Raw genomic sequence first — 57,671 nt, 5'->3', positions numbered from 1 at the left:
AAATCGATAAAGCCAATACGACCATCTTCCAGCAGCATCAGATTGCCAGCATGTAAGTCTGCATGGAAACTCTTGCACAACATCAAGCTACCAAACCAGGTATTCATGGCTGTAATCAGGACTTGGGTAGGATCTTTAGCATACTGCTTAACCACATCAAAGTCGGTTAATGGCACACCATATAGACGCTGCATGGTCAGTACACGACGGGTCGAAAACTGATGATACACTTTGGGTGCAGTCGCAGCCTGATTGCCTGAAATGTTCAGGTACTGGATAAAGTCATCCAGATTTTGCGCTTCTTCAATAAAATCAACTTCACGTACCATGCGTGTCTTAATCTCATCCACAATTTCAGAAAGCGATGCAAACTTGATTTTCGGCATGGCTTTTTCCAGTAATTTGGTTGCCCAGTGCACCACATTCAGATCGGTATACAGAATCGTTTCCACACCCGGTTTCTGTACTTTTAAAACCACGTCTTCACCGGTGACCAGTCTGGCCGGATGCACCTGTGCAATTGAGGCAGACGCCAATGGTTTTTCATCAATAAAACTGAAAATTTCATTGAGGTTGCGACCTTCGAACTCTTCTGCCAAAACCTTTTGAATATAGCTAAACGGTAAAGTCGGGGTTTGATCCAGACAGCCCTGAAACTCCTGCACATATTCTCGCGGGAATAAAGACGGCGTACTGGCAATAAACTGACCCAGCTTGATATAAGTCGAACCAAGCGACTCAAAGGTTTCACGCATGAGTTTGGCATTGCTTGGTTTCTCAGTTGCATATTTCACACCTGCTTGTGCTGCAACCACCACTGTTTCACCGATACGTGCTACAGAGCGTAATCCATCGAATAAAATATTTCTTTTCATAATCTTTCTTGCCTCACAGATGGCATTAGTTTAGCAAATTTTGCTCATTTTACCGATCAAGTTGCCTGACAAACTGGACAATTTACATCTTTTTCAAATTTAAGAATGCGTTGCGATAGGTTTAGGCCATTCCAGAGCAACAGTTTTTGCTTCAGTGGGGTTAAACCTAATCCTAAAAACAATAAAGTGTGATGTGCTTGTAATGACGCAATCATTACAGGCGTAGTTGCCAACACGCCAGACTCGGCACAGCGTAACCCTTCATTGGCATGCTCTTCCTTTGGAAATAAGCATTCATAACAGGCTGAATCTGACTCAACCATAAACATTTGCCCTTCAAAGCCAATGGCTGAAGCACTAATTAACGGGACCTGATGTTTTTTACACACTGCATTGACCAGATAACGGGTGGTAAAATTATCACAACCATCTAACACTACATCCTGATGCTGTACGAGTTCATCCGCATTTATTGCATCGAAACGTATATTTTGATAATTGACCTGTATATGTGGATTAATGGCTTGGAGATGTTTAGCCAAGATTTCAGCTTTATATCGGCCTAAATCATTTGAGGTAAATGCAATTTGTCGTTGTAGATTACTGATCTCAATGGTATCCGCATCGATAATTGTAATTTTACCTACCCCTGCACGTGCCAGCAGTTCGGCACTGGTACAGCCGATCCCCCCTGCGCCGATGATCAGTACATTGGCAAGTTTCAGCCGTTCTTGTGCCTCGAGATCCCAACCATCCAGTAAAATCTGACGGCTATAGAGATGCATTTCCTCATTGCTTAGCTCAAATTCGTTTTCTAAATGGTCTGACACGTGGCTTTACTTCTTTGTTCAAGGGAATGCTGATTCTAAGTCGATGGAAGGATGGAGGAAAGTAGTAAATTTTATCTCAAACAGTTTTCTGTTGGCGCAGCTTTATTTTTATCTCGCTAATTTCGACTTGTCTTAATGAAACTAAAAAGATTAATGACTGCAAAATACATTTTTATTAACAGTTCATTCCATTGTTCCACGTCTACTAAAGTAGATAGAATTGGGGCCACCTCGCTATATCATCTGGGTAAGCCATCTCAACGTCAACTTGTCACACTTCTTTTAAAATTATATTTAGTTATTTAAAAACAAAAGCCTAACAGAGATAGAAAATTATTGTGTATTCCTCAATCCAGTTGTATCCAGCACGGAATTATTCCGTCTTAAACAGCTGATATCCCAGTTCAACGCTTCTGCTCCAATTGACAAGCCTCCTCTCAATTTCTGTAATAAAGAACCATTTTAAGACCATCATGGAGTCGATATATGTTTTTGCTTAGGAATACTGCCTTTTTAATCTTGCTATTTTTGGCATTCGATTGCAGTGCAAAAATAATTCCAATCCCTACACAAGAACAATGGGTACATGCCAAGAAAAAAATACACCTCGATAATGGCATCAACCTGTCTTATATCGAAGCAGGTAACACTGACGGTAAACCGTTATTATTCATACATGGCTATACCGACAGCAGCCGCACCTGGTCTTTAATCATGCCCTATCTCAAAAACCGACATATTTATGCGATTGATTTACGTGGCCATGGCCAATCTGATGCGCCTGCATGCTGTTATGCCTATACCGATTTAGCCAGTGATGCCAACCTATTTCTTAAAAAATTAAAAATTGCCAAAGCCGACATTGTTGGACATTCATTAGGTTCTTTAACGACTCAAGTATTGGCTACGGCTTATCCAGAGCGCGTCAATAAAGTCGTCCTGATATCCTCTACATTGAATATTGGAATAAATGGGCCAGGTAATTGGTTATGGGACAATATTCACCCTCTTCAAGCGCCGATTGATCCCCATGGGAAATTTATGCAGGAATGGAGATGGAACCCCAATCCGATTGATTCAAAACTTGAAGAAATATTAAGTCAGGAAAGCGCAGTTGTACCGCTGCATGTATGGAAAGGTGTAATGAGTGGAGCCATGTATGGAGATTTGAGCAATGCCGCAAAGCTGATGTCCGCTTCAATGTTGATCTTATGGGGTGATCAGGACCAATTGTTCGGCATCCAGCATCAAAAGAAACTTCAAGCAGCCTATCCCAAAGCCAAATTTATTGCTTTTAAAAATGTAGGCCATAATATTAATTTAGAGCAACCGAAACAGACCGCCGAACTGATCGAAGACTTTTTAAATACTCGTTAGAATGACTTCCCTATAAAAGATAAAATGGGATGTTGATTCTGCCCAACTTAACTAAGCCTATTATTTGTATAGGGCCTAAACTGCTTTAGGCTCTATAAAATTCTCTCTAACCTCAAACCACAATCTCGAATGGCTGATTTCAATACAGGTTATTCAAACGAGCTATTTCATTTACGATCATGCATCATTTCATAAGATTGCGCTCTCAATAACTCTTCCTTGCTGGCAAAAGACTGAGTTCTTAACTGGTTAATCGACTGCTGTTTACTGGCATCACTCGCATTACTTTTTAAAATCTGGTCACGCTCAGCCAGATATCCATTGACCTGTGTTTGCCAGCCAGCTTCTTCCTGATCAACCTTTTCCAGACGGTCCGCAGCCTCTGGCCCCAATAAACTTTCACGCATGTTGCGTAGCTCTTGCGCAGAGCCACCTTTGTCACGAATTTCCTGGGTCAATTGCTGTAATTCAGCAAATTGCATGGAAACCCGAACACCATCCGCCATGGTGGCAGGAAGTTGATCAATCAATTTTGCCAGTTCAGCCGCTTTTTGTTGTGCGGTTAAGGTCTTATTGGCATGAATACGCATCTGCTCAATATTAAACTGGTTTAGTTTACGTTCATTGCCAAACAAGGCATTGATCTCAGCCGCATTAAAAAACTGCTGCTGGACTTTATACATCTGATCAAGAACTTTCTGAAAGCCCTCAATATCACCCGTTTTAAAATTACCATTGGGTTTTAAATTTTTGAGGGTATGGCTGTACGCCACATATTGATCCAACAAATAAATGGCATAACCTGAAGCCGTCTCTGGTAACGTCGCGCTCAGATATTGACGAATATCAGCGATCAGTTCAGTTTCTGTTTTTTCACCCAGACTAGAAAAGAAATAATCAAAACAGCTACGGATACCAACCGTCAGTATCAGTTTACCGTTGGCATCCACCTGAATCGGACAATCAATTTCGGTGCCTTGTAATGAAGCCGCCAGAACAGGTAATTTTCCCTTTTGATGATCTTGTGTAGCACCGCCTGCAATATTGCTTTGTGCGGACTGTTGTTGAGCCTGCTGCCCTAAAGGATGTGGAACCGCTTGAGTATCTGGTTTAAATATCCAGTAAATCAAAGCCAATATCAGCAATAAACCGATAATGACACACAAACTGATGGTTTTATTATTTAAAAATTTACCGTTCATCATCCCTTGCTCTATTGATCCTTTTTTAAAATCATCCTGGCTAAAGGAGCACAGATGCCCCTTTAGCGCATTGATTATAGCCCCTGATTTTTTAAACGGTTGGCTTGTGCACGGAAAGGCGTAACCGGATTTTGCAAGAAACCGACCAAACCTAATACCTGATTCACCTCATCCAAATGGTTAAATGCATAGTTATCACGAATGACCGTGCCTAAATGGCTCGAACAACGCGGTACCAAGCCATCATTTTCACCTGAAATGAGTAAAGAAGTTGCCGTTAACGCATAGTCCATCGGATCAGCCGCATTGGTAAACGGGCTGGTACCACTCCACGAATAATAACGGACACCATTGACCAGTTCGGCACCTGATCCACAGGCTGTGGTGGGTACACCTGCCGGGAAGCGCTGGTTAAAGTCTGCAGAACCCTTGGTGGTGAGGGAGTTTAACCCCGCAAGCGCATCCTGATCATAATAATGACCAGAACCAATGCCGACCAAAGAGAAGAATGCATTAACGCCTGCTGCAATAACAGGTGCAAGTGCTGGACCAACTGGTGATTTCACCACTGAGTCGACCACATCTGCGACATCTGAACCTTTGGTTGGGCCTCCTACTGCTGTTACTGAAGCAATCTTATTCGGCAATAAGCTTGCCACATAACGAACTGACTGTGAGCCATGACTATGGCCAATTAAATTGATTTTTTCAGCACCGGTAATTGCCAGCACCTGTTTTGCCTGTAACAGTAGCTGTTCACCACGTACTTCCGATGAGTTAAAAGAAGCTTGCTGTGCCACAAATACACTGGCCCCGTTTCCAACCAGATCTTCAGTAATCCCGTTCCAGTATTGCAATGGGCCAACCGCCGAGAAGCCGGCCATACCATGCGCCAGCAAAATCGGATACTTGGTTTTTGCATAACTGGAAGTGATGTTCGTACTACCGCCGACTGAGCAACCGTTCACATTACAGTTTTGCCATGAGGCCTTGGGTGATAGAAAATCAAACAAACCTGCATGAACCACGGTACCACTACTCACAAACATGCCTGCCATTAACGCCATAGCATTTAAATATTTCTTTTTCACGTTTTTGCTCCGAGCATTTTTCATTTTTATTACAAAGTGTTAGTCCTATACTTTTGTATGTGGAATCATTCCTACCATACAAAAACAATGTAAAATTTCCCCTCCTTGTATATTGTTTAATTTTTAGACTAAAGCAAACTGCGCCAAAATCATAACAGTTCAGGCCAAAATTACGACTGATTGATAAAATTCCGATGAATGTACATGCGCAAAGCTGCAATAAGGGCTGTGCTCACCTGGAATACCAGATAAGAATATAAGCCGCGATAGGTATGGTAATGAATTATCTGGCTAAGTGTTCCAGACCGGAAAATCTGAATCACGCTTCCATTTTTGTTGCGTTTAACGTTATAAATACCGTAAAAATAAACCTTACGCCCTCAGAGATTATGCAACAATAATCCGTGTTATCTCCTTTCTGGATTGCATATGAGTGCCCAACATATTACCGCCGTTGAACTTTCCAAAACCTATCGTCTACTCAACCACGGCCCAACCGTACTGGTGTCGGCTCAACATGAACAGGATACGGATGTCATGGCAGCAGCATGGGCATGTGCACTGGAATTTAGCCCAGCCAAGGTCACGGTTGTACTTGATAAAAGCACCAAGACCCGTCAACTGGTTGAGCAAAGCGGTTACTTTGCGCTACAAGTGCCCTGTTACGCGCAAATTGATATGGTGCACCAACTCGGTACGATTAGTAAATTTGACCAGCCCACCAAACTGGCAGATTGCAAAACCGAACTGTTTTATCAGGACGCTTTTCCTGTCCCGCTGGTCACAGGTAGCTTGGCATGGTTGATATGTAAAGTGATTCCGGAGCCACATAACCAGCAAGCACACGATTTATTTATTGGCGCTGTGGTTGCAGCCTGGGCAGATTCTCGCGTGTTTCGTGATGGGCACTGGCATTTTCAGGACGCTGCAAAAGAATTACGTAGTCTGCACTATATTGCAGGCGGCACCTTTTATTTGATTGGTGATGAAGTCAAAGCCAAATAATCGGCAAAAGCTTAGGCAATGATTTTCAGCATTGCCTGTGTTGTTTATTCAGCTTCCATCATTTCACGATACAGGATATCCAGGAACTGCTGCTGTTTCTGGTTATGCTTAAAATAACGTTGATAATTGACACTACAACTTTCTACATCCGCAATATTGGCCTTGTTAAAAGACCAGTCGCTGGTGTCTTTGACAGTAATCCCGAGATCATCATCGCAACTCTGCCACAATTGGGCAAATCGACTGCGCTGACTGGCATCCAGTTGTTGAAAGTCGGCATAAACAGAAAAACCGTGCATCTCTGAATTAAAAAATTTCGAAATCATGCTGACAGGCACACCGCCCCAGCGCATGGGTTGATCTTCCGGAAAACGAATATCAATAAGTTTATCTTCCGGCATGATCTTATCTTGTTCGCCTTCCTTTAAAAACTGGGTGTCATACACCAGTGTAGTACCTGCAGGGACCAGAATTTTTTTCACCACACGGGCTTCACGGGTTTTGTAATAGGGATAATTCGGTGTTGAATTTCCACCCGTTGGATTCATATTGCCAACACAACCGCTCAGACACAGGCCCAAGCATGCGGACAGAATCAATCTATATGTCATATCAATCCTATTAGTATGATTATTTTTATCAAGTCACGGTCTATTACCTTAGAAGCAAAGCTGTTCACAGACAATATAAAATTTGAGCAAGAAAAGAAAAAACAGTTGTGAAAGCGAAGTTCACAACTGTTCTATGGCGTGATTGAATACTGTTAGCAAGGCTTATTTTGGTGCCATACGAATCGCACCGTCCAGACGGATCACCTCACCATTCAGATATGAATTCTCGGCGATATGCGCCACCAAGCGTGCAAATTCTTCTGGACGACCCAAACGCGAAGGATACGGCACCATTTGGCCCAACGCATCCTGTACGTTCTGTGGTAAACCTTTTAACATCGGGGTTTCCATGATGCCCGGTGCAATGGTCATGACCCGTATGGCATGGCGGGCCAGTTCACGTGCAATGGGCAAGGTCATCGCGACAACAGCACCTTTCGAAGCAGAATAGGCCGCTTGCCCGATTTGCCCGTCAAAAGCAGCCACCGAAGCTGTATTGACGATCACCCCGCGGTCTTCATCGCCTTCCGCAACGCTATTCTTACTCATGGCATCTGCTGCAAAGCGCAGCATATTAAATGTCCCTGTGACATTAATCTGTAAGGTTTTCGAGAACATCGCCAGATCATGCACACCCTCTTTACCCACAACTTTTGCAGAGGGGCCAATGCCGGCGCAATTGATCAGACCATAAACACTGCCATGTTTGGCAAGTACATCTTTAAAAAACTGTTCCGCAGCAGCTTCATCGGTCACATCCAGTTTTACAAATTCTGCCTGAGCTCCCAATGCCTGTGCCTGTTGTTCCCCTGCTTCAACATTCATGTCAACCAAGGTGACTGACGCACCTTTTTCAACTAAATATTCAGCTGTTGCCGCACCTAGACCAGAGCCACCGCCTGTAATAACAAAATGTTTTCCCTGAATTTTCATTTACGTTTCCTATCAAATTAAAGATATAAATTTTTATAACCAAGCCTAAAGGCAACTTTTTTCCGATACAATTTCAAAAAGTAGCAAATTGAATGCGACTTTTGAGCAGTCGATCTATTTATTCTCCTGTATATCATGTGCCTATGACCAAAAACCACACTCCCGATCTTAATGCGGCCAAGGATACAATTTCAAATGCTTTAATTCGGGAAGCATTAAGCGTTGCTGCCAGTCGCGGCTTAAATATTGTCAGTATTGCCAATCGGGCAGGCATTTCAGCTGAACTGTTAAGCTCAGGCAAAGCACGCGTTCCCGTTACCCAGTGTGCCCAATTATGGGTGGAGCTGGCAGAAAGCATGAATGATGAGTTTCTCGGCATGGATACCCATCCCATGCGTAGGGGCAGCTATCAATTACTGGCAAAACTTGCCTTTAATACAGAGAATCTGGAACAGGCTATTAAAGAAATTCTCAAGTTTTTAGCCCTGATTCTGGACGATATTCGCGGCGAACTGGTTCAAAAAGGCAATAAGGCCTATCTGGTCCTGCATGATCGTGAACAACCGAAGCGGATGTTTACCTATTCAACCTTTCTGATGCTGGTCCACAGCTTAATGTGCTGGCTGAGCGATCAACGTATCCATTTTCATAAAATGAGCTTTAGATGCCATCCACCTGTTGAGCTACAGGATTATCGTGTCCGCTTCTGTGAAAATATCCAGTTTCATGCCGCACAAAACAGCATAGAATTTGATGCACATTATCTAAAACATAAAATCAAAAAAGACAAACAGGCGCTCAATGATTTTCTGAGACATACCCCTTACAACCTGATCGTGCGTTTCAAGAATGAAAATTCGTTAAGTCTGCAAATACGCCGGCAATTACTGCTGCAAGCACCTTCAGAATGGGCAGAACTGAAAGATATTGCCCAACAGTTGAATATGTCGACTGCGACCATCCAGCGTCGTTTAAAACAGGAAGGTGTCAGCTACCAGCAACTGAAAAATGATATTCGCTGTGATATCGCGATTGAACGACTGAGCAAAACCGATGATTCGATTCAAACTATTAGCGATGATCTGAACTTCCATGATCCCAGCGCTTTTCATCGTGCCTTTAAAAAATGGAGCGGTGTCAGTCCGGGCAGTTATCGAAAAAGCTCACCCTTGCAGAAAAACAGACGTAACCGCGTCGATGAGTAAAAGGAATTAAACTATGTACCTTCCTGAAATATTTGAAGAAAAAGACCCTCAAAAACTTTATCAACTGATTCAGGATTATCCGTTTGCAACGCTTATCAGCCACAGTAGCGAAGGTCTAGATGCCAATCATTTGCCTTTTAAGCTGATACCGGATGAACAAAATCAAACGGCGATACTACTTGCACACATTGCCAGAAATAATCTATTGCACATGCAAATCCCAAACGGCACAGAAGTCCTGATTATCTTTCACGGTGAACAGGGTTATATTTCACCGAACTGGTATCCCAGCAAACAACAGCACCATCAGCATGTACCGACATGGAACTATCAGGTGGTACATGTCAAAGGTAAAATTAATTTCTTATCTGATGAAAAAGCATTACGCGGCATTTTGGCGAAGCTGACACGGACACATGAAGCCAATCAGCCCGTTGCCTGGAAAATGTCCGATGCACCGGATGAATACATTGCTCAGCAACTACAAGGAATTGTGGGTATTGAAATTCAGATCACCGAGATCACGGGCAAATTTAAACTCAGCCAGAACCGGGAAAAAGTCGATGCCTTAGGCGTAGTTGAAGGGCTGGAAAAATACGGCAATCCCAATCTAGCAAAAGCCGTACAGCACTATATAGAAGATTAAGCAGACTTTTGGGCTAAACTGACCCGATCATTGCCGCCATAGTCCTTGATGGTCTGGATTTGCTCAAAACCCTGCTGTTCAAAAATTTGACGAACAGCCTCACCTTGTTCATAACCATGTTCCAGCACAATCCAGCCCTCTGGTTTGAGCCAGTCCTGGCCTTGCTGGATAATGGTTTCAATATCTGCCATGCCATGATGATCTGCAATCAGCGCACGCTCGGGTTCAGACTTGAGCTTTTGCATATGCACATCTTCTGGATCAATATACGGTGGATTTGAGACAATTAAATCAAATTGCTGCTGATCAAGTGCCTCAAACCAGGCACCACAGGCAAATTTCACCTGCATGAGACCATGCCGAAGCGCATTTTCCTGCGCAACCTCTAAAGTTGGCGCATAAATATCAGTCGCCATGACCTGCCACTGCGGACGTTCACTCGCCAGTGCCAACGCAATTGCACCGGTACCTGTACCTAAATCAACAATATTGGACTGTTGATCCAGCGGCAGCTTTAATACCGTTTCTACAAGAATTTCAGTATCTGGACGCGGTACCAAAGTATCATGCGTCACTTTCAGGTCTAAGGTCCAGAATGGCTGTGAACCAGTGACATAGGCCAGTGGTTCACCTTGCTCGATACGGGCCAATCCTTCCAGAAAAGCCTGCTCCTGCATGTCCGTCAATTCTTGCTCAAGTCGCAGTTTCAGTTCTAAGGCATTAATCCCCAAAAGATGCTCAAGTAGCCATGCCGCCTCTTGGCGCTCATAGCTATCAATTTCGCCTTTGATCTCTAACGCTTGCGCAATATTCATCAGCCGCCATTTTCCTGTGCAAGCATTGCCAGCTGATCGGCCTGATATTCACGATGCAAGCTATCCAGTAATTCGGTTAAATCACCTTCCATAATCGCATCTAACTTATATAAAGTCAGGTTAATACGGTGGTCGGTCATACGCCCTTGAGGATAGTTATAAGTCCGGATACGCTCTGAACGGTCACCTGAACCGACCAGATCACGGCGCATTTCTGAGGTTGCCGCATCGGCCGCTGCACGTTTGGCATTTTCCAGACGCGACACTAACAACGCCATCGCTTTGGCTTTGTTCTTATGCTGTGAACGCTCTTCCTGACATTCCACTACCACACCTGATGGGAGATGGGTAATACGTACCGCAGAATCGGTTTTGTTAATGTGCTGACCACCCGCACCTGATGCACGGTAAGTATCAATACGTAAATCGGCAGGATTGATTTCCACGGTGGTATCAACATCCACTTCTGGAAGAATCGCAACCGTACATGCCGAGGTATGAACACGGCCCTGTGATTCCGTTGCAGGGACACGTTGCACACGATGCGCGCCGCTTTCAAATTTCAGGCGACCATACACACCTTCACCATCAATCCGGCAAATGATTTCTTTATAACCGCCGTGCTCACCTTCATTTTCAGAAAGCACTTCTATACGCCAGCCTTGGGTTTCAGCGTATTTACTATACATACGGAACAAATCACCCGAGAAGATCGCAGCTTCGTCACCACCAGTTCCGGCACGTACTTCAAGATAGGCTGCATTGGCATCGTTTGGATCTTTTGGAATCATCAACACATTCAGCTGATCTTCAAGCTCAACCAGCAGTGCCTTATTTTCTTTAATTTCTTCTTCTGCCATATCTTTGAAATCAGGATCTGACTTCATCATTTCAGCAGTTTCGATATCTTCTTCCGCTTGACGATACTTACTCCAAACTTCGGTGATTTCAGTTAAATCATTATGTTCACGAGACAATTTACGGAAACGTTTATTGTCCGAAATCACTTCTACATCAGCGAGTAATGCAGTCAGCTCTTCATGACGATCACAAAGTTGATCGAGTCTTAAACGGAGTGATGCTTTCATGGGTGGAATATCTCAAAAATCTAAAGACTCAGTGCAGATGAAGCATGAGCAAAATCAAAAAATTGCGCATAGTTTACAGACTCTGCCACTTAAAAGACATAGTGAAATAGTGGAACTTACCATTCCCCCATCATTTCATCACAAATTGTTCAGTTTTAGTTTTTACGACTTGTTCTCTGCTCAGCGCTTGGCTATAAATAATACAGGACAAATAGAATGATAAAACAACAGGATAAACTATGAATAATTTTATTAATCGTCCAACTTCAGCCTTTATTGCCGCAAGCTGGGTGGCCTTACTCGCCGGTGCTGTCGGCTTTATGATTGGGTTGTGGAATGCCAACATGCCCTTGCATGAAAAAGGCTATTATCTGGTGATTTTACTTTATGGACTTTTCTCGGCAGCCTCCCTTCAGAAAACTGTCCGTGACCAACTCGAAGAGATTCCGGTAACGGCCATTTACTATGGACTGTGCTGGGCCTCCATGGCAGTGTGTATTGTGCTATTACTGATTAGCTTATGGAATGCTGAACTGAGCATGAGCGAAAAAGGCTTTTATATTATGTCTTTCCTGCTCAGTTTATTCGGTGTAGTCGCCACTCAAAAGAATATTCGTGATCTTAATTATTTACGCCTGCAAACAGAACCTCATCCCCGTCAACTTAAGCTGGATGAGGATTCTGTAAAAGATCAACCACAGGATTAATGGGTATTTTTTCAATAAAGGCTTAAAAAATATTTAAGCCTTGCTTTTAACATTATTCATCTAAATCACTGTTTTTGAAAACATATACAGTTTAAAAAAAGATAATTTAAAACAAAAGATTACAATCTGGACACCAAAGAGTAATACTTCTGGCATGCTTCTCCACACTTTCATTCTCAAACTTTGTTACATTTGCAGCCATTACAAAGAGGTCCGATTTTTTGGCGGACACGGAGTCAAAAATGAAATTAAACGCTTGGTTATGTGGTGCAATCTTTGCAACTTCATCACTTGTTACTGTCGCTCATGCCGATAACGGAACTCGTGTGGCAGCAACATCTGCACTCGGCAGTGTCGTGGGTACGGCACTCGGTAAACAAATTGGTGGCAATAACGGCGCAATGATTGGCTCTGCGCTTGGTGGTGCTGGTGGTGCAGCTGCTGCAAGTAGCAAACGTACACGTACTGAAGCTGCGATTGGTGGTGGTCTAGGTGGCGTGGGTGGTTATACCGTAGGACGTAATCTTGGCGGTACAACAGGCGGTTATATCGGTGCTGCTGCGGGTGCCGCAGGTGGTTCAGCCTTAGGCCGTAAAGTAGGTCAAGACCGTTACTATGACAATCACCAATCTAAAAAATATAAGAAAAAGAGAAAGCATCGTCATCATTAATTTCTTAGAAAGCACCTTCGGGTGCTTTTTTATGCGCTGAGCTTTCTCTACACGACAATAAAATCCTGAGCAAAATGCTAGGTTGAATCCTGTTCCTGAACTTTCTAGAATAATTCCCTATTTTTTATATGCCTTTTTTGCATGATGAATACCGAATTACTCTCTCCTGCCGGTTCGCTTAAAAATATGCGCTATGCCTTTGCCTATGGCGCAGATGCGGTCTATGCTGGCCAGCCTCGCTATAGCTTACGTGTACGGAATAATAAATTTGACCATGACAATCTAAAAATCGGGATTGATGAAGCGCACGCCTTAGGCAAAAAATTTTATGTGGTGGTCAATATCCAGCCGCATAACAGCAAGCTTAAGAATTTTATCCGTGACCTTGCACCGATTATTGCCATGCAACCGGATGCATTGATTATGTCTGATCCAGGCTTGATCATGATGGTACGCGAACATTTCCCTGAAATGCAGATTCATCTTTCGGTACAAGCCAATGCTATTAACTGGGCCACAGTAAAATTCTGGAAAGATTACGGTCTCAGCCGCATTATTTTGTCTCGTGAATTGTCAATCGAAGAAATTGAGGAAATCCAGGCACAGGTACCAGATATTGAACTGGAAGTGTTCGTACATGGCGCACTGTGTATGGCCTATTCCGGACGTTGTCTGTTATCTGGCTATATGAATAAACGCGATGCTAATCAAGGTGCCTGCACCAATGCCTGTCGCTGGGAGTATAAAATCCACGAGGCACAGGAAGATGCCAATGGTGATGTCATTTCTGTTCAGCAACTTGATACCGAAAATTCCTGCTGCGCTCAGCGCCCTGATGCGGCGATTTCAGCGCAAACCGTTCTGGTACAGCGTAATGATGAAGACATGTTTGCGGCTGAAGAAGATGAGCATGGCACTTATTTCATGAATTCAAAGGATTTACGTGCAGTACAGCACGTGGATCGACTTACTAAAATTGGAGTAGCTTCACTCAAAATTGAAGGTCGTACCAAATCCTATTTTTATTGTGCCCGTACCGCACAGATTTACCGTAAGGCCATAGATGATGCACTTGCAGGTAAGACATTTGATACCAGCTTAATGAGCCAACTGGAAGGCTTGGCTAATCGAGGCTATACCGAGGGCTTCTTACGTCGTCATGTGCATCAGGATTATCAAAACTATGCAGATGGTTCATCTCACTTTGACTACCAACAGTTCTGTGGTGAAGTGATCGGGCGTAATGGCGACCATATTCGGATTGAAGTCAAAAACCGCTTTCTGGTCGGCGACTCACTTGAGTTAATGACACCCAAAGGCAATATCAACTTCAAATTAGAACAGATGCGCGATCTTAAAGGCAATACCATTGAGAATGCCAAGGGTTCAGGCCATATTGTCGAAATTCCCCTCTCTCCAGAGATTGATATTGCTTATGCGCTGCTGATCCGTCATTTACCTGATGCCACTGAGCAATTACATTCGACAGCTTTAGCCTATTCGGCAGATTAAAATGGCTTTATTGATTACCAACGCTTGTATCAACTGTGATATGTGTTTGCCTGAATGCCCTAATCAGGCGATTGATGAAGGTGCAAAAGTCTATGAAATCGACCCACTCCGCTGTACCGAGTGTGTCGGTTTTTATGAAGTAGCTACTTGTGTGGCGGTGTGTCCGATTGACTGTATCAAACCTGATCCGCACTACCCTGAAACCCAAACTGAACTTTTACAGAAGTTTAAACGTCTACAAATGGCATAAAACACAGCGATAAAAAAAGCGCCTAACGGCGCTTTTTTCAGCTATACAAATTAGTTTGCATATACCGGGAATTTTGCACAAACTGCTTCAACTTTTGCTTTTACATCAGCGATAACTTTCTCATCACCTTTGCTATCGATCACATCAGCGATCCAGCCAGCAAGTTCACGCACTTCCGCTTCACCAAAACCACGTGTGGTTACTGCTGGTGTACCAATACGGATACCAGAAGTCACAAATGGAGAACGAGGGTCATTTGGAACCGCGTTTTTGTTTACAGTGATATGCGCTGCACCTAACCATGCATCTGCATCTTTACCCGTTACGTCTTGTTTGATCAAAGACAATAAGAATAAATGGTTTTCTGTACCGCCAGACACAACATCATAACCACGTGCAATTAACACTTCAGCCATCGCCTGCGCATTCTTCACAACTTGTTGTTGATAAGTTTTGAATTCAGCAGACATTGCTTCTTTGAAGCAGATTGCTTTTGCAGCAATCGCATGCATCAACGGACCGCCCTGGTTGCCCGGGAATACAGCCGATTGAAGTTTTTTCTCGATTTCTTCGTTTGCTTTAGCAAGGATCAAACCAGAACGTGGACCACGAAGGGTTTTATGCGTCGTTGTAGTGGTTACGTCTGCGATTTGTACCGGGTTTGGATATACACCAGCAGCAACAAGACCAGCAACGTGAGCCATATCAACAAACAGATACGCACCTACTTTGTCAGCGATGTCACGGAAACGCTGCCAGTCTACAACTTGGCTATACGCAGAGAAACCGGCAACGATCATGCGTGGCTTATGTTCTAGTGCTAGACGTTCAACTTCTTCATAATCGATTTCACCCGTTTCTGGGTTTAAACCATACTGGATCGCATTATAAGTCTTACCAGAGAAGCTTACTTTAGCACCGTGAGTCAAGTGACCACCGTGCGCCAAGCTCATACCCAATACGGTATCGCCCGGGTTAAGAAGTGCAAGGTAAACAGCCGAGTTTGCTTGAGAACCAGCGTGTGGTTGAACGTTTGCGTAATCAGCGCCGAATAATTCTTTTGCGCGATCAATTGCAAGTTGCTCGATCACGTCAACATATTCACAACCGCCGTAGTAGCGTTTGCCAGGATAGCCTTCTGCATATTTGTTAGTAAGTTTTGATCCCTGTGCTTCCATCACAGCTGGTGAACAATAGTTTTCAGATGCAATTAACTCAATATGCGCTTCTTGGCGTACGCCTTCAGAAGCAATCGCTTGAGCTAATTCTGGATCAAATTCAGCAATAGAAATATTGGCAAACATTAGCGGAGGGTCCTATAAATTAGGGCTTTTAAGCCGTGCTAAAGATTGGTGCGTATTGTAGCACGAAGTTTGCCTTTTCACAGATTGATATTGATTAAATTCTTGCTGAATTTTACTGATCTTGCTTGGTATTCTATCAATCAAATAAAAAAGGATATGCAAATGGGATTTATTGAGAAATTTCTTTCGAAGAAAAATCGTACACCAAACAACTCCGCTGAAAACCAGATATTAGAAGTTCCTGAAAATTGGAATTTTTATATGTGCGAAATAGAAGAACAGCCGGCCAGTTATTTCTTAAATCTGGCTTTAGCAGATGTGGCACCGCTACCAGAAAGATCAACCTTAATATGGGTGGAAATACAAATGAACCACTCCAGAGAAGATGGGTTATCTTCCAGTGAAGAGTTCGATCATCTGGCCGAGATGGAAGATCAAATCATTCCCGCACTTACAAATCACCATCCGATGCTTTATGTAGGACGTTTAACCCATAATCACTTGAGAACATTTTATTTCTATGCTCAGGATGGCGTAGATGACGAACATAGCATTCATCACATCATGCAAAGGTATCCAGACTATAGCTATCGACTCAGTAAAGAGAACGATTCAAGCTGGTCAACCTATTTGAATTATATGTTTCCCAGTGAAGAAATCATGCAAACGATTTCCAATAGAGCGGTCATTGAGAACCTTCAAAGTCACGGAGACAATCTTGAGCTTGCCCGACCTGTAGATCACTGGATTTATTTTCAGAATGAAAATGACAGTACAAATTTTTTGAATGCCGTTAATGGCTTAGGTTTTGAGATAGTGAATCAAACATACCTTGCGGAGCCAGCACATCACCCCTACCAATTACAGATTTCCAGAATTGATCACGTAGACCTACACTCTATCGATGCATGTACCCTACAACTCTGGAAATTAGCCCAGCAATTTAATGCAAAATATGATGGCTGGGAAACCCAGATCATTAAAAACTGATAAAACAAGCCCAATCATCGTGATACGCCGATTGGGCTTGTCAGGATACTGACTTAATTATTCGCAGGCATCGCAGTTTTTACATCATTGACAATATTGCCGATATTCAAGACATAAGCTGTACCGTGATCCCATTCGGCACTAGTAAGATATTGGATTTTGGAGCCTTTATTCTGAGCTAGCGCAACAAGTGCATCCGTTGCCGCTTTAGGAACGGTAGTATCTTGTGCGCCTTGATAAATCGTGACAGGCTGATTCAACTTCACTTGAGCGGGTTGTGAATCTTTTTCCAAAAATGTTTTTACCAATGGCACAGCCATGAAATTGGTTTGTGTACGAGGATAATTGGTTAAATTACCATTGCTCAGTGCATATTTCTGCATGGCGGCTCCAAACTTTTTACCTAGCACATCAAAGCAATCCGTTTCTGCATTGTTAGCGATCCCATCCGTTGGCGACTGGAATACATTGGTATAGCTAAAGCTTGGTTCAAGGTTTCTTAGTCCAGCGGTAATTAAGGCAGTAAATGTATCCAGTTGTGCATACATTTCAATTTTTTGCGGCAAAGGTGCATTTTCAACAGATGCATTCCCATTGACCAAAATAGCTGCCAAATTAGATGCAGGAGCAACAGCAATTGTTCCTTTATAATCCAGTTTGGCACGGCTTTGATATTGTGCTGCCCCTAATGCCGCTTGCCCACCTTGTGAATGCCCCACCGTCATCCATTGACGTGATACAGTTTTACCCTGTCCTGCCAAATAATATCGTGCAGCAACTACTGCATCTGTAATGGAGAACGCCTCACTCTTAACATTCAAGAAGGGATGCAATTCTCGGCCGCTTGGTTCTCCCAAGCCTTCATAATCAGGCGCAACCACCACGTAACCAGCAGCAAGTAATTGCGTAATCATACTTTGAATGTAAGGGTTAGTTACATTACGACTTGGCGCACATTGATCTGCCACCCCTGTTGTACCATGTGCCCATGCAACAATTTTCCATCCGCCTGAAGGTGTTGGCCCGCCTGGAACAAACAACAGGCTGGTTGCCATCGTTTCCTTACCATTCTGTCCCAACATTTTATAGGTCAGTACGGAACTTTCAGTAGCTACTGCGCTAAAATCTGTTTTGGTATATGCTACTGGAACCCCCACAACCGGATCTTTAATATTATTCTCAGGAACTTCGGGTTTGGGTGTATAGGTTGTATCGCCATCATCACTGCCACCACATGCCGTCAACAATAGGCTCGAACTCAACATCGCAATGGATAATAATTTCATTTTCATACAGTTTTCCCTGAACTATTTTGTTTTTCATTTTAATACTTAGTATTTTTTTTACTAAGGCAATTCCTTCCATAAGAATGCGCTTAATATCAAATTGTTCAAGTATTTTTTCAATTTTCGCTGTTAATTTATCCAAACTCAATTTTATGTTTAAAAAAATAAAGTGACCTTTACGGATTCAATCCTGTTTCAAATAAATTTCTTGTAAGATATTGGCATTCTCCACTCAGCTCAGGTCGACTTTCATGCAAGCCATTATCCTTGATACAGAAACACATACCTTGAATGGTTTGCCGATTGAAATTGCCTACGCTCCGATTGAAATAGAAAATGGAAAACTCAGTCTGGATAAAAAGCAGATTTTTGATCAGCTTTATCAGGTTGGACAACCGATTTCTTATGCTGCCATGGCAGTGCACCATATTTTAGAGTCTGATCTGGTGGGACAACCTTTTTATAAGGAATTCCAGCTTCCAACTCAAACCACCTATATTATTGGTCATAACGTTGACTATGATATTGCCGCTATTGCCCGTTGTGGTGTCGATGTATCTCAACTAAAGCCAATCTGTACTTTAGCTCTTGCACGCCATGTCTGGGAAAATGCTGAAGCACATAATATCTCCGCCCTCATCTATCTGATTTCTAAAGGTAGCGATAAAGCGCGTGAAATGCTTAAAGGTGCGCATCGTGCTGATGCAGACATTATCTTAACGGCCAATATCCTGATGCATATTATTCATCAGCTGAATATTCAAGATATTGAACAACTCTATGTTGCCTCAGAACAGGCGCGCATTCCTAAAAGTATCACCTTTGGCAAACATAAAGGAACGGCCATTCAGGACCTTCCTGCCGACTATATTCAATGGTTGATGCGTCAGGAAGATCTGGACCCATATTTACGCAAAGCCTTAGAAGCAAAATGAGTCGAACAAACTCAAAGCCAAAGCAGCTTAACAGCCTTCGATCTTAATTTTAAAAGGCAGTAATATTTAATAAATTGTTAATATTACTGTCATTTTTTAACTCTATCTTAATTTCCGTCTTATCTTGATTAGGGGGAAATTAAGAGATGTCACATTTTTTTAAAACTGAACTTGGGCAAAATGCCTTACAACAACGCAGTATTGCTTTAACTGCCCGCCAACGTCGTTTATTACTTCTAATTGATCACGAAGATTTTAAAGAGCTTAATCAGGCGTATAAGCAACGGATCGCACCCACCGAACTGGTGCAACAACTGATTGATATGGGACTATTGGCGCAACAGCAGTCCTCACCTGTAAATAAACAACAAAGCCAAACAACGTCAACAATGGCTGCTTTTGATAAGACCCTATCTACTCAATCGGCGCCAGTTCAAGAAAAGCAAATAATTCGACCAACACCTATAGTTGAAGAAACACTTGAACTGGAAAAACTTCCTTTTGTTGAAATCCAGCAGGTTATGATTCAGACACTAAGCAGTTATTGTGGTCTGATGGCTCGCCCGCTAATACAAAAAATTCAGTCGATTGATTCATTAAATCAACTGAAAGCTTGTCAGATGCAATGGATTACCTCATTGCAAGAATCACGGATTCCGCCAAGTCAATTGAATCAAACCTTGAAACTGATTAATTATTCTGTACAGCATTTATCATAATCAATAAAGATTTTATGAATCATTTATGAGCTTTGAGTGACTGAACATACAAATGGAGCACCTCTTTCAAAAGGTTCTCCATCCAGTACAATCAGATATAGCCCTTCTGTTTTTAATAAGCTATTGTATTTACGCCCTTGTGACGATGCCTCAAACTCTTTGGATAATTGATTAAATACATCAGCAAAATTGGGATTCGCAAGTTTCAATAAATCCCGACAATATTTTAATGCCTCATTTTTTGAAGCCTGATAATCATTCGGATATCTTGAAGAGACAACAACCTCGCTCCAACTTTCGAGATCGGGTCGTTTTGATACTTTAATATCTAGCCAATGCTCCTCTGGCAAGAAAAAATAACTTGAGTTGGCATCTATATTATTAAATCTCACCTGATTCTTATCAGCCCGAACCTGAGAATCAAGATCAACCAACTGTTTAGAAAGTCTATCCAGAAAAGTAGTCATCGCCAGATAATCTGATCTTTCAACATCTGCGACCTTTTTATAAGAATCCGTACAACCTGCACTCAGAAGCAAACTTAATACTAATATTTTCTTATACATGTTTTATCCAACACACTGATGTTTTAGGTTGTAGCAATTATAAATAGGTTAATTTACCTGTGGACTGCAAAATTATCATAAGGAAAAAGCTGGGTAGCTACAATTGATGAGAAGTATTAATGGTTAAACGATTGAATAGATATAATATATGAGTAATTTTTTTAGTCTTAAAATGTAAATCTGGTGCGCTCAGCGGGACTCGAACCCACGCCACAGGCTTCGGAGACCTGTACTCTATCCAGTTGAGCTATGAGCGCATGCGAGCCACATCATAGGCAAAAAAAACATATTGGTAAACATGTAGGCTTAAACAAAAATGTTTTTTGCTTATTAAAACAACAATTTCATGTTTTTTATTACGATATTATTAGTTTTAAGCGCCCAAACTGGATAAAAAACAGGACTATTCTCTTTTAAATCGGCTTGAATACACAACGTTCTGTTTTTAACACGCCATAAACCTATTTTTCTACTTGGTTTATTTTTTCATATCGCTCAAAATACCCGTTCTATTTAACAACGTGAGACGTTTATGACTGATGCTTTGGTGTTGAGCGATTTGTCCAAAACTTATCGTAATGGTTTTCAGGCGTTAAAAGGTATTAATTTAACCGTACCTGAGGGTGAGTTTTATGCATTATTAGGCCCTAATGGTGCAGGAAAATCGACGACGATCAGTATCATTAGCTCTTTAGCCAAAAAAACATCTGGTTCAGTTGAGATTTTTGGACATAACTTAGATACCCATCCTTCTCAAGCAAAACAATGTCTTGGTGTTGTTCCTCAAGAATTTAACTTTGGTCAATTCGAAAAAACCTTCGATATTCTAGTGACCCAGGCCGGTTATTACGGCATTCCTAAAAAAGTGGCAGAACAACGTGCCGAACATTATTTAGAAAAGCTTGGCCTATGGGAAAAGCGTAATATTCAATCACGTATGCTTTCAGGCGGTATGAAACGCCGTTTGATGATTGCACGTGCCATGATGCATGAGCCGAAGCTGCTGATTCTGGATGAACCTACTGCCGGTGTTGATATTGAGCTGCGTCGTTCGATGTGGGACTTTCTCACTGAAATGAATGACAACGGTACCTCTATCATTCTGACCACGCACTATCTAGAAGAAGCAGAAATGTTGTGTCGTCGTATTGCAATTATCGATCGTGGTGTGATTAAAGAAGATACCACCATGAAAGGCTTCCTTAATCAGTTGAATGAAGAATCATTCATTTGTGATCTGGCTGAACCGATTAGTGGTTTTGATCTGAATATTATTGGCTTCAAATTTAATCTGATTGATCCTGTGACTCTCGAAGTCACCATGGATAAAGCACACAGTATGAATGACCTGTTCCTGTTATTGCAGTCTCAGAACATTCAAGTGAACAGTATGCGGAATAAATCGAATCGTCTGGAAGAGTTATTCGTGAAAATGGTCGAGAAAAATCTTGCAGGAGCGAATGAATGAACTTCAGTCAATTAAAAACTGCACTCTGGACTTTAGTTGTTAAAGAAATTCGTCGCTTTATGCGCATCTGGCCACAAACCTTGCTGCCACCAGCGATCACCATGAGTTTGTACTTTGTGATCTTCGGAAATCTGGTTGGTTCACGTATTGGCGAAATGGGCGGCTTTAGCTATATGCAGTTCATCGTGCCTGGTTTGATCATGATGGCGGTCATTACCAATAGTTATGCCAACGTTTCTTCAAGTTTCTTTAGTGCAAAATTCCAGAAAAGTATTGAAGAACTGATTATGAGTCCCGTACCACTGCATTTAATCCTGTGGGGTTATGTGATTGGTGGTGTCAGCCGTGGCGTTCTGGTTGGCCTGATTGTGACCATCATGAGTTTGTTCTTTACCCATTTAGAAATTTATAATTTATTTGTGACGATCTACACCGTCATTATTACTTCATTATTATTTTCTCTGGGTGGCTTTATTAATGCCGTGTATGCGAAGTCTTTTGATGATATTTCAATTATCCCGACTTTCGTATTGACCCCGCTCACCTACTTAGGTGGTGTGTTCTATGCCATCAGTGCATTAAGCCCTTTTTGGCAAAACGTCTCTTTAGTTAATCCGATTGTATATATGGTCAATGCCTTCCGTTATGGCATTTTAGGGCACAGCGACGTCAATGTGGCCTTCTCTTTAGGTGTTGTAACCCTGTGCTGTGTTGTCCTCTATGCAATTGCCTATCATTTATTAGCTCGTGGTTCAGGAATGCGTGAATGAGTGTTGAACTTTCTTTATTGGGTAAAGACACCCAATACCCGACTCAATATCAACCGGAAGTTTTATTTCCAATTACCCGTGCTGAGTCTCGTCAACAATATGCGCATATTGAAGGCATTACCCAAGGTAAAGACTGGTGGCATGTTTTTGAAATTTCATGGTTGAATCAGCTAGGTTTGCCTCAGGTGGCGATTGGCCGTTTAACCTTGCCAGCCAGCTCACCGAACTTAATTGAATCAAAGTCACTCAAGCTGTATTTCAATAGCATGAACTTTACCCAATTTGATTCGAAGCAAGCCTTTATTGCAACAGTTGAACAGGACCTGTCCAAAGCTGCGGGTGCTCAAGTTGAATTACAGCTATTTCAAGTTGATGACTTGGAGATTTCAAAACCGCAAGGCATTTGCATTGATGATTTGGTTCCTGAGCGTCTTTCCGAACATCCGGATTCAAGCTTATTGCAATTCGATGCTACGGCCGAAGAAAACGTAGAAATTGAACTTTACTCTCATCTTTTAAGAAGTAATTGCCCGGTCACAGGTCAACCAGACTGGGGTACAGTTTTTATTCGCTTGCAAGGTAAAAAGCCTTGTTATCGCAGCGTTTTAGCTTATATTATCTCGTACCGTCAGCATAATGGTTTCCATGAGCAGTGTGTCGAGCAAATCTTTGCCGATATCTGGCAACTTTTGCAACCTGAAAAACTGATGGTTTATGCAACTTATACTCGCCGCGGGGGCTTGGATATTAACCCATGCCGAGTATCAGATTTGTCATGGATGCCCGAGCCAATTCGCTTGGCACGACAATAAAACGAATAAATTTGATATATAGAGGACGTTCTTCAATGACCAGTTATTTCGGTATTCTTCCGTCAGCAAGTTTGAGTCAGGACATTCAGCTTGCACAAGCCAATCGTGACAGTAAAGAGCCTCAATACCCTTTACGTGACAAAATCTCTCTACAGCTTACTGATGAGTTAATTGACACCATGTTGGTTCACCTGGTTCAGCAGTTTCCACCAAGTGATAAACGGGATACCACCGAAGGTCTGGCGATTAAAATTCGCGGCATTGTTGAAACACTCATGAAACAGTTGTTAGGCAAAGCGTCAAATGATCAGGTGCGTGAATCTTTAGCCTTTATGGAAAAGAGCCTGTTCATTGACAATGACGGTAAACAACGCATCGGTACCGTATTACCAGATAGCCTTGTGACTGACATGAAAAAGAGCTTTGCCGAAGTGGCTGCCGGAAACGGTAAAGAGCAACGCGATGTATTAACACAACAGTTTAAGACTTTCGCTGATGCGCTGATTCACCACTTTATGACTGAATATAACAAGACACTGGGCCTGGGTATGGTCAAACGTGGCGTTGCCAGTGTAGCAACCAGTGGTGTTGAAACCGCCGTGCATATCGTGATCAAGAAATTGATTCCAAGCCTAAGCCAAGTCGAACTTGAAGTCTTCACCAAGCACTTTGATCAATTATTGGTTCAAAAATAAGCTTTGCTCCAGAAGAAAGCGACGATTGCAAAATCGTCGCTTTTTTTATGCCGATTTTATGCAAAATTAAGCGCTTATAAATGTCACAAATTCTAAATTTGCATTGTCTAAATCGGCGATTATGTTAGCATGCGCGAAGCGTTGATTTACTTGATTTAGAATCGCATGTCTCCAAGCTCACAATACAAATTTTTGCGTCAAGCACCACGTGATGGCTTGAGCACAGCCAATCAACTTTCCCGTTGGCAACAACTTCACCTTGATCCCTGGCTCTGTCTGTTTTTGATCCTCAATGCCATACTCGGACTCACTGTTTTATATAGTGCATCTGCCCAAGATGTCGGGCTTGTTACCAAACAGGCGATGAGTTTCGGGATCGGCTTTGCCGTGATGTTTGGTTTGGCCCAGATTCCACCCAAAGTCTATCAGGCATTCTCACCTTACTTTTATGTATTCGGTGTCTTGTGCCTGATTGCAGTAATGGTCTTTGGTGAAGTGCGTATGGGTGCACAACGCTGGATTGACATTCCCGGCTTTGGTAGTGTGCAGCCAAGTGAGTTTATGAAGATCGGCATGCCAATGATGGTGGCCTGGTTCTTGTCACGCAAGGCCCTGCCGCCAAGCTTCTCTCAGGTTATTCTATCGTTAATGCTGATTGTGGTGCCTTTCCTCCTGATTGCAGAACAACCCGACTTAGGTACTTCTTTACTGGTACTTGCCAGCGGGATCTTTGTGCTTTTCCTCAGCGGCCTGTCATGGAAGTTGATTGCGGCAGCCGCAGGTGCTGCAGGGATTGTTATTCCAATCGCTTGGGAATTCTTGCTGCATGACTATCAACGTCAACGGGTATTAACACTTTTTAATCCTGAGGCAGATGCCTTAGGGACAGGCTGGAACATTATCCAGTCTAAGACTGCGATTGGTTCTGGTGGTTTTTCGGGTAAAGGCTTCCTTGAAGGGACACAATCCCATTTACACTTTTTACCAGAAGGTCATACTGACTTTATTATTGCAGCTTATTCAGAAGAGTTTGGCCTGATTGGTGTTACCCTGCTGATTCTTCTTTACTGTGCAATTATTTTCAGGACCTTCCAGATTGGCCTACAAAGCTTTCATAACTATGGTCGCTTAGTGGCTGGCGCCTTTGGTTTGTCATTTTTTGTTTATGTATTTGTAAACGCAGGCATGGTCAGTGGTATTTTACCTGTAGTAGGTGTGCCTTTGCCGTTCATGAGTTATGGCGGAACTGCAATTATTACCCTTATGTCAACTTTTGGACTGGTTATGTCTATTCATACACATCGATAATGAGGAATTTTATAAACTTATGTTTCTTCCTACTTTAAATAACACTTTTAAATTTTTAACTTTAAGTGCTGGTTTATTCTTGAGCAGTAATTGGGCACAAGCAAATGAATTTTATAATCACCCGAATTACTTTACGTTTAAACAAAAAGCCATGACCACTTATGGCTTAAGCAGCGAACAAATTGACGCTGCCATGAGCGGTGCGCGCAACCTGCCTAATATTCTAAATATCATGACCCGCCCGGGTGAAAGCAAACCTTGGTATCAATATCGCTCGATGTTTTTAGTCGAAGGTACCATTCAACGTGGTGTTCGCTTCAAAAACGAGTATGAAGATGTGCTTAATCGCGCAGAACAGCAGTATGGCGTCCCTAAAGCGGTCATTTTAGGTATTCTCGGCGTAGAAACCGGTTATGGCGCAAATAAAGGCTCTTTCATCACACGTGATGCTCTTGCAACGCTCGCTTTTGGCTATCCACGTCGTGCCGACTATTTTAGTGATGAACTCGCAGCACTCATTTCCTGGACCTATAAAGAAGGTTATCCGACGAATAGCATCGTTGGCTCTTATGCAGGTGCAATTGGATATCCACAATTCATGCCAAGTAACATTCAGAAACTTGGGGTCGATTACGATGGAAATGGACACATTGATCTTAGAAATTCTGCTGCTGATGCGATTGGATCAATTGCAAACTATTTAGCTCAATATGGCTGGGAACGTGATCGTCCAATTGGCTTCCCTGCACGCTACTCAGGCAATAATCCTGACAGCGTAATTGCCAAGGACCTTACCCAGCCAACGCCTTATGGTGAGCTGAAAAGACTGGGTATTACCCCCGTTAACCCATTGGTAAAAATTGATGATCTGGATCTGGTCAATGTGATTCAGTTACAAGATCAGTTTGGTCCGATTTACTATATTACTTATCCAAATTTTCAGGTGATCACCACCTACAATAAGAGCCGTATGTATGCGACAGCAGTATGGTTATTAGGTACAGAAGTAGCTAGCCGATAGGCTAGCTTTTTTACAAGATTATAAAAAGTCAATAATTTTTTAATAAAAAACGAACACAGAATCAGCAAAATTCATTTTTTGTTACAATATTGATTACTATTTAACCAGAAACTGTAAGTTTTTGCCCTTTTTGTAACTATTTATCGTTAAAGACTAGACACACTTCGTAAGCGATGAATATTATCGCCGCAAGTTAAAAGTAATTGCAAAAGTGAATAATTAGACATGTGCACTATATTTCAGGCCGTTTTTACTGAAATAGAAAAGCATGTTCTCTAGGAGTTTATACAATGCAGTTTTCGCTAAAATATATTCTAGCGCTGACGGCAGGCTTAAGTTTAAGCCCGTTACATGCTGAAATGGTACAGTCTTCATCATTATCAAATGATGTGGATGGTTCTAATTTGGCTGCCCGCGTTCTAAGCAAAGATTCTCAAAATTTTAATTCTCGTTTCTCTAACGTTAATAGTCTTTCAATCACTGAGAGTTCAGGTGACAAAGTTCGTCGCCAAACGATTGCTGCAAAGATCGATATCCCTGAAGAAGAGCCTTCAGTGATTGAAAAACTGAATACTGTTGCTTCGAACACAGTTCGTAAATTCAGCCAAAGCGGCGTTGCCTCATGGTATGGTCGTCAATTCCATGGCCGTAAAACAGCAAGCGGTGAAACATTCGACATGAATGCCATGACTGCTGCACACCGTAGCCTGCCTTTGAACTGTTACATCCGTGTAACTAACAAAGACAATGGCAAGAGTGTGGTTGTGAAGGTCAACGATCGTGGCCCATTCCATGGTAACCGTGTATTAGACTTATCTTATGGTGCTGCAAAGCAACTCGGTATGTCTAGCGCTGGTACGGGTAATGTCAGCATTGAACGTGTTGATGGTCCTAACTCTTAAGCGTTAAACCACATCATTCAAAAAAAGTCGCTTCATGCGGCTTTTTTTTATTTTTATCGGCAATCTTTTTTAACGCTTTACGCCCTGTTCTTTTGTTCGGTATATTGAAGCCATAAAAATGAATATAGCGAGGAGCGCATTGTGAAATCGATAGATGAGTGGTTTGATGAATATAGCGATAGCCATCAGAACCAGATCAACAAGAAAATTCATTGGGTTTGTGTGCCTGCCATCTTATTTTCGATTATTGGTATCCTTGCGCACTTTAGCAGCTTACTCACCGCGTTGTTGCTGGTTTTAACTTTAGTCTTTTATGCTCGTTTAGACCTGGTACTTGCAATTGCAATGGCAGCTTTATTGGCCGTGATGGCATGGCTGATTGTGATCTTGCCAGTCGGTGTCGGATTCTATATCGGGGTATTTGTAATTGCCTGGATCGGTCAATTTTATGGTCATAAAGTTGAAGGTAAGAAGCCTTCTTTCTTTAAAGACTTACAATTCCTTCTGATTGGCCCTGTATGGTGCATGGACGCGTATTTAGCTAAAGTCCTACCTAAATGGAAAATTCGTCAAAAATTGGCGCTTACACGCTAATTTAGCGCCTATCTTGCAAGTAACCTTTAAATATTCAGGAATAGGATTTAAATGTCATATCAATTTGTAGGCTTTTTTGCATTAACCGCGCAAATGAAAAGCCCTTTTTATCCTATTGACGGGACTACTTGGAAAGATATCAAAGAACCATTCCATGGCATTGGGATAAAGCTCTCCCCATCAATTAAAACGCCATCGTCACCAGATGAAATAAAAGCTCTTTTTAGAGCGATGAATATTAATCATGTTAGACAATGGCTTTTTATTGAATATGAGTGTTTTGGCGGCTCAATTGACTATATTTATGCACTTATTATGAAAAATGGTGAAATATATGGTCCAATTGAAGAGTCAGCACTTGAAAATGTTGAGAGAGTTTATATCAATTTAATGAATGAATTTGGCATCTCAAAGAAAGATGCTCTTCAATTTAAACCATTTGATCGAGATTTCTGGGATGAACAAATAACTCTTTCTCCTTAACTCTCTTATATTATTGATACATTTTCCCTTGATATTTTAGCCATCCATCCATGTGTTTTCCGCGTGGATCATGATGCGTCCAGTGAATTACGCCACCTTTCTGGCTATATTCATATTCACCATAGAACTCAACAACATCGCCCTTTTTAAGCCCTTCAATTCTTGGTGCCAGATCAATATTGTGCGCAATGAGAACGGTTAATCCATTGTCCAGCTTAAGAATCATTTTCTGATGTCTTGAGCCATCATTATCATCAGGCAAAATCGCTTTCACTACGCCCTGAGCTTGCACCTGAACATTACTGCGTTGCTGCTGATAAGCCTGCATGATCTTGTGCTGATCATCGACAGAAACCTTATTTCCTGTATTCGAAGTCTGAATACCAGCACCAGTATTTTGTTTTTGCTTAAGATCCAGACCAAAATAAGCCGCGACCAACAAGACGATGGCAACAATGATCAGATTATTTTTTTGATTTTTCATATTTCCCTTTTATTCAACTCAAGATAGCAAAATGCCAATCAAGGTGATTGGCATTTGCATCATACAAGGACTGACTGGCTTAGAACAAACGATTCATACCATTTAAAGACGCAACACGATAGGCTTCAGCCATGGTTGGATAGTTGAAAGTAGTCTCAACAAAATACTTCAAGGTATTGTTCGGACTATGCATCACCACTTGTCCAATGTGGATAATCTCTGCCGCATTGTTACCAAAACAATGAATACCTAATACTTCTAAAGTATCACGGTGGAATAGAATCTTTAATTCACCCACCGTATCACCGGTAATCTGCGCACGCGCCAGATGACGGAAAGAAGCCTGCCCCACTTCGTAAGGGACTTTCTCTTCCGTTAACTCCTGTTCGGTCTTACCAATCGAAGAAATCTCTGGAATGGTATAAATACCAGTTGGAACGTCACGGATTGGCTTGACATTTTTCTCGCCAACCATGTTCGCACCTGCGCAACGACCTTGGTCATATGCCGCTGATGCCAATGACGGCCAGCCAATCACATCACCCGCTGCATAAATATTTTCTGCTTCGGTCTGGTATTGATCATTCACCATCAACTGACCACGACCATTTGGCACCAAGCCTACATTTTCAAGACCTAAACCATCGGTATTGCCTGAACGGCCATTACACCACAAGATCGCATCTGCCTTGATCTTCTTGCCACTTAATAAATGCAGAACCACGTGATCATCAAACGTCTCTAAATGATCAATCTGCTCATTGTGACGGATCAACACGCCTTGCTCACGTAAGTGGTAAGATAATGCATCGGCAATTTCATCATCCAGATAGCTTAAAAGCTTTTGCTGGGTATTGATCAGATCAACCTTATGATCTAATCCAATGAAAATTGACGCATATTCACAACCGATCACGCCTGCACCATAAATGATGATTTTCTGGATGGCGAAATCTAGATCGAGAATCTTGTCTGAATCAAATACACGTGGATGATTAAAATCCAGGCCTTTTGGCTGATATGGACGGCTACCCGTTGCAATCACAATCTGCTTGCAAATAATGGTGTCTTTAATACCATCCTGACCAAAAATCAGAACCGTGTTCTTATCCTGTATATAAGCACGTCCATGAAAGACTTCGATTTTATTGCGATCATAGAAACGTGTATGCGTGTCAACTTGCTGCTGAATCACTTTATGCGCATTACGTAATACCTGTTTCATGGTGAACTGTTTCCATTCACCGACTTTCTGAAACATTGGATCACGTTGATAACGAATGATACTTGAAACTGTTTGACGCAAAGCTTTACTTGGAATTGTGCCTACATGTGCGCAGTTACCGCCGAGTTGATCACGAACATCAACGATTGCAACTTTTTTACCTGCTTTTGCAAGCTTCATTGCCGCGCCTTCGCCAGCTGGGCCAGAACCGAGAATTACTGCATCATATTTAACAATATTCCCACCAACGACCTCTTTCTTACGTGGCATTCAAAGCTCCTTTGTCTCTTAACCGTTTTTGCTCTCTATATGATAACCAATATGCAGCGAGATGATGTATTTCACAACTATATATTTTTATATATTTACATTTTCAAAATGAATACCACTTTTCCTGCTTTAATGCGGTAAATTTGACTATAATATTCACATATCTCAAATCAAAGGCTGTAGGAAGTATATGTCTGAACACCGTAAACCTGAACAGGGTATAAAACTTCGTGGCGCGGAAAAAGTCGCAAGAATTCCTGTAAAAGTTATCCCTACGGTTGAAGTACCTCGCAAACCTGACTGGATTCGAGTCAAGATGACCGCTCCAGAAGAAGTTCAGCGTATCAAAACAACCTTGCGTTCACAAAAACTGCATACCGTATGTGAAGAAGCTGCCTGCCCTAACCTGCCTGAATGCTTCGGTGGTGGTACAGCAACCTTTATGATCATGGGCGATATCTGTACCCGTCGCTGTCCTTTCTGTGATGTTGCACACGGTCGTCCAAATGCACTGGACCCGGATGAACCGCGTCACATGGCTGAAACCATTTCTAATCTTGGCTTGAAATATGCCGTTATTACCTCGGTTGACCGTGATGACCTGCTTGATGGTGGTGCTCAACACTTTGTTGACTGTATCAAGGAAGCACGTGCATTAAGTCCAAAAACCTTATTGGAAATTCTGGTACCTGACTTCCGTGGTCGTATGGATATCGCCTTACGCATCATGACCGAATGTCCGCCAGATGTATTCAACCACAATATTGAAACTGTACCTCGCCTTTATAAAGCGATGCGTCCAGGTTCTGACTATCAGCACTCTTTAAACCTGTTAAAAATGTTTAAAGAATACTGCCCTGATGTACCAACCAAATGTGGTTTGATGGTGGGTATTGGTGAAACTGAAGAAGAAGTGATTTCATTACTGGATGATCTGCGTGCACACGATGTGGATTACGTGACCATTGGTCAATATCTGCAACCGTCTAAACAACATGCGCCAATTGACCGCTTTGTTACGCCAGAAGAATTCGAGCGTTATGCTGAACATGGCCGTAAACTCGGTTTCAGAAATATCTGGTCTGCGCCAATGGTTCGTTCAAGCTACTTTGCGGATCGCCAATATCATGGTGAACCAGTGCCTGCTGTACGTCGTAAAGCAGATCCTGCCAAGAAAATTGCAGTTCAAGCGATTGAAGCTTAAAGTTTCATAAGGCATAAAAAAACACCACAATCGTGGTGTTTTTTTATATTCTAGTCAAAAACTTAAGCAATATGCTTTTGTACCACAATCGAACCGACTGAATAGCCCGCACCGAAAGAAGAAATTACAGCAAATTCGCCATTATCGACCTGTTCACCAGTACGATGCATCGCAATGATAACCCCTGCTGAGGAAGTATTGGCAAACTCATCCAGAATGATCGGTGCACGCTCAAGATCAGCGTCTTTACCAACAACCAATTTTAAAATCAGTTCATTCATGTTGGCATTGGCTTGATGCAACCAGAAACGCTTGATTTGTTCAGGCGTTAATTCAAGTTTTTCCAGCTGTGCAGTAATGATCTTCGCAACAAGCGGACAAACTTCTTTAAATACTTTACGACCGTCTTGACGGAACAGTTTGTCATCGACTACTGCATCTTCACTGCGATTCAAGAAACCAAAGTTATTACGGATATTATTTGAGAACTGGGTAAACAAATGAATATCTAAAATTTCGAAACCTGATTTGGTTTCAGTATTTTCAATAATCGACGCTGTCGCCACATCACCAAAAATAAAGTGGGCATCACGGGTACGATAATCCAGATGGCCCGACGTGATTTCAACATTGAGCAATAATACACGGCGAGCGCCACATTTCACCGCATCATAAGCTTGCTTCAAACCGAATGTTGCAGCAGAACATGCCACATTCATATCATAGGCATAGCCTTTAATCCCAAGAGCTGTCTGGATCTCGATCGCAACCGCAGGATAAGCACGTTGCATGTTTGAACATGCCAAAATCACTACATCGATGTCGTCAGCGGTTACACCTGCATTTTCCATCGCCTGTTTAGCCGCAATTACGCCCCACTCCGCTTGAAGTGAAAGCTCATCGTTGCTACGTTCCTGCAAACGTGGACGCAAGCGGGTTGGATCTAGAATACCTGATTTCTCGACCACATAACGACGTTTAATTCCTGATGCTTTTTCAATAAATTCAGGGCTTGAACCACGTAAAGCCTCGATTTCGCCTGCTTCGATCTGAGCGGCGTTGTCTTGGTTATATTGTTCTACATAAGCATTTAAACTTTCAACCAACTCTTCATTGGAAATCGATTCGGTTGGGTGAAATAAACCTGTACCTGTTATACGGATGCCCATGTAAAACTCCTGTAAAGAATGCTTCTAACTTTCATATTTCTCAGTTTAACCGATTGCTAATCGATCCCATAGTTTTTGTAATCTAGTTGGTGAAATAGGCAGCTTTGTTTTCATCGGTTGAGAAAACAAGGAAATTCTGAGTTCTTCCAACATCAAATACAATTCTTTGATTTTAGGATCTTTTTTAAATTTAAATACTTTGTCCATCCATGGATCGACATCATCAATTGCAGCAAGATCACGTTGTAGATTATTTGGCAAACGGTCTAAACGCAATAGCAGTGCTTTCAAATAACGCGGGTATTCCTGCCAAATCTCGGGCGATTGGCTATAAACAAAGTCTGCCAATGACATTAAATCAAGCTGATCTTCCATATCATCCACGCTGCGACCAAAGATACTTTGGTCGAGTACCAGCAACTCACGGCGAATTTGCTGCCATTGGGTAAATATTTCAGTTAAATCAGCTAATGTCTGTTGACCATTTGCTAAAAACTGCTTTTTGGTATCAGTCAATAACTGCTGAAATTCATCGGCATTTTTAGGCAATTGCTGGATCGACACCTGTAAAGTTGCATAAACCAGCATCTGCTCCAGTTTTGCCCTTTCACCTAAAGGTGAATAAGCCAGAGCCAGCGGCTTGGAAATCTGCTTTTTGAGCTGACGGATTAAATCCCCTAACTGCATATGCACCAGCCGAATCACCCCTTCACGATGCTGCTTGATTGCTTCATCCTGATCATTAAAGGTTTGAATCACCACACCAGACTCATCCTTAGCATCAAGCTCGGCAAACAGCTTGGTTGGTACCAACGCTTGATATTGCTTGACCACAACGCCCGTGACCTTCTGCGAAGCTTCAAAGATGAAATTTTCAGGGAAGGTTTTAAACTCACCTTTTTGCTGTTTCACTGGACGATGGGTTTCAACACGACAACGTGCTTTTAGCTCATCCAGATCACGCCCTTGCGCAATCAACTTGCCTTTTTCATCCAGCACCTTAATAAAAGGCACCAGATACTGGTCAATCCGTTCAAAAGAAAAATCTTTTTCCGTGATTTGCTCACCACGCAAAGCAAATGCCAGATAACTAAACAGATGTTCACGTAAATGCGTTGCATCAACGCCTTGCATCAGCTTTCTCGCAGTATCAGGAATCGGCACCAGATTACGGCGCTTATCTTTCGGTAATGCTTTCAGTAATGCTTCGATCAAGTCTTGACGCCAGCCTGGGATTCCCCATGACCATTGCTTTTCATCCACTTGCGGTAACGCCTGCACCGGAATCTTGACCGTAGCTCCATCTTCATCATGACTTGGGTCAAATCGATAGCTGGCCGCCAAGCGCAATTGACCATTATGCAAATAGTCAGGAAATTGTTGCGTGGTCGGACGATCGTTCATCCATAGTGCATCATCTTCGACAAACAAATAACGGGGCTGATCAGGTTCAATGGTTGCACGCCAATCTTCGAAACTTCGACGGCTGGCAATTTCCTCAGGCACTTTCGCTGCATAAAACTGATAAATGGTTTCTTCATCGACCACCAAGTCACGGCGACGTAGCTTATCTTCAACGCGCTCCACCTCTTCAAGCTTTAACAAGTTATGCTTCAAGAACGGTGGTGTAATCCCCAGATTCCCTGTGGTCAGAGCATCGCGCAAAAAGATTTCATGGGCCGCCGGCTGATCCACCTTTTCAAAGTTGATCAAACGCTTGGGTTCAATGATTAAACCAAACAGAGAAATCTGCGCATAGGCATTCACAATACCCGCTTTCTTGGACCAGTGCGGTTCGAAATAGTGGTACTTCAATAAATCACGAGCCGCCAGCAAAATCCATTCAGGATCAATTTTGGCCAAAGTCCGTAAATACACCTGAGAGGTTTCCACCATTTCAAAGGCCATCACCCAAGCGGTATTGGTTTTATGCAAGGTACTGGCTGGGAACACTTTGGCTTTCTGCTGACGTACTGCCATAAAGGTATTACGTTCATCGGTTTTATTGGCAATGAATGAAAGTAAACCAGTCAATAAAGCGCGGTGTAAATTTTCATAATTAGCACCCTTTTCATTAAAACTCAGTTTTAATCCTTCTGCCAGCTCGACCAGTTGCTGATGGGTCTGCTTCCATTCACGCAAACGCAACCAGCTTAGGAAATGCTGACGTGCAAATTGACGGCGCTTATTTTCCGTCTGGGTATCCGGACTGGTTTGTATCGTATTCCAAAGCTTTAAATAGAATAAAAAGTCTGAATCCGCTTCTTTGAATAACGCATGCTTCTGATCGGCCTGCATTTGTTTATCGGCAGGACGTTCACGCGGATCTTGAATTGCCAAAGCACTGACAATAATCAGGGTTTCTTTGAGCACACCAAAATGTGCCCCACCGATAATCATACGAGCTAAACGCGGGTCAATCGGCATACGAGCCATCATCTGACCGACTTTGGTTAAGTCATTCTTGCGTTCACTCAATGCACCCAATTCGATCAGCAGTTTACGACCATCATTGACCAGACGAAAATCGGGTGGCTCGATAAAATCAAAATCTTCCAGACTACCTAGACCCAAGCTTTGCATTTGCAAAATAACAGAGGCCAAGTTGGTTCGTTTAATTTCCGGCTCGGTAAATTCTGGACGGCTTAAAAAGTCTTCTTCACTATATAAGCGAATACACACACCCGCCGCAATACGGCCACAACGACCTTTACGCTGGTTGGCAGCAGCCTGTGAAATCGCCTCAATTGGAAGACGTTGCACCCGAGAACGATAGTTATAACGTGAAATACGAGCAAAACCGCTATCAATCACATAGCGAATATTCGGAACCGTCAGTGCTGTTTCAGCCACGTTGGTCGCAATAATGATACGGCGACCTTTACCACTTGGACTGAAAATCTTTTGCTGTTCTGCCAAGGCTAAACGTGCGTATAAAGGCAACACTTCGGTATGACGAGGGCCATACTTCTGTAAGGTCTCCTGTAATTCACGAATTTCCTGTTCGGTACTGGCAAAAACCAGAATGTCGGCATGCTCAGGATGGCCCTTGCTCTCTGCATCGGCAAAACATTCTTCGACAGCCTGTACCACGGCACGCGGGAGGTTTTCTTCAAAGTCATCGAATTCATCATCGTCACTGCCAACGATGCTCAGTTCTGAAATCGGACGATAACGCACTTCAACAGGGAAACTACGCCCTTCTACTTCAAAAATCGGTGCATCATAGAAATACTGGCTAAAGCGATTCACATCGAGCGTTGCCGAAGTAACAATGACTTTTAAATCAGGGCGCTTTGGTAAAAGCTGCTTGAGATAGCCCATAATAAAATCAATATTGAGAGAGCGTTCGTGCGCCTCATCAATAATAATGGTGTCGTATTTTGACAGGAACCGGTCATTGGTCAGTTCAGCTAACAAGATACCATCGGTCATCAAACGAACAATTGAGTCTTGTGAGCCCTGCTCGTTAAAACGGATTTTAAAACCGATTGATTCGCCGAGTTTTTCACCAACCTCTTCGGCGATACGCTGCGAAACACTACGTGCAGCCAGACGACGTGGCTGGGTGTGACCAATCATGCCCGTCAGTCCACGCCCTGCTAGCATAGCAATCTGCGGGAGCTGTGTGGTTTTACCGGAACCGGTTTCACCCGCCACAATAATGACCTGATGCTTTTGAATCGCTTCAATCAAACGATCTGCATACTGGGTAACAGGTAAATCCTGATTGAGTTTGATCTTTGGAAGGCGTGCAAGGCGTTGCTTAACCTTGTGGTTAGACTGTTCAAACAGTTTTTCGATATCTGCTGGTTGTGTTTTCTTATCCTTGCGCAGTCGATTTAAACGGTGACGGTCACGTGCCATAACCAATTGATCTACATTTAAATGACTCTGCACTGAACAGCTTTCCTGAAAAATAAACTAATCGGCTATTTTACGCCTTAAAGCCTTGCTATGCAAAGAAACTGCATCAATCTGTTCAGACTAAGCGGTAAAAATGAAGGAATGCTTCCATCATCTTGCTCTGTCACTACTCTCATTCAAAGCCTTTATTGAATGAAGAAATTTTAATCGTATATCTTGGTTTTTTATATATTTTTAGATTTTTTCAATTTTACCCTTGAATTTTGATCACGTAGACTTCATGTTGTTATGCACATTAGTTTTCAGATGTTTTGTCATGTTGGCTTCATTTTTATGTCGTCAAATAGAGCAGATATCTTTGGGTGAAAGTCGTTTTTGATTGAGTTATTCAATTTTCCGATTTTAGTCATGTAAAAATACTATTTCCCCAATAACTAAAAATTATTTATTCTAGACCTCGTAAACAAGTAAGGCGTTAGCCTCTCAATAAAACCTCAATCATGGAGACAATGATGAGCTTAATTAATACTGAAGTTAAACCATTTAAAGCAACTGCGTACCACAACGGTCAATTTGTTGACGTATCTGAAGCAGATCTTAAAGGCAAATGGTCTGTTGTATTCTTCTACCCAGCTGACTTTACTTTCGTATGTCCAACTGAGTTAGGCGACCTTGCTGATAACTATGCTGAATTCCAAAAATTAGGCGTTGAAATCTATGGCGTGTCTACTGACACTCACTTCACGCACAAAGCTTGGCACGACACTTCAGACGTTATTGGTAAAATCCAATATCCATTGATCGGCGATCCAACTTGGACTCTTTCTAAAAACTTCGACGTATTAATCGAAGCTGCTGGTCTTGCTGACCGTGGTACTTTCGTTATCGATCCAGAAGGTAAAATCCAAATCGTTGAAATCAACGCTGGTGGTATCGGTCGTGACGCATCTGAACTTCTTCGTAAAGTAAAAGCTGCTCAATACGTTCACGCTCACCCTGGTGAAGTTTGCCCGGCTAAATGGAAAGAAGGCGAAGCAACGCTTGCTCCATCTATCGACTTAGTTGGTAAAATCTAATTATTTAGATTAGACCCAATGGTCCGAAACCACCCTTTTTAGGGTGGTTTCTTTTTGCCTGCATTATTTTAAAAACTTCCCATTTCTTGTAGCCAAATTTTATAGCTAATTTTTTACAATTCTTATACTTATAAATTTATAGCCAGCTTCATTTATCAATTGTCACAGGAGCTGAGTTGGAGTACTGTCAAAGAATGAAGGATAAAAGTTGTTCAAAAATGTACTGAAAGATCAAATCAATATGGGGACGAATCTATGGAAAAATCTGTTGTTGTAACCTCCTGGAAATATGATGTTTCTTCACGCTATTTAAAAATTTTCTATAGCAATGGCTCAGGCGAGCTTTACCATCCAGTTCCAGAGTTTATCTACAATAATTTACTTCGCACCCATGATAAAACGGCCTTTGTACATAAATATCTTGAGTTCGATCTGCACTTTAAACGACTGTGTATTTCAGCTTAAAGTATAAAAAAATCAGCCCGATCGGGCTGATTTAAGCTATTTCACTTGCCTATTCAGGCAGCATCATCCTGCTGACTATATTTTTCTAACATCTTCTGTCTGGCTTCAGGATGGACATTGATTCTGTCCAGGTGACCTTGATAGTGTTGCACCACCCGATCGTCCATAATTTTTGACCACCACGCTGGAATAAAGGCAGGCAGAATCATGGCCCCATAACCTGCGGGTAACTGCGGCGCATCTTCAAAATGACGTAAGGTCTGAAAGCTTCTGGTCGGATTGGCGTGATGATCAGAGTGGCGTTGTAATTGATACAAGAATAAATTGGTCACCACATTATTATTGTTCCAGCTATGCTCAGGCAACGTCCGTTCATACTGACCATTTTCTTTCTTTGCCCGCTTTAAACCATAATGTTCAATATAATTGACCGACTCAAACAAGGTAATCGCATAAGCCGCTTGCGTGACTTGGAATGGGACTGAGCGCATACCAAACTTCGTAAACATGGCAGCATGGTACAGAGCCGACATGGCCCAACCATGGATCAACTCATTTTCCTTACATAAGAAAGGCAATTTCTTGCGTTGTAAACGATTCTTTTCAATCTCAATCGCCGATTTAAAGCTACCCATCACGGTACGCGGTAAAAACTTCCAGAAGCTTTCGCCAAATTGTGACGATGCCGGATCTTCAGGTGTGGCTACACGACGGTGGTGACCATAAGGATGCTCGATGCGAAAATGGTTATATCCCGATGGTGCCAAGGCCAGATGTGACAGATAATGTTCCAGCCGTCCTGATTTATGGCTCAATTCATGTGCGGTATTAATCGCAATACCATTGACCATACCCACCAAGCTTCCCAATAACAGTTGATCCGCAAGCGAAGTATCTTTACGACTGGCTAAATAGGCGCCATAGATATTGGTCGCGTATTGCAAAGGAATAAAAAGTTTAACAATACGGGCATAATACGGATCGGCTTCTAAATCTGCAATTGCATCGAGTGGCGGGTTTTCCGTGTCTTCACCAATCAATTTATCTAATGTTGGAATAACAGCATGAATAAATAAGGGGCCAAATGAAGCGAAGAATTTTTTGGTTTTTTTAGGGCCAAACTGATAGCTTGCCAAACCACTCATTGCAATCGTAGGGACAGCCAGACCCAATAACCATAAATGCCGTTTTTTATCCTTAAATATTGTTGCCGCTTGCTCGACATCCAGTTGAGTATGCATATTCATTACAATCTCCTCAATCAAACACAAACTCTTTTGCTTGAGGTAATTGTGTAATTTTACAGCAGCACTATATTATCATTTTAAGACTTGCTATTATCATTTTAAGACTTTACTGAGTTTTTCTTGTGCAAAAGCAACAGATTCCGGTGATTCCAGCACGCTACTATTTGCGTCTGATTGAAATTTTAATCGGCACACATCAATACGATAATCATGTGTTGAGTGCATTGCAGCAGCAACTGGCACAAACAGAGCTATTGTCTATTCAACAGATAGAGCAATTTATTGAAATGGGTTTAAGCCTGCCTAATACCCATGATCTGGCCTTTGTACTTGGAAAAAACCTTAAACTCAGCTCGCATAGTCTGGTGGGTTATGCCCTGATGACCAGCCCGAATCTGGAACATGCGCTCAGACTCATTGCACAATACTTTAGGCTGATAATGCCAAGTTTTAAGCTCAGTATTCAGTTTCCAGCCCATCAACAAAAGGTTGAGCTGTTATTTGAGCCAATATTGCAAATGAATAAACAATGTCTGGCTTTTCATATCGAAGCCATTGCAGTCGCTTTTTACTACAGTCTGCTAGAACTTGCAGGTCAGCAATTACAACGTTATCAAATCTATTTAAGTATCCCCAAACCGACTTATCAGGAACGTTATCTATCCTTAGTCAAAGCCAGTTTTCAGTTTAACTATAGCTGGCTATCCGGTATAAGGGTCGTGATTGACCAGCAACAATTGGCACTGCCCTTACCGTTGGCAGACGCGCATAGCTTAAAAGTGGTTGAGCAACGCTGCCAGGAACAAATCCAGAAGATCTACCATCAAGGTGAAATTGTGGAATGGGTCAGCATGATGTTGCGACAAGCCAATCAAGTGCCCACCTTAACCGAATGTGCCAGAGTCCTGAATATTTCGACAAAAACCCTGCAACGCTATTTGCAGCAACAAGGTGTCGAGTTTCAGGAATTAAAGCAACAGATCAGCACAGAACGCGCCATTGATTTATTAGAGAATTCTAGCCTTACCATTACAGCGATAGCGTATGAACTGGGTTATTCCAATCCTGCCAATTTTACCCGTGCCTTTAACAAGGTCATGGGTGGTAGTCCGCAAGCGTATCGCTTAAAACATCAGGATCAAATCCGTTCACTTTAACACCACCATACACAAGCCCGCGCCAATCGGTAAAATCGTACTCATGTAATCGTCATCTTGCTCAATCAATTCCAGAAAGCTTTTCACTTCGGCGGCATGAGAAATCACATTATCGATTACCAAGGTGCTACCAGATGTTTGTAATAAACGCTTTAAATCGGCCCAGTAACTCACATAATTGCCACGCTCTGCATCCAGTAAAATAAAATCAAACGGTTGACTGGCCTGAGCCAGAAAATCCGCCGCATCTCCTATCCAGAAATCAATGTGCTGTGCCAGCTCAAACGCTTCCGCATATTTTTTCGCTTGGGCACTGCGTAAAGGATCAATTTCCAGCGTTTGAACTTTTCCGCCGACCGCTTGGGCAGCCTCAGCCAACCACAAGGTTGAATAACCAGTCGAAGTCCCGATTTCCAGTATACGCTTTGATTGCTGACAACGAATCAGCATCGCCAATAACTTTGCCGACTCGGCTTCTATATTGCGGTAACGGCTCAGACGATCAGACTGTTGCGCATCGTGTTGCTTGAACTGATCATATAAATCAGCAATACGCTGTAAAAACACACTACTGGTCATCATTGACCCTCCAGATGCTAAGTCGGCAATTCCGCTTAAGTCGCTTGAATCAATTTAAAACGGGGCTGGATTTGTCCATCCGCCAGTTCAACCGTTTCAGTAAACATTGCCAATGGGCGTACCCACATTGAATAATCACCATATAAGCATTGATACACGACCAGTTGCTCTTCAGTTTCACTATGACGGGCAACATGAAAGACCTGATAAAGTTGCCCTTTATAATGTTGATAGATGCCGCGCTGTAATGCCATATTGCTTACCCTTTCTTTATGTCATGCAATGATTGCAGTTGTATAACAAGTATGATTGTACTGATTTTTTTATCGAAAGATATATTTCAAAATTCAACGGATGAATTAAAAATTCAAAAAACCGATCAAAACAATAAAAACATACTGTTTTACCTATTTATCATTTTTACGTAATATAGCCTCATTGAATGAATTGACCGATTTAAAAGTCTTAGGGTTTGGAGAAATACATGTTAGATCAAAATATTAAAACTCAATTAAAAGCTTATTTAGAACGTTTAGAAAGTCCGATCGAACTGGTTGCTGCTTTAGATGACTCAGACAAAGCAGAGAAAATCAAAGAACTGGTGACTGAAATCGCAGAACTTTCTGATCAGGTTACGGCGCGTTTTGACGGTTCAAACGCTCGCCGTCCTAGCTTTGGTGTGGCCAAAACAGGCGAACAACCGCGTGTATTCTTTGCTGGTTTGCCAATGGGCCATGAGTTTACCTCTTTGATTCTGGCATTATTGCAGGTGTCGGGTTATGCGCCAAAAGTCTCTGATGAAGTATTAGCTCAGATCAAAGGCCTCAACTTGACTGCAAATTTTGATGTGTTTGTGTCACTGAGCTGCCACAACTGTCCAGATGTAGTGCAGGCACTCAACCTGATTGCAATCAACAACCCGAATACCACCGCAACCATGATTGATGGTGCTTTCTTCCAGAATGAAGTGGAAGAGCGCAAAATCTTGGCCGTACCAATGGTGTTCCAAGACAATGAACATATCGGTCAAGGTCGGATGACTTTGGAAGAAATCGTGGCCAAGTTAGATACCAATTCTGCTGAGAAAGATGCAGCGGCTATCAATGCCAAAGATGCATTTGATGTGTTGGTGATTGGTGGTGGTCCTGCCGGTGGTACTGCGGCAATCTATGCAGCGCGTAAAGGGATCAAGACCGGTATCGTGGCTGAACGCTTTGGCGGTCAGGTGATGGATACCATGGACATTGAAAACTTCACTACGGTGCAAAAAACTGTCGGTCCTAAGTTTGCTCAGGATATGGAAGCACATGTCCGTGAATACGGCGTGGATATCATGAATCTGCAACGTGTCAGCAAGATCACAGGTGCAGATCAGACCGCAAATGGTCTGGTTGAAGTTGAACTGGAAAATGGTGCCAAGCTGGAATCGAAAACCATCATTCTTTCCACCGGTGCACGCTGGAGAGAGATGAATGTGCCGGGTGAAGCAGAATACCGTACCCGTGGTGTGGCTTACTGCCCGCACTGTGATGGCCCATTATTCAAAGGCAAACGTGTTGCAGTGATTGGTGGCGGTAACTCGGGTGTAGAAGCAGCAATTGACCTTGCCGGTATTGTTGAACATGTCACACTGGTTGAATTCGATACCAAACTTCGTGCCGACCAAGTGTTACAAGACAAGTTAAACAGCTTGCCAAATACCACCGTGATCATGAATGCATTGAGTACCGAAGTAGTCGGTGATGGCGCTCAGGTGATGGCATTGAAATATAAAGACCGTGCCACTGATATAGAACATACGGTTGAGCTGGCAGGGATCTTTGTACAGATCGGTTTATTGCCAAACACCGATTTCTTAAAGAACAGTGCGGTTGAGTTGAGCAACCGTGGCGAGATCGTGATTAATGATCGTAACGAAACCAGTGTCAAGGGTGTATTTGCCGCTGGTGACTGTACCACTGTGCCGTACAAGCAAATTATCATTGCTACCGGTGAAGGTGCCAAAGCCTCACTGTCTGCCTTTGATTATATGATCCGTTCAGGCGTTTAAATGCTTTAAAAAATGAAACACGCACTTATGTTTTCCGATGTAAGTGCGTGTTTTTACAAATTTTCAACTTTATTCTTTATGCAGTTTATGGTTATATTTTTGCTATCCATTCCTATTGGATGCCACAAAGAAAAGGAAATAGACAATGAATAAATTACTTGTTGCATTAGGTCTTGCTGCTACTGTTGCGCTTGTAGGCTGTAATAAAGATAAAGCACCTGAAACTGGCGCGACCACAGGTGAACATTTAGAACACGCGGCTGATCAGGCTGGTGCTGATATTAAAGATGCTACTCAAAACGCAACTAGCGATGTTGCAACTGCGGTAGATACAGCGGGCGATCAAATTGATGCTGCTGCTGATCATACGGCAACTGCAACTGCTGAAGCTGCTGCAAAAACTGAAGCTGCTGCACGTGATGCGACAGCTAAAGTTGCGGGTGCAGTAGAGTCTGGTGCTGCTGACGTGAAAGAAAAAGCTCAACAATAATCGAGTTGACATAAAAAAGCCTCTGTTCACAGAGGCTTTTTTATTGGGTGCTCTAGCTCAACAGCCCTTCATCACGCATGGCAATCTGCACTGACTGACGTTCAGCCACTTTATTACGCAATGCAATCACATTGATATACGGGGTTAAATCATGCTCGATATGATTCGACCAGTTGGTGAGTACAAATAAATAGGCATCCGCTGGGCCAAAATTATCATCTACCAGATAATCACAGTCTGATTCAGCCAGATAGTTATCGATATATTTCAATAAACGGTCAACTTCAGCATAGGCCTTGGTCTTTTCATCATCGGTAAGTTTACCGGTAAAGAAAACCGCATAAGCATCATGCAATTCCGAGTTCAAATACCCCAACCATTCCAGAACTTTGGCACGTCCCATACCTGATGGCGGAATCAGGTCCTGCTTCGGATCGTGTTGCGCAAGAAACGGTAAAATCGCCACATTCTCGGTTAAAATCAAACCTGGATTAATTTCCAAAGCCGGTACATAACCCTTTGGATTAATCTCGTAATAATCTGCACCTTTTGAGGTTTTATGTGTTTTTAGATCAACTCGTTCTAAATCAAAATCTACATTGATTTCATTTAAAATAATGTGGGCTGCCAATGAGCATGCGCCAGGTGAATAATACAACTTCATAATTGATCCTTGTTATCTAACAACTTATGCTCTAGAACGTTCCTACGAAACTCGAGAACAGACAGAATTAAAATTTATAATCGCTTTCATGCTAAGAACATCTACACCACTACTATTAATAAATTTTTTTCGACCTTGCAAGTTATATTCCGTGACGATTGATTAATTTATGAAAAAACAACCAAACAATGTCACGGAAACCGGATTAGGCTCGACCAAAAAGCTTGCCTAACCATTCAAATAACGAATTTAGAAATTCCACGATCATGTGTTTCGGATGGTCAGGTTCAAGTTGTGAATCTGCGGTTTTCATATCCAGATCAACAATCACAGGATCATGGTCTGAAGAACGGTAGGCATCAGCCGAAAAGAACAGGTCCTTTTGCGCATCGGTTTTATATTCCTCGTTATAATCCAATACCGTTGGCTCATCGGCATTGATATGCCAGGCAAAGGCTTTAATCACACGTTTATACAGATTGGCATCGGCAATGGCGTGATCAAGGTTACCTGCACCACCATAGCCGTCTGCATCGCTCGATACACCAAAGACATAGCTATAAGCCTGATTGCCCTCACCAATCTTGCTGTCATTTAACAAAACTTTATAGTTGGCTTTTTCAAAGCTCAGGATCGGATCTTCTTTGGCATAGCTGTTCATATCACCCAATAATAAAATATTCGGATTTTTGACCTGAGTTGGATTCTTGGCGATCCATTGCGTGAGTTGTTCAACTGCTTTGACACGGGTTGGATTCCAGCACCCTTGTCCATCGCGTTGATCCGCATCGAGAGAATTTTCATCGACACCTTTACAACCTTTCGATTTAAGATGGTTTGGAATCACCGTAAAGATTTGCCCACCTTGTACAGGCTTAAAGGATTGTGCAATGGTCGAACGGTTTTTATCACCCAGATCCAACACCGCAGCTTTACTCACAGGTTGAACACGTTTGCTGTTATAGATAATCGCAACCGCAATCACATCCGTACCCAGTTGATTAAGTCCTTCTGGAATCACATATTTCCAGTCTGGCCCTAAAGCCTTAGTCAAGTTAGCAACTGCACTATCACTGCCATAACCATTATTGGCAATCTCCATCAAGCCATATACATCAGCATCGATTGATTTTAATGCGCTCACGATTTTGGCATGCTGTTTGTCAAACTCAGCCTGACTGTTGGCGCCACGTTCCGTTGGGAAACCAGTCTTGCCATTGTCATAGTTGAGTACATTAAATGCTGCAACACGAACATGTTTGCTTTGCTTAGCCGTAATCGTTGGCCGTGGATTAGTGGTGCTCACTACTTCCGGCAAGTTTGCCCCTGCAATGGGTTGTACACGCCAGGCATTAAAACGGTATTCCAAAATACCTTGTGCATTTTTTAACTGATAGCCCGAACGTAGCGTATTCAACGCACTAAAGTTTTGTGGCAACCACGGTGCACGGTTTTGATTGTTATAGCCATCATCAAAGATAATCTTGGACAGCAGATTTTGTTGCGCTAACGCCTTGGCTTCATTTGAAAGTGCCGGATAAAGATTGGTTGGGATAAACAGACGTCCCAGACTTAAAGACAACTCTCCATAACGACCGAAATTATAGTTTTCACTGACCGTCAACGTTTGCGGTAATTTCACCAACATCCCTTGATAACGCTTCGGTGAATTCCCCGCAGTATCGGTCAAGCTGCTAAAGGGTAAATTCAAATCCAGTGGTTGAATCAGCGATGCCATGTTCTGGTTACAGGTCTTAATATCCTGCTGCAATTGATCCAATTGAAGCTGGTTTTGATAACTGGTTAAACGACCACGTAGGATCACTTCATCACCAACCTGCCCACCTTTTATGACACTACTTGCAGGAATATAAACGAAGATGGCATTGCTGACATTTGGTGTTGCTTTGTTATCAGGCGTTTGCACATAGAAACCGGAGAAACCGTTGCCATAACGATAGTCTGCGGTGATTACGCCACGAATGGTATAGTTTTGATTCTGAGCTGAGTCGGCTAAACTGGCAATCGGTGTATCATGACTGCTACAGCTGACCGCATCGCTAACCGGCGGTGTGGTGGTTGAACCGCTTAAGTTCGAAAAGTCATTCCGGTCCGTCCAGGCCTGCCAGGATTGATCCAGGTCAAATGGACTGGTTGGGTCAACACTCACGACTGAATTGTCTGTTTGAATGCGTTTAAAGCTGTTACCCATGCTTAAAACCGTTGTACCCCAACCTGCTGCTGGGCGCTCGCCAATGCGACCGAAACGATCTACAGGTGTCCCACGATAAAGCAATATCACCGCATCATCACCATTAAAGGATAGACCAGCAACCTGATTAACCTTATTGCCTAATTGAGCTTGTAATTCTGAACGGCCGATCAGATATTTCTGTTTGCTGGCTAAACTGCCCTGTAAGGGAAATGCTGCGGTTTTAACGGTGCCGCCATTATTAAACTGCTGGATTTCATAATCTGCCAGATTGACCGTTGTGGCATCGGGGTTATAGATTTCCAACCCCTTTTTATTGCTGTTGCCATCGACATACTGACTAAACATCAGTTGTGCATGCGCCGCAGAAAAAATTGAAGATGCACCCAACAGGCTTATACAAATGGCGATCGAATGGTATTTAAAATTATGCATGGTTTTTTACTTAGTGTTTAAATTGCCATTAGGCTATGCAAGTTCTGTGACAGCACCATGAAGATTTTTTGACAAGTTTTCATCATTTTTAAAAATAAACGACTAAATAAAATCACTTAAAAGTTTGACTTGTCCACCTGAGCACTTAAAATACGGCATTTCTATATTTATATCTCCAGAATCATGTCAAACGATCAGTTAGAAACGCAAATTACGGAACTCGACAATTTGCCTGAGCACCGTGAAATTGTGACGTTTATGCGTCGTTCAGCTCCGCTCAATACTTCACAACGTACTGCTTTAGAAGATTATCGTGATTTAATTTTGGAATACCCTGTTGGTGATTTACGCCAGCATTTTGAACATCCTGAGCGTCCATTAACCGTTGAAATCGGTTTTGGTATGGGCCGTTCTTTGGTGTTAATGGCAAAGGCCAATCCTGAACGTAACTTTGTCGGTATCGAAGTACATGTTCCTGGTATCGCACAGTGTGTCTACGAAGCAGGCATGGCTGGCTTAAAGAACCTGTTTGTACTGGATGCCGATGCCATTCAGGTATTACGTGAAATGCCAGACAACAGCATTAACTGCGTACAGCTTTACTTCCCGGATCCATGGCAGAAGAAACGTCACTTTAAACGCCGTTTTGTGATTCATGAGCGTATGCAACTGGTTGAACAGAAGTTAGAGCTGGGTGGTACCTTCCATGCAGCGACGGACTGGGAACCGTATGCAGAGTGGATGCTTGATATCCTAGACAATCGTCCTGATATGGAAAATCTGGCAGGTAAAGGCAATAGCTACCCTCGCCCAGACTGGCGCCCAGTGACTAAATTTGAGCGTCGTGGACTTGAATCTGGTCATAAGATTAATGACTTTATCTTTAAGAAAATTAAATAAGCCGATTTAGCTTTCGAAGGAAGCCACTCACTGTTTGTTGAGTGGCTTTTTTATTGCATAAAAATTGACATGACTGAGATCAGGCTATGGCGAGTCATGCTCTAATTGTTTTAACACCTCTCCTGATTCTTTAACTCCATTTTCATAGGCTTTTTTAAACCAGTACTTGGCTTTTTCACGGTTATGATATTCATTTATATAAAGGTAACCTAAATTATGCTGAGCCATAGGGAAATTCTGCTCGGCTGCATTTTCATATAGCTTTAAAGCCCTCTTTTCATTCTTGGGTACCAGCAGACCATCAGAATATATATTTGCCAGATTATATTGCGCTTCAGGCATATTCTGTTGTGCGGCCTTTTCATATAACTCCATGGCTAGACCAATATCCTTTTTCACCCCTCTCCCTGAAGAATAAGCATTTGCCAGATTATATTGAGCTTTAGCGTAGCCTTGATCTGCAGATAACCGATAAAAAGCTAAAGCCTTATTTCGGTCTTTTTTCACATAGTGACCATGGTCATACATAATGCCCAAATTATATTGTGCTTCCGGAAAATTTTTCTGTGCGGCTCGTTCATACCAGTAAAAAGCTTTTTCTTCGTTTTTAGCGGTCCCAAGGCCCTTGAAATACATCCCGGCCAGATCATTTTGGGCAATCGCTGAGCCTTGTTGCGCTGCTTGTTCAAACAAAGCCTTAGCTTTTATATAATCTTGAGCTACATCTTGGCCCAAGAAGTATCGCCCGCCTTGCTGATAGAGCAATTCGGCTTGTACCTCCTGATTATCCCGACTTACTTTTGAACAGGCATTGAATTGAAAAATGGTCAAAACAATCAAAATAACAATAAATTTTTCTTTCATTTCAATCACAATACCTTGTATAGATCAGACGAATGTATAGTCAGATTTTCATATCCATAGAAAAATTGAATGTACGATTACAACTTTGATTTCCTGTAGTCTACCTGTTTCTAGCAATAGATCGATTATTAAAAAACATAAAACAAACTTTTGAGGAGATTTTACTTAATTTTTTAGAGAAACAATCAGGCCATAGCACCTTTTTTAAAATATGGATAAGAATAAAAAGCTAACAAAATTGGATTATATTGTTAAATACTAGAAATCAAATCCAAGGTCTAATATAGATCAATCGAAAATAAGCAGCCTTATATATGACTTTTGCACTAACAACATTATAATTGGTAAGAAGTTTTTAATTACCTCTTAATAGCAACTAACACAAATTAACTTCACTATTTTAATTAGATTGATTAAGATTTCTTCCAATTAAATTTAAACAATTGATTTTTTTATAATGAAAAAGCAGAAGCTATTTTTTATTTTATTCTCAGGCCTAGCTTTAAGCGCTTGTGCCAAATCACCTGAAACTAATCAGAAAGTTGTAAAGCCCTCACCTGAACTACAACAAAAAATTCAAAAATTGGTGGAAAAAACCAAAAAGAATATGATCTTTGTTGAAGGTGGGAGCTACCTAATGGGCGATTTTGGGCTAGTCACTCCTGAACTCGAAAAAACTGTACCTGACAGCATGGCGGTCAAGAATCCCAAAGGCAATACCGAAAAACCTGATCACCTGCCTTTCTCACCGGGAAATGACAATAAGGCTCTGCATAAAGTAACACTGAGCAGCTTTAATATGAGTGCCTATAAAACCACACTAGAAGACTTTAATATTTTTACCGAGGCAACCGGACAACCTAAGGGCGATTTTAACGATCTTTATACACCAGAAATTGCACACGAAGTTGCAACAGGAATGGATTGGCAACAAGCCAAAGATTATTGCCAATGGCTGGGCCAACAAGTAGGAACGCCTATGGACCTACCAACCGAAGCACAATGGGAATATGTTGCACGCAATAAAGGCCAATATACTGTCTTTGCAACCGATACAGGCAAAGTAGAGCCTGAGAAGAACTTATGGAAATTAAATCAATATGACAATTATAGACATAGTAACAACCCTGATTCAGTACTGGAAATTCCAGTGCTTGGCAAAACACCACCAAACCCTTTAGGTTTTTATGACCTTGTCACCAATAATTATGAATGGATGAATGACTGGTACGATAAAGATTATTATAAGTACTCCCCCATTGATAATCCCAAAGGGCCTAAGTCTGGTACTGAAAAGGTATTGCGTAGCACAGCTCCTATGGGTGCCGATAATTTAATGATGGCTGATGGTCTTAATATAGAAAGAGCACATGCCCTACCAAAATCAAATGAAGAAAATAAAATGACCTATCGTTTATATGGGGTACGTTGCGTCGCCAATCTTCCACATTCTTTTTAAGTCAGCATTCAATTTTAGGTTTTAAAAAATGATTAAACCCACCCTTATAGCTATTATATTTTCTAGTATAGCCTTAACTGCATGTGCAAAACCCGCTTCAGATTCTAGCCAAAAGACACAAACACCAGTTGCCCAGAAAAACCTGCCTGCCGAACAACAAAAGCAATTACAGCAACTCCTAGAAAAAACTAAAAAAAATCTCATTCTGGTCAAGGGTGGAACTTTTATGATGGGTGATTTCGGCCCTGAACATAGTGTCGATAAACTTCCTTATGATGGTAAAGGTGACAGCAAGCCCTTGCATAAAGTCATTTTAGATGACTTTCGATTAAGTGCTACCAAAGCCACCTATGCCGATTTTGATATCTATACTGATATCACAGGTCAAAAGAAGGTTGGAACGTTCGATGAATTTTCGATTCAAGAACGTGTTCCTACAGCTGCCGCAGGAATTAACTGGCAACAAGGCCGAGACTATTGCCAATGGCTTGGTCAACAACTTAACTTAAAAATGGATTTGCCTACAGAAGCCCAATGGGAATATGCTGCCCGTAATCGTGGCCAGTATGTTCTATATGCAACTGATAACGGCAAAATGGATATCGGCCGTAATATCTGGAGTTTTGAACAAAGAAAAGCAATTAATAAAAAATTTAAATCTCTTACTAATGTCCCAGTTTTACAACAATATCCTGCTAGTCCATTAGGTTTTTATGACATGATCACGGATAATTATGAATGGATGCTAGACTGGTATGATCCAGAATATTACAGTAAATCCCCTGAAAAAAATCCTCAAGGCCCTGCCTCAGGTACATTAAAAGTTGTACGTAGTTCAGAACCTGCTGGTGGACAAAACATATACATGGCCGCACAAGGTCTAACCATGCAACGCCATGCAATACATCCTGTGGAAGACCCTATAAAAGCAAAGGATCCTAGAACTAAGAAGTATAATATTGATTTAAACCAAAACAATTCAGTACGTTGCGCTGTAAATCCTTAAGTTGCATACGTTCTAAGGTGTACCTTAAACATGGTACACCTCAACTCCTTTTTCCTTCTATTTAAAACACCGAAGGCCATCAATTCAAGTAAAAAATATGAGAAAATTTTAACTTCACATTTGGTTTTAATACTTAACACAATGTTTCTTTTCAATCCCGCAAAACTGTCTTAGAATTCTGACAATACCCGCAACCCAATGATTTTAAAAAAGATGATTAAACAAAACCTTGCGATTATTTTGCTTTCCAGCACTGCTTTAACTGCATGTGCAAAACCCGCTTCAGATTCTAGCCAAAAGACACAAACACCAGTTGCCCAGAAAAACCTGTCTGCCGAACAACAAAAGCAATTACAGCAACTCCTAGAAAAGACTAAAAAAAATCTCATTCTGGTCAAGGGTGGAACTTTTATGATGGGTGATTTCGGCCCTGAACATAGCGCCGATAAACTTCCTTACGATGGTAAAGGTGACAGCAAGCCCTTGCATAAAGTCACTTTAGATGACTTTCAATTAAGTGCTACCAAAGCCACCTATGCCGACTTTGATATCTATACTGAGATAACAGGACAAAAAAAGGTTGGAACATTCGATGAATTTTCAATTCAAGAACGTGCTCCTACAGCTGCCGCAGGAATTAATTGGCAACAAGCTCGAGACTATTGCCAATGGCTCGGTCAGCAACTTAATGTAAAAATGGATTTGCCTACAGAAGCACAGTGGGAATATGCTGCCCGTAATCGTGGCCAATATGTTCTTTATGCAACCGACAATGGGAAAATCGATATTGGACGTAATATTTGGAGTTTTGAACAAAGAAAAGCATCCAATAAAAAATATAAATCATTAAAAGATATTCCTGTTTTACAACAATATCCCGCTAGCCCATTAGGCTTTTATGACATGCTTACCGACAACTATGAATGGATGCTGGACTGGTACGATCCTGAATATTACAGTAAATCCCCTGAAAAAAATCCGCAAGGCCCTGCCTCTGGTAAATTAAAAGTTGTACGTAGTTCTGCACCTGATGATGGCCAGAATATGCATATGGGAGGAAAAGGCTTAACCATGCAACGTCATGCGATGCATCCTGTTGAAGACCCAGTACGTGCAAAAGACCCAAGAATTAAAAAATATAATATTGATTTAAATCAATACAATTCAGTACGGTGTGCTGTAAATTCTTAATTTACATAACTTCTAAGGTGTACCTTAAACATGGTACACCTTTTCTGATTCATCCTGCTCAAAAGGCGCTAAAATTTCAAGATTGCTGGCCATCAATGTTTGCTCTTCAAAACCTCTGGATATTCCCTGTTGTATCTTGAACTGTTCAAAACGCTGATCATCCTGATTTCTTACTAACATATAATTCCAGGTCGTACCTGTAACTGCTTTAGCACCCTTACGGTATTTTAAATAATCTTTTAACCATTGATTAATATTGGTTCCCGCATAATCAATACCCTGGTTAATACAACGAATAATATCTTCAGCATATTTAGGGTTTTCTCCATAATTTAAAAACCGAATCAAATCCCCTTCAACTTTACCGAATTGATCTCGGGTTAACTTTTCACCCAAGGGATGAATATGTTGAATAGTATTTTGCCATTCTGCAGTCGTAATACAGGTTTTTAAGATATTAATTACCGCTGTCTTTCGGGCAGGAAAAAACTTGATCTCTAAACTGCTAAATGACACATGAATATCAAAAATCGGAGCCGTACTACTCGTCCAATGAGTGACTGCATATAGGAGAATTCCTTTGGTTTCAGGAGGCGCAATGATAAGTTCCTCCCGGCCTTTAGCTGAGTTCACATGATTCGCAGTTTTTAAACGACCTTGATCAATATCTAATCTCCCTACCCAGCCAGTAAAAAAGACTGCTGCATCTTGAAAACCTTCAGTTATTGGATGATTATCACCAATACAATATGCCAACGCTTGTGAAAGTAAAGAGAATGCTTTACTGGCAATATAGACTAGACTTCTAAACCCAGCCTGTAATAACTGTAATTTAATAAATCCGATATAATTAAGAATATGCTCGGTACCTACCGTAAAAGTTGCAACCCCTTTTGCCCCTACCCCCCAACATAGATGAGCAGCAGCGCGTATTTTAAAACATCCGTCATCATAAATAATCTGAAATTGTCCTTGTGCTCCAGCTCCCGCACTAACCCCGCCTCCACCTGTCGCAGCAGCAATGGTAACAAATTCGCCTTCTCCTCCTTTATCTATATTCGGCTTAAACCATTCAATGCCACCTTTGAGCACACCTTGTATTTGTGCACCCACAAAAGCATTGATTCCTACCGTTGCTTGGGGCTTACCACTTTCCTGAGCCGCCGCAATTTCTTTTAGATCACCTTTTGCTGGCTGAAATACGGGTTTACGCTCACGATTCAGCATATTTGACATCGATTGTCCAGGTTCTCGCACTGCTGCAGTTAATACTTGCGTCGCACCTTGATGGCTAATATCTACTGATAAATTTCCTGCAATCCCAAGATTTGCCCCAGAGAAGCCCGATAACTCTGCACCAATTAAAAAACGAATCGTACCTAAATCATAATTTCCAAGTTCAAGAGCCCAGCCAGATTCACAAGGATAAAATTTACGCCACTCTTTTACACCTTCGAATAATGTCCATTTGGCGGATGCATCCCCGCTCAGTTTTGCTTTAACACCCTTTGGAGATGCACTGATCATGCCTTCGGCACTAGAACCGGCCACCATACGCATCCACTGAGCTTCCTGACTCACCGTTATATTACTACTACTAACATATTCTTCAGCGATTTCGCCACCCAAGCCACCAATCAGGTTATAAACGGCTTTATCCCCACCCACTGATTTTTTAGCGGTCAATAACTGTTTTGCAAGTTTATCAAATTCCTTTTTGATAAGACTTGGCGGAACAACCTGACCATTTTCCTGCTTAATCTTGACTTCCTTTTCTTCATTTAAGCGCCTCTGGCTATAGCTCTTATAATCAGAAACACGCAGATAACGTCTTACCAAATTATATTTGGAAGCACTCTGATTCTTTTCACCAGTTGTCTCAACAATCCATACCTCTTTAAGATCTGCAGCTTGTTTAAATTCACCATTAATTTTTTCAATGGCTTTTTCCTGATTGATATTCAACCTTTTCTCGAGTTCCTTGATTTGCTCAAGATCTCTACTTTGAATTGCTCTTGTTAATTCACTATTAGAATGATGAACTTCCTTTATTGCATCAGATAAAATTTTTGTTTTTCGATCAAATTCCGCATAAAGTGCAGGAGGAAGTACCAAAACCTCATTGTCAGATGGATTGATCACAATGGGTGGTTTCTGATTCTCACCTAAACTGGCTTTATTGTTAATATCTGGATTGGTATTCGCTGAAGCTGTTGGGAAAACAACCAACCTGATATCCTGCTTATCTACACAAGTAATTGGTTCATATAATTCACTTGTCTTTGACGTGCTTCCCATTTGATATTTAATTTGGCTTTTCAGATAAGTATCCGCTTGTTTGGTATAACCTTTTTGATCTGTTGGTGTTGGTCTAAAACCGACTAAGGGTTTACTTTGCCCCTCTCCAAAAATCTGATAGCTCATATTAGGAATACCTTTACCTCGGCTATCAACAAAGCGGTACAACACATACATTTTAAATTTCAAATATTTTCTGGACTTTATAATCGTAGTATTTTTCTTTTTATATTCCTCATAAGACATATCGAAACTTTGTTCAAGTTTTTGTACACCCTGATTAAATGTTGATGGCATTTTAGATAAATTAAAAAAATTGCCTTTAGGATTTTTCTTCGCCTGCTCTTTTAGTTCAGCACGTAATTTTTTGGATTTTTCCTGCTGAAGCTCGAACTGCTCTTTTGTTATAAACTTGATATTGTTCTCTAAACGACTATCTTGAATTTCAATAACATTTGTCCCTTCAGCCAAAACAGGTTTAATCAGCTTTTTAGGGCTAAAAATGGTTTCATGACCCTGAACAAAAACATGTAACGTCCCATTTTCACTAATTTCAACTGGCTTAGTCTGCCCCTTATCATCGGTTACCCCAGTATAGGTAATACGACTCCCCTGTTTAGGAAAAAAAAAGAGTGTGTAATTCACATTTGGCAAGACTTTGTTTCTTTGGTTATAAAAAATAATCGTTTTTTCAATAACATTATATTTATTCATTATTTTCTAACCCTTTGTTACCAGCTTATATTTAGAAGCATTTTCATCATTAATATGAATCGAAATCTTCTCTGAACTCTCTGTTGTGAATCTTTGAGTTTGGCCTGCCGCATTTGTGCGACCAGTTTGCTGACTTCCGTCTGCTCTAAATGCAATATATTCTACATTTTTCGCAGGTTTACCTTCTAAATCCACAATCTCAAAAGTCAAATAACATGGAGAGCTATTAAATTTCCTTTCTGGGGCCTCAACCTTCGCTCCCCCCATAAACAAATGCTGCCCCGCCTTGACCTCAAACTTGCCACCTGTGGTTGGCAATATACCCGAACCATCCAACTTGATCTGGGAACCACCAGCGGTAATCACGATTTCTTTCGGACTGGTAATCTCAATGCGGTCTTCGGTTGAAATAATCTGAATACCTTGCTTGGCCAGTAAATCCATTCCATCCGATTGTGCCTGAACTTCAAACTTACCTTTGGCAGCAACTTGTTTAATTCCATTCTGTGCGGCAAACAGACTGGCTTTTCCACTGATATGTGCCACCAAATTCTTCTGCGTGCTTAAGTTGATACTGTCGCCTGCAAACTGATTGATCTGCCCATCCGCAGATAAATGAATATCTTCATTGGTGCTCAGACCAATGCCTGCTGGCGAACTCAATAGCAGCATCGCCTTGTTAAACTTGGCAATATCCGCTTCAATTTCATCAGCAAACGCTTTCAGTTGATCAACTGATTCAATCTCATCGGTCTGCTGGTTCTTGGCAACTTCACTTAAGGCTTTAGCATTGTTTTGGTTGCCTTCAAGCTGCTGTTTAGCAGGCTGTGCATCAAGATGTTCGCCTTGGGCTTGATCCTGTTTGTGCGTGGAAACGAGTAAACCCTCGCCTGCACGGACTGCACCCCATTGATCGGTACGCAGTTCAAAACCTTCGCCCCGATCTTCACTTTCCGCTGTGGCTTTAGGATGGCTGAGTTTACCGAGATTGAGTTGGCTGGCAGCATGGCTGCTTTGCAGTTGTGCGCTAATCTGTCCAGTGGTGTCATCAAAGCGTAACTGGTTAAAGCCTTCGCCCTGATATTCTTTCGATTTGATCCCGGCCAGTTTCTTGGTGTCTGGCAGCTTGCCTGCGTTATCGAATTTGCTTGGGCTGCGATGCGCTTCGTGAATACGTCCGACTACAAAGGGACGGTCAATATTGCCATCAAAGAAATCAATCACCACGATTTCATCGATACGTGGCAAGAAGCGTGCACCGTAGCCTTCTCCGGCCCACGGGGTCAGTACATCGACCCAAGCTGAATCGGTATCGTTGTCATTGGCTCCTGCACCACCATCGTGGCTATGGTCTTCACTACGGGTAAACAGGAAACGGACTTTGATACGGCCCCATTCATCCACATGGATTTCTTCGCCACTTGGTCCGACCACTTTGGCGCGTTGTGGTGAAGCGGCTGGACGGTGTTGTAATGGATTGTATTCGGGTACGGTTTTGATATTGCGGCGTTGCAGAATCAGCTGATTGGCTTGGCGTTCTGCTGTATTGCTTTGTTGGCTTGGCTGCCAGTTGCTTTGGGCCAATAGCTGATGAATCTGCTGGTGTAGATCTTTGGGCAAGTTGTTCTGGTTATAGAAGTGTTTGCCTGTGATCAGGAATTCTTTATCACTGCCATCGTGCTGGTCTATTTCAGGGTGTTCGGCCAGTTCAAACCAGTAACCGACATGGGTGTCCCGGACGGTGGTCTTCGCCACAAACTGTTTCGATTGTAGATCGTAATATTGTCCGAGGTTCTGATTGAGCTTTTCTATCTGGGCATTGCCGGACTGGGTTGCACCATCTTCACCATTCAGGTCTTGCATCCATGCCGGTGAAAAATGCCAGGCCTGTTCTAGTCCTAGACTGGCATTGTCATGTTGTTCGCTGTGCTTATGCGTGCTTTGGACACTGCCTGCACCATCTTCCTGTTCCAG

The 57,671-nt window shown here is 42.0% G+C and carries 53 protein-coding genes and 1 tRNA gene (2 of these 54 running past the window's edge); 30 read left to right on the top strand and 24 right to left on the bottom strand.

Annotation, left to right across the window (positions count from 1 at the left end):
* Both IEV39_RS03905 and IEV39_RS03900 read right to left on the bottom strand, forming a co-directional pair.
* A protein-coding gene (locus tag IEV39_RS03905; protein WP_005286474.1) for an ABC1 kinase family protein crosses the window boundary here: on the bottom strand, positions 1–875 show its 5' portion. The gene continues 424 nt to the left of window position 1, outside the view; the window shows 875 of its 1,299 coding nt (coding positions 1–875); the start codon lies at positions 873–875; its stop codon lies off the left edge, out of view.
* A gap of 56 nt (positions 876–931) precedes the next feature.
* The gene (locus IEV39_RS03900) at positions 932–1,660 is read right to left on the bottom strand and encodes a HesA/MoeB/ThiF family protein (RefSeq protein ID WP_371873705.1); all 729 of its coding nucleotides are present in this window, start codon (positions 1,658–1,660) and stop codon (positions 932–934) included.
* 531 nt (positions 1,661–2,191) lie between these two features.
* On the opposite strand from IEV39_RS03900, the gene IEV39_RS03895 reads away from it, so the two are divergent.
* Positions 2,192–3,082 (top strand): alpha/beta fold hydrolase, encoded by an 891-nt coding sequence (locus IEV39_RS03895; RefSeq protein ID WP_005286480.1) that lies wholly within the window; start codon positions 2,192–2,194, stop codon positions 3,080–3,082.
* A gap of 167 nt (positions 3,083–3,249) precedes the next feature.
* Here IEV39_RS03895 and IEV39_RS03890 read toward each other — a convergent pair whose 3' ends face one another.
* Together IEV39_RS03890 and IEV39_RS03885 are read right to left on the bottom strand one after the other, a co-directional pair.
* On the bottom strand, positions 3,250–4,284 hold the full coding sequence (locus IEV39_RS03890; protein WP_005286483.1) for a lipase secretion chaperone: 1,035 nt from the start codon (positions 4,282–4,284) through the stop codon (positions 3,250–3,252).
* A gap of 74 nt (positions 4,285–4,358) precedes the next feature.
* Entirely contained in the window at positions 4,359–5,375 is a 1,017-nt protein-coding gene (locus IEV39_RS03885; RefSeq protein WP_005286486.1) for a lipase family alpha/beta hydrolase, read from the bottom strand.
* Between the two features lie 429 nt (positions 5,376–5,804).
* Between IEV39_RS03885 and IEV39_RS03880 the strand changes: the two genes are divergently transcribed.
* Positions 5,805–6,380 (top strand): flavin reductase family protein, encoded by a 576-nt coding sequence (locus IEV39_RS03880; protein WP_005286489.1) that lies wholly within the window; start codon positions 5,805–5,807, stop codon positions 6,378–6,380.
* 44 nt (positions 6,381–6,424) lie between these two features.
* Here IEV39_RS03880 and IEV39_RS03875 read toward each other — a convergent pair whose 3' ends face one another.
* Both IEV39_RS03875 and IEV39_RS03870 read right to left on the bottom strand, forming a co-directional pair.
* Entirely contained in the window at positions 6,425–6,991 is a 567-nt protein-coding gene (locus tag IEV39_RS03875; protein ID WP_005286492.1) for a hypothetical protein, read from the bottom strand.
* A 162-nt stretch (positions 6,992–7,153) separates the two neighbouring features.
* Positions 7,154–7,924: an SDR family NAD(P)-dependent oxidoreductase gene (locus IEV39_RS03870; RefSeq protein WP_005286495.1), complete on the bottom strand. Its 771-nt coding sequence runs from the start codon at positions 7,922–7,924 to the stop codon at positions 7,154–7,156.
* 143 nt (positions 7,925–8,067) lie between these two features.
* Here IEV39_RS03870 and IEV39_RS03865 point away from each other — a divergent pair, with 143 nt between their 5' ends.
* Both IEV39_RS03865 and IEV39_RS03860 read left to right on the top strand, forming a co-directional pair.
* Entirely contained in the window at positions 8,068–9,129 is a 1,062-nt protein-coding gene (locus IEV39_RS03865) for an AraC family transcriptional regulator (protein ID WP_032883165.1), read from the top strand.
* A gap of 13 nt (positions 9,130–9,142) precedes the next feature.
* Entirely contained in the window at positions 9,143–9,775 is a 633-nt protein-coding gene (locus IEV39_RS03860) for an FMN-binding negative transcriptional regulator (RefSeq protein WP_005286500.1), read from the top strand.
* Here IEV39_RS03860 and prmC read toward each other — a convergent pair.
* Positions 9,772–10,590 carry a peptide chain release factor N(5)-glutamine methyltransferase gene (gene prmC, locus IEV39_RS03855; RefSeq protein WP_005286503.1) on the bottom strand — a complete coding sequence of 273 codons (819 nt, stop codon included), beginning with the start codon at positions 10,588–10,590 and terminating at the stop codon, positions 9,772–9,774. The genes IEV39_RS03860 and prmC overlap by 4 nt on opposite strands.
* Positions 10,590–11,678, bottom strand: a complete 1,089-nt coding sequence (prfA, locus tag IEV39_RS03850) for a peptide chain release factor 1 (protein WP_005286506.1) — start codon at positions 11,676–11,678, stop codon at positions 10,590–10,592. The genes prmC and prfA overlap by 1 nt, the downstream gene beginning before the upstream one ends.
* Before the next feature lie 239 nt (positions 11,679–11,917).
* Here prfA and yiaA point away from each other — a divergent pair, with 239 nt between their 5' ends.
* The 4 genes from yiaA to IEV39_RS03830 all read left to right on the top strand — a co-directional run bounded on the left by yiaA (position 11,918) and on the right by IEV39_RS03830 (position 14,818).
* Positions 11,918–12,385 (top strand): inner membrane protein YiaA, encoded by a 468-nt coding sequence (gene yiaA, locus IEV39_RS03845; RefSeq protein WP_005286509.1) that lies wholly within the window; start codon positions 11,918–11,920, stop codon positions 12,383–12,385.
* 242 nt (positions 12,386–12,627) lie between these two features.
* The gene (locus IEV39_RS03840; protein ID WP_005230980.1) at positions 12,628–13,056 is read left to right on the top strand and encodes a hypothetical protein; all 429 of its coding nucleotides are present in this window, start codon (positions 12,628–12,630) and stop codon (positions 13,054–13,056) included.
* A 144-nt stretch (positions 13,057–13,200) separates the two neighbouring features.
* Positions 13,201–14,568: a prephenate-dependent tRNA uridine(34) hydroxylase TrhP gene (gene trhP, locus IEV39_RS03835; RefSeq protein ID WP_005286512.1), complete on the top strand. Its 1,368-nt coding sequence runs from the start codon at positions 13,201–13,203 to the stop codon at positions 14,566–14,568.
* Between the two features lies 1 nt (position 14,569).
* On the top strand, positions 14,570–14,818 hold the full coding sequence (locus tag IEV39_RS03830) for a YfhL family 4Fe-4S dicluster ferredoxin (RefSeq protein ID WP_005286516.1): 249 nt from the start codon (positions 14,570–14,572) through the stop codon (positions 14,816–14,818).
* Between the two features lie 50 nt (positions 14,819–14,868).
* Here IEV39_RS03830 and glyA read toward each other — a convergent pair whose 3' ends face one another.
* On the bottom strand, positions 14,869–16,122 hold the full coding sequence (glyA, locus tag IEV39_RS03825; RefSeq protein WP_005286522.1) for a serine hydroxymethyltransferase: 1,254 nt from the start codon (positions 16,120–16,122) through the stop codon (positions 14,869–14,871).
* A gap of 162 nt (positions 16,123–16,284) precedes the next feature.
* Between glyA and IEV39_RS03820 the strand changes: the two genes are divergently transcribed.
* Positions 16,285–17,112 carry a DUF695 domain-containing protein gene (locus IEV39_RS03820; protein WP_005286525.1) on the top strand — a complete coding sequence of 276 codons (828 nt, stop codon included), beginning with the start codon at positions 16,285–16,287 and terminating at the stop codon, positions 17,110–17,112.
* A 53-nt stretch (positions 17,113–17,165) separates the two neighbouring features.
* Here the strand turns inward: IEV39_RS03820 and IEV39_RS03815 are convergent, their stop codons facing one another.
* Positions 17,166–18,404 (bottom strand): alpha/beta hydrolase family protein, encoded by a 1,239-nt coding sequence (locus tag IEV39_RS03815; protein WP_005286528.1) that lies wholly within the window; start codon positions 18,402–18,404, stop codon positions 17,166–17,168.
* Between the two features lie 245 nt (positions 18,405–18,649).
* Here IEV39_RS03815 and IEV39_RS03810 point away from each other — a divergent pair, with 245 nt between their 5' ends.
* Both IEV39_RS03810 and IEV39_RS03805 read left to right on the top strand, forming a co-directional pair.
* A complete protein-coding gene (locus IEV39_RS03810; protein ID WP_005286531.1) occupies positions 18,650–19,333 on the top strand; it encodes a putative quorum-sensing-regulated virulence factor in 684 nt (227 codons plus the stop codon).
* Between the two features lie 146 nt (positions 19,334–19,479).
* Positions 19,480–20,052, top strand: coding sequence for a hypothetical protein (locus tag IEV39_RS03805; RefSeq protein WP_005286534.1), 573 nt, complete (start codon positions 19,480–19,482; stop codon positions 20,050–20,052).
* Between the two features lie 23 nt (positions 20,053–20,075).
* Here the strand turns inward: IEV39_RS03805 and IEV39_RS03800 are convergent, their stop codons facing one another.
* Positions 20,076–20,618, bottom strand: coding sequence for a hypothetical protein (locus IEV39_RS03800; RefSeq protein ID WP_005286537.1), 543 nt, complete (start codon positions 20,616–20,618; stop codon positions 20,076–20,078).
* A 181-nt stretch (positions 20,619–20,799) separates the two neighbouring features.
* Positions 20,800–20,875 (bottom strand) — tRNA-Arg (locus IEV39_RS03795).
* Positions 20,876–21,150: 275 nt separating this feature from the next.
* On the opposite strand from IEV39_RS03795, the gene IEV39_RS03790 reads away from it, so the two are divergent.
* The 9 genes from IEV39_RS03790 to IEV39_RS03750 all read left to right on the top strand — a co-directional run bounded on the left by IEV39_RS03790 (position 21,151) and on the right by IEV39_RS03750 (position 28,671).
* Positions 21,151–22,086: an ABC transporter ATP-binding protein gene (locus IEV39_RS03790; protein WP_005230992.1), complete on the top strand. Its 936-nt coding sequence runs from the start codon at positions 21,151–21,153 to the stop codon at positions 22,084–22,086.
* Positions 22,083–22,856, top strand: coding sequence for an ABC transporter permease (locus IEV39_RS03785; RefSeq protein ID WP_004772656.1), 774 nt, complete (start codon positions 22,083–22,085; stop codon positions 22,854–22,856). The genes IEV39_RS03790 and IEV39_RS03785 overlap by 4 nt, the downstream gene beginning before the upstream one ends.
* A complete protein-coding gene (gene queF / locus IEV39_RS03780; RefSeq protein WP_005286541.1) occupies positions 22,853–23,668 on the top strand; it encodes an NADPH-dependent 7-cyano-7-deazaguanine reductase QueF in 816 nt (271 codons plus the stop codon). Before IEV39_RS03785 ends, queF begins: the two co-directional genes overlap by 4 nt.
* Positions 23,669–23,703: 35 nt before the next feature.
* Complete coding sequence (locus IEV39_RS03775; RefSeq protein ID WP_005230994.1) at positions 23,704–24,363, top strand: hypothetical protein; 660 nt, start codon at positions 23,704–23,706, stop codon at positions 24,361–24,363.
* Between the two features lie 165 nt (positions 24,364–24,528).
* Positions 24,529–25,671 carry a rod shape-determining protein RodA gene (gene rodA / locus IEV39_RS03770; RefSeq protein WP_005230995.1) on the top strand — a complete coding sequence of 381 codons (1,143 nt, stop codon included), beginning with the start codon at positions 24,529–24,531 and terminating at the stop codon, positions 25,669–25,671.
* A 19-nt stretch (positions 25,672–25,690) separates the two neighbouring features.
* Positions 25,691–26,692, top strand: coding sequence for a lytic murein transglycosylase B (gene mltB / locus IEV39_RS03765; RefSeq protein ID WP_005286544.1), 1,002 nt, complete (start codon positions 25,691–25,693; stop codon positions 26,690–26,692).
* Positions 26,693–26,982: 290 nt separating this feature from the next.
* Positions 26,983–27,594, top strand: a complete 612-nt coding sequence (locus tag IEV39_RS03760; protein WP_004772666.1) for a septal ring lytic transglycosylase RlpA family protein — start codon at positions 26,983–26,985, stop codon at positions 27,592–27,594.
* A 141-nt stretch (positions 27,595–27,735) separates the two neighbouring features.
* Positions 27,736–28,188, top strand: a complete 453-nt coding sequence (locus IEV39_RS03755) for an Mpo1 family 2-hydroxy fatty acid dioxygenase (RefSeq protein ID WP_005286547.1) — start codon at positions 27,736–27,738, stop codon at positions 28,186–28,188.
* Between the two features lie 51 nt (positions 28,189–28,239).
* Positions 28,240–28,671 (top strand): hypothetical protein, encoded by a 432-nt coding sequence (locus tag IEV39_RS03750; protein ID WP_005230998.1) that lies wholly within the window; start codon positions 28,240–28,242, stop codon positions 28,669–28,671.
* Between the two features lie 10 nt (positions 28,672–28,681).
* Here IEV39_RS03750 and IEV39_RS03745 read toward each other — a convergent pair whose 3' ends face one another.
* Complete coding sequence (locus IEV39_RS03745; RefSeq protein ID WP_005230999.1) at positions 28,682–29,155, bottom strand: DUF3465 domain-containing protein; 474 nt, start codon at positions 29,153–29,155, stop codon at positions 28,682–28,684.
* Between the two features lie 79 nt (positions 29,156–29,234).
* Complete coding sequence (gene sthA, locus IEV39_RS03740) at positions 29,235–30,650, bottom strand: Si-specific NAD(P)(+) transhydrogenase (protein WP_005231000.1); 1,416 nt, start codon at positions 30,648–30,650, stop codon at positions 29,235–29,237.
* 190 nt (positions 30,651–30,840) lie between these two features.
* Between sthA and lipA the strand changes: the two genes are divergently transcribed.
* Positions 30,841–31,854: a lipoyl synthase gene (lipA, locus tag IEV39_RS03735; protein ID WP_004772671.1), complete on the top strand. Its 1,014-nt coding sequence runs from the start codon at positions 30,841–30,843 to the stop codon at positions 31,852–31,854.
* 62 nt (positions 31,855–31,916) lie between these two features.
* Here lipA and IEV39_RS03730 read toward each other — a convergent pair whose 3' ends face one another.
* Together IEV39_RS03730 and hrpA are read right to left on the bottom strand one after the other, a co-directional pair.
* Entirely contained in the window at positions 31,917–33,023 is a 1,107-nt protein-coding gene (locus IEV39_RS03730; RefSeq protein ID WP_005286551.1) for a beta-ketoacyl-ACP synthase III, read from the bottom strand.
* Between the two features lie 45 nt (positions 33,024–33,068).
* Positions 33,069–36,923 (bottom strand): ATP-dependent RNA helicase HrpA, encoded by a 3,855-nt coding sequence (gene hrpA, locus IEV39_RS03725; RefSeq protein ID WP_005286554.1) that lies wholly within the window; start codon positions 36,921–36,923, stop codon positions 33,069–33,071.
* Positions 36,924–37,402: 479 nt separating this feature from the next.
* Here hrpA and ahpC point away from each other — a divergent pair, with 479 nt between their 5' ends.
* Together ahpC and IEV39_RS03715 are read left to right on the top strand one after the other, a co-directional pair.
* Positions 37,403–37,966: an alkyl hydroperoxide reductase subunit C gene (gene ahpC / locus IEV39_RS03720; protein ID WP_004772679.1), complete on the top strand. Its 564-nt coding sequence runs from the start codon at positions 37,403–37,405 to the stop codon at positions 37,964–37,966.
* A 255-nt stretch (positions 37,967–38,221) separates the two neighbouring features.
* Entirely contained in the window at positions 38,222–38,431 is a 210-nt protein-coding gene (locus IEV39_RS03715) for a KTSC domain-containing protein (RefSeq protein ID WP_005231004.1), read from the top strand.
* A 53-nt stretch (positions 38,432–38,484) separates the two neighbouring features.
* Here IEV39_RS03715 and IEV39_RS03710 read toward each other — a convergent pair whose 3' ends face one another.
* Complete coding sequence (locus IEV39_RS03710; protein WP_005286559.1) at positions 38,485–39,678, bottom strand: alkane 1-monooxygenase; 1,194 nt, start codon at positions 39,676–39,678, stop codon at positions 38,485–38,487.
* A gap of 122 nt (positions 39,679–39,800) precedes the next feature.
* On the opposite strand from IEV39_RS03710, the gene IEV39_RS03705 reads away from it, so the two are divergent.
* Positions 39,801–40,835 carry a helix-turn-helix domain-containing protein gene (locus IEV39_RS03705; RefSeq protein ID WP_005286562.1) on the top strand — a complete coding sequence of 345 codons (1,035 nt, stop codon included), beginning with the start codon at positions 39,801–39,803 and terminating at the stop codon, positions 40,833–40,835.
* On the opposite strand, the gene IEV39_RS03700 is transcribed toward IEV39_RS03705, so the two are convergent.
* Both IEV39_RS03700 and IEV39_RS03695 read right to left on the bottom strand, forming a co-directional pair.
* Complete coding sequence (locus IEV39_RS03700; protein WP_032883262.1) at positions 40,827–41,414, bottom strand: O-methyltransferase; 588 nt, start codon at positions 41,412–41,414, stop codon at positions 40,827–40,829. The two genes, IEV39_RS03705 and IEV39_RS03700, sit on opposite strands and share 9 nt — an antisense overlap.
* A 35-nt stretch (positions 41,415–41,449) precedes the next feature.
* Positions 41,450–41,668 (bottom strand): DUF1653 domain-containing protein, encoded by a 219-nt coding sequence (locus IEV39_RS03695; RefSeq protein ID WP_005286569.1) that lies wholly within the window; start codon positions 41,666–41,668, stop codon positions 41,450–41,452.
* A gap of 230 nt (positions 41,669–41,898) precedes the next feature.
* Between IEV39_RS03695 and ahpF the strand changes: the two genes are divergently transcribed.
* Together ahpF and IEV39_RS03685 are read left to right on the top strand one after the other, a co-directional pair.
* Entirely contained in the window at positions 41,899–43,464 is a 1,566-nt protein-coding gene (gene ahpF / locus IEV39_RS03690) for an alkyl hydroperoxide reductase subunit F (protein ID WP_005286571.1), read from the top strand.
* Between the two features lie 145 nt (positions 43,465–43,609).
* Positions 43,610–43,954: a hypothetical protein gene (locus tag IEV39_RS03685; RefSeq protein WP_005231011.1), complete on the top strand. Its 345-nt coding sequence runs from the start codon at positions 43,610–43,612 to the stop codon at positions 43,952–43,954.
* A 52-nt stretch (positions 43,955–44,006) separates the two neighbouring features.
* Here the strand turns inward: IEV39_RS03685 and IEV39_RS03680 are convergent, their stop codons facing one another.
* Both IEV39_RS03680 and IEV39_RS03675 read right to left on the bottom strand, forming a co-directional pair.
* On the bottom strand, positions 44,007–44,618 hold the full coding sequence (locus tag IEV39_RS03680; RefSeq protein ID WP_005231012.1) for a glutathione binding-like protein: 612 nt from the start codon (positions 44,616–44,618) through the stop codon (positions 44,007–44,009).
* Between the two features lie 205 nt (positions 44,619–44,823).
* Positions 44,824–47,265 (bottom strand): ExeM/NucH family extracellular endonuclease, encoded by a 2,442-nt coding sequence (locus tag IEV39_RS03675; protein WP_005286574.1) that lies wholly within the window; start codon positions 47,263–47,265, stop codon positions 44,824–44,826.
* 183 nt (positions 47,266–47,448) lie between these two features.
* Between IEV39_RS03675 and trmB the strand changes: the two genes are divergently transcribed.
* Positions 47,449–48,165 carry a tRNA (guanosine(46)-N7)-methyltransferase TrmB gene (gene trmB / locus IEV39_RS03670; protein WP_005231014.1) on the top strand — a complete coding sequence of 239 codons (717 nt, stop codon included), beginning with the start codon at positions 47,449–47,451 and terminating at the stop codon, positions 48,163–48,165.
* An 84-nt stretch (positions 48,166–48,249) separates the two neighbouring features.
* Here the strand turns inward: trmB and IEV39_RS03665 are convergent, their stop codons facing one another.
* Positions 48,250–49,029 carry a tetratricopeptide repeat protein gene (locus IEV39_RS03665; protein ID WP_005286578.1) on the bottom strand — a complete coding sequence of 260 codons (780 nt, stop codon included), beginning with the start codon at positions 49,027–49,029 and terminating at the stop codon, positions 48,250–48,252.
* A gap of 457 nt (positions 49,030–49,486) precedes the next feature.
* On the opposite strand from IEV39_RS03665, the gene IEV39_RS03660 reads away from it, so the two are divergent.
* The 3 genes from IEV39_RS03660 to IEV39_RS03650 all read left to right on the top strand — a co-directional run bounded on the left by IEV39_RS03660 (position 49,487) and on the right by IEV39_RS03650 (position 52,685).
* Complete coding sequence (locus tag IEV39_RS03660) at positions 49,487–50,488, top strand: formylglycine-generating enzyme family protein (protein ID WP_005286581.1); 1,002 nt, start codon at positions 49,487–49,489, stop codon at positions 50,486–50,488.
* Between the two features lie 28 nt (positions 50,489–50,516).
* Entirely contained in the window at positions 50,517–51,494 is a 978-nt protein-coding gene (locus IEV39_RS03655) for a formylglycine-generating enzyme family protein (RefSeq protein ID WP_005286583.1), read from the top strand.
* Between the two features lie 198 nt (positions 51,495–51,692).
* Positions 51,693–52,685 carry a formylglycine-generating enzyme family protein gene (locus IEV39_RS03650; protein WP_005286586.1) on the top strand — a complete coding sequence of 331 codons (993 nt, stop codon included), beginning with the start codon at positions 51,693–51,695 and terminating at the stop codon, positions 52,683–52,685.
* Between the two features lie 24 nt (positions 52,686–52,709).
* Here the strand turns inward: IEV39_RS03650 and IEV39_RS03645 are convergent, their stop codons facing one another.
* Positions 52,710–55,697, bottom strand: coding sequence for a hypothetical protein (locus IEV39_RS03645; protein WP_005286589.1), 2,988 nt, complete (start codon positions 55,695–55,697; stop codon positions 52,710–52,712).
* A 6-nt stretch (positions 55,698–55,703) separates the two neighbouring features.
* Positions 55,704–57,671 carry the 3' portion of a type VI secretion system Vgr family protein gene (locus IEV39_RS03640; protein WP_005286592.1) on the bottom strand. Its footprint extends 798 nt past the window's final position, so 1,968 of the gene's 2,766 nt are visible here — the last part of the coding sequence; its start codon lies beyond the right edge, outside the window — the gene reads right to left on this strand; the stop codon is at positions 55,704–55,706.

It is taken from the genome of Acinetobacter courvalinii, assembly GCF_014635545.1.
GTDB classification, from domain to species: domain Bacteria; phylum Pseudomonadota; class Gammaproteobacteria; order Pseudomonadales; family Moraxellaceae; genus Acinetobacter; species Acinetobacter courvalinii.
This window is presented reverse-complemented; position numbering and strand designations above follow the sequence as displayed.

Coding starts and splice junctions, on each gene's coding strand:
- IEV39_RS03810 (WP_005286531.1), top strand. CDS start 18,650: ATGCAAGCCATTATCCTTGATACAGAAACACATACCTTGAATGGTTTG.
- IEV39_RS03815 (WP_005286528.1), bottom strand. CDS start 18,404: ATGAAAATGAAATTATTATCCATTGCGATGTTGAGTTCGAGCCTATTG.
- glyA (WP_005286522.1), bottom strand. CDS start 16,122: ATGTTTGCCAATATTTCTATTGCTGAATTTGATCCAGAATTAGCTCAA.
- IEV39_RS03785 (WP_004772656.1), top strand. CDS start 22,083: ATGAACTTCAGTCAATTAAAAACTGCACTCTGGACTTTAGTTGTTAAA.
- IEV39_RS03695 (WP_005286569.1), bottom strand. CDS start 41,668: ATGGCATTACAGCGCGGCATCTATCAACATTATAAAGGGCAACTTTAT.
- IEV39_RS03890 (WP_005286483.1), bottom strand. CDS start 4,284: ATGAACGGTAAATTTTTAAATAATAAAACCATCAGTTTGTGTGTCATT.
- IEV39_RS03650 (WP_005286586.1), top strand. CDS start 51,693: ATGATTTTAAAAAAGATGATTAAACAAAACCTTGCGATTATTTTGCTT.
- IEV39_RS03895 (WP_005286480.1), top strand. CDS start 2,192: ATGTTTTTGCTTAGGAATACTGCCTTTTTAATCTTGCTATTTTTGGCA.
- IEV39_RS03710 (WP_005286559.1), bottom strand. CDS start 39,678: ATGAATATGCATACTCAACTGGATGTCGAGCAAGCGGCAACAATATTT.
- IEV39_RS03865 (WP_032883165.1), top strand. CDS start 8,068: ATGACCAAAAACCACACTCCCGATCTTAATGCGGCCAAGGATACAATT.
- IEV39_RS03805 (WP_005286534.1), top strand. CDS start 19,480: ATGTCACATTTTTTTAAAACTGAACTTGGGCAAAATGCCTTACAACAA.
- IEV39_RS03775 (WP_005230994.1), top strand. CDS start 23,704: ATGACCAGTTATTTCGGTATTCTTCCGTCAGCAAGTTTGAGTCAGGAC.
- sthA (WP_005231000.1), bottom strand. CDS start 30,650: ATGCCACGTAAGAAAGAGGTCGTTGGTGGGAATATTGTTAAATATGAT.
- IEV39_RS03790 (WP_005230992.1), top strand. CDS start 21,151: ATGACTGATGCTTTGGTGTTGAGCGATTTGTCCAAAACTTATCGTAAT.
- ahpF (WP_005286571.1), top strand. CDS start 41,899: ATGTTAGATCAAAATATTAAAACTCAATTAAAAGCTTATTTAGAACGT.
- IEV39_RS03830 (WP_005286516.1), top strand. CDS start 14,570: ATGGCTTTATTGATTACCAACGCTTGTATCAACTGTGATATGTGTTTG.
- IEV39_RS03655 (WP_005286583.1), top strand. CDS start 50,517: ATGATTAAACCCACCCTTATAGCTATTATATTTTCTAGTATAGCCTTA.
- IEV39_RS03645 (WP_005286589.1), bottom strand. CDS start 55,697: ATGAATAAATATAATGTTATTGAAAAAACGATTATTTTTTATAACCAA.
- IEV39_RS03800 (WP_005286537.1), bottom strand. CDS start 20,618: ATGTATAAGAAAATATTAGTATTAAGTTTGCTTCTGAGTGCAGGTTGT.
- rodA (WP_005230995.1), top strand. CDS start 24,529: ATGTCTCCAAGCTCACAATACAAATTTTTGCGTCAAGCACCACGTGAT.
- lipA (WP_004772671.1), top strand. CDS start 30,841: ATGTCTGAACACCGTAAACCTGAACAGGGTATAAAACTTCGTGGCGCG.
- IEV39_RS03860 (WP_005286500.1), top strand. CDS start 9,143: ATGTACCTTCCTGAAATATTTGAAGAAAAAGACCCTCAAAAACTTTAT.
- IEV39_RS03730 (WP_005286551.1), bottom strand. CDS start 33,023: ATGGGCATCCGTATAACAGGTACAGGTTTATTTCACCCAACCGAATCG.
- prmC (WP_005286503.1), bottom strand. CDS start 10,590: ATGAATATTGCGCAAGCGTTAGAGATCAAAGGCGAAATTGATAGCTAT.
- IEV39_RS03700 (WP_032883262.1), bottom strand. CDS start 41,414: ATGACCAGTAGTGTGTTTTTACAGCGTATTGCTGATTTATATGATCAG.
- trhP (WP_005286512.1), top strand. CDS start 13,201: ATGAATACCGAATTACTCTCTCCTGCCGGTTCGCTTAAAAATATGCGC.
- trmB (WP_005231014.1), top strand. CDS start 47,449: ATGTCAAACGATCAGTTAGAAACGCAAATTACGGAACTCGACAATTTG.
- IEV39_RS03820 (WP_005286525.1), top strand. CDS start 16,285: ATGGGATTTATTGAGAAATTTCTTTCGAAGAAAAATCGTACACCAAAC.
- IEV39_RS03870 (WP_005286495.1), bottom strand. CDS start 7,924: ATGAAAATTCAGGGAAAACATTTTGTTATTACAGGCGGTGGCTCTGGT.
- IEV39_RS03660 (WP_005286581.1), top strand. CDS start 49,487: ATGAAAAAGCAGAAGCTATTTTTTATTTTATTCTCAGGCCTAGCTTTA.
- IEV39_RS03750 (WP_005230998.1), top strand. CDS start 28,240: ATGTCATATCAATTTGTAGGCTTTTTTGCATTAACCGCGCAAATGAAA.
- IEV39_RS03745 (WP_005230999.1), bottom strand. CDS start 29,155: ATGAAAAATCAAAAAAATAATCTGATCATTGTTGCCATCGTCTTGTTG.
- ahpC (WP_004772679.1), top strand. CDS start 37,403: ATGAGCTTAATTAATACTGAAGTTAAACCATTTAAAGCAACTGCGTAC.
- IEV39_RS03880 (WP_005286489.1), top strand. CDS start 5,805: ATGAGTGCCCAACATATTACCGCCGTTGAACTTTCCAAAACCTATCGT.
- yiaA (WP_005286509.1), top strand. CDS start 11,918: ATGAATAATTTTATTAATCGTCCAACTTCAGCCTTTATTGCCGCAAGC.
- IEV39_RS03840 (WP_005230980.1), top strand. CDS start 12,628: ATGAAATTAAACGCTTGGTTATGTGGTGCAATCTTTGCAACTTCATCA.
- queF (WP_005286541.1), top strand. CDS start 22,853: ATGAGTGTTGAACTTTCTTTATTGGGTAAAGACACCCAATACCCGACT.
- IEV39_RS03675 (WP_005286574.1), bottom strand. CDS start 47,265: ATGCATAATTTTAAATACCATTCGATCGCCATTTGTATAAGCCTGTTG.
- IEV39_RS03875 (WP_005286492.1), bottom strand. CDS start 6,991: ATGACATATAGATTGATTCTGTCCGCATGCTTGGGCCTGTGTCTGAGC.
- IEV39_RS03760 (WP_004772666.1), top strand. CDS start 26,983: ATGCAGTTTTCGCTAAAATATATTCTAGCGCTGACGGCAGGCTTAAGT.
- mltB (WP_005286544.1), top strand. CDS start 25,691: ATGTTTCTTCCTACTTTAAATAACACTTTTAAATTTTTAACTTTAAGT.
- IEV39_RS03715 (WP_005231004.1), top strand. CDS start 38,222: ATGGAAAAATCTGTTGTTGTAACCTCCTGGAAATATGATGTTTCTTCA.
- IEV39_RS03680 (WP_005231012.1), bottom strand. CDS start 44,618: ATGAAGTTGTATTATTCACCTGGCGCATGCTCATTGGCAGCCCACATT.
- IEV39_RS03685 (WP_005231011.1), top strand. CDS start 43,610: ATGAATAAATTACTTGTTGCATTAGGTCTTGCTGCTACTGTTGCGCTT.
- IEV39_RS03665 (WP_005286578.1), bottom strand. CDS start 49,029: ATGAAAGAAAAATTTATTGTTATTTTGATTGTTTTGACCATTTTTCAA.
- IEV39_RS03900 (WP_371873705.1), bottom strand. CDS start 1,660: ATGCATCTCTATAGCCGTCAGATTTTACTGGATGGTTGGGATCTCGAG.
- prfA (WP_005286506.1), bottom strand. CDS start 11,678: ATGAAAGCATCACTCCGTTTAAGACTCGATCAACTTTGTGATCGTCAT.